Origin of the sequence: Peribacillus simplex (assembly GCF_001578185.1) — a bacterium.
GTDB classification, from domain to species: Bacteria; Bacillota; Bacilli; order Bacillales; family DSM-1321; genus Peribacillus; species Peribacillus simplex_A.
Map to the genome: position 1 here is coordinate 2,913,301 of NZ_CP011008.1, position 57,671 is coordinate 2,970,971.

At 38.8% G+C, this 57,671-nt stretch carries 56 protein-coding genes and 2 pseudogenes (1 of these 58 running past the window's edge); 17 read left to right on the forward strand and 41 right to left on the reverse strand.

The window, feature by feature from the left end:
- Positions 1-145: 145 nt before the first annotated feature.
- Positions 146-683, forward strand: a pseudogene (locus UP17_RS13465) (nitroreductase family protein).
- Between the two features lie 191 nt (positions 684-874).
- Here UP17_RS13465 and UP17_RS13470 read toward each other — a convergent pair.
- The 3 genes from UP17_RS13470 to UP17_RS13480 are packed head-to-tail and all read right to left on the reverse strand — an operon-like array spanning position 875 to position 3,201.
- Positions 875-1,927: an alpha/beta fold hydrolase gene (locus tag UP17_RS13470; RefSeq protein WP_081108820.1), complete on the reverse strand. Its 1,053-nt coding sequence runs from the start codon at positions 1,925-1,927 to the stop codon at positions 875-877.
- Positions 1,920-2,411: a hypothetical protein gene (locus tag UP17_RS13475; protein ID WP_061463468.1), complete on the reverse strand. Its 492-nt coding sequence runs from the start codon at positions 2,409-2,411 to the stop codon at positions 1,920-1,922. The genes UP17_RS13470 and UP17_RS13475 overlap by 8 nt, the downstream gene beginning before the upstream one ends.
- A gap of 28 nt (positions 2,412-2,439) precedes the next feature.
- On the reverse strand, positions 2,440-3,201 hold the full coding sequence (locus UP17_RS13480; RefSeq protein ID WP_061466101.1) for an SDR family oxidoreductase: 762 nt from the start codon (positions 3,199-3,201) through the stop codon (positions 2,440-2,442).
- A 293-nt stretch (positions 3,202-3,494) separates the two neighbouring features.
- Between UP17_RS13480 and UP17_RS13485 the strand changes: the two genes are divergently transcribed.
- Positions 3,495-3,950 (forward strand): OsmC family protein, encoded by a 456-nt coding sequence (locus UP17_RS13485; RefSeq protein ID WP_061463469.1) that lies wholly within the window; start codon positions 3,495-3,497, stop codon positions 3,948-3,950.
- Positions 3,951-4,028: 78 nt separating this feature from the next.
- Here UP17_RS13485 and ltrA read toward each other — a convergent pair whose 3' ends face one another.
- Positions 4,029-5,291, reverse strand: a complete 1,263-nt coding sequence (gene ltrA, locus UP17_RS13490) for a group II intron reverse transcriptase/maturase (RefSeq protein ID WP_061463470.1) — start codon at positions 5,289-5,291, stop codon at positions 4,029-4,031.
- 593 nt (positions 5,292-5,884) lie between these two features.
- Positions 5,885-6,136 (reverse strand): YkuS family protein, encoded by a 252-nt coding sequence (locus UP17_RS13495; RefSeq protein WP_061463471.1) that lies wholly within the window; start codon positions 6,134-6,136, stop codon positions 5,885-5,887.
- A 98-nt stretch (positions 6,137-6,234) separates the two neighbouring features.
- On the opposite strand from UP17_RS13495, the gene UP17_RS27660 reads away from it, so the two are divergent.
- Complete coding sequence (locus UP17_RS27660; protein ID WP_101225105.1) at positions 6,235-6,369, forward strand: YuzL family protein; 135 nt, start codon at positions 6,235-6,237, stop codon at positions 6,367-6,369.
- Positions 6,370-6,491: 122 nt separating this feature from the next.
- Here the strand turns inward: UP17_RS27660 and UP17_RS27665 are convergent, their stop codons facing one another.
- Entirely contained in the window at positions 6,492-6,656 is a 165-nt protein-coding gene (locus tag UP17_RS27665; RefSeq protein ID WP_155727325.1) for a hypothetical protein, read from the reverse strand.
- A gap of 86 nt (positions 6,657-6,742) precedes the next feature.
- Between UP17_RS27665 and UP17_RS13500 the strand changes: the two genes are divergently transcribed.
- Positions 6,743-6,943 (forward strand): hypothetical protein, encoded by a 201-nt coding sequence (locus UP17_RS13500; protein WP_434218697.1) that lies wholly within the window; start codon positions 6,743-6,745, stop codon positions 6,941-6,943.
- 29 nt (positions 6,944-6,972) lie between these two features.
- Here the strand turns inward: UP17_RS13500 and UP17_RS13505 are convergent, their stop codons facing one another.
- From UP17_RS13505 to UP17_RS13515, 3 genes are all read right to left on the reverse strand, one after another.
- The gene (locus UP17_RS13505) at positions 6,973-7,911 is read right to left on the reverse strand and encodes a magnesium transporter CorA family protein (RefSeq protein ID WP_061463473.1); all 939 of its coding nucleotides are present in this window, start codon (positions 7,909-7,911) and stop codon (positions 6,973-6,975) included.
- A gap of 320 nt (positions 7,912-8,231) precedes the next feature.
- Positions 8,232-8,504, reverse strand: coding sequence for a hypothetical protein (locus UP17_RS13510; protein WP_061463474.1), 273 nt, complete (start codon positions 8,502-8,504; stop codon positions 8,232-8,234).
- A gap of 60 nt (positions 8,505-8,564) precedes the next feature.
- Positions 8,565-9,665, reverse strand: a complete 1,101-nt coding sequence (locus UP17_RS13515; protein ID WP_284149583.1) for a nitric oxide synthase oxygenase — start codon at positions 9,663-9,665, stop codon at positions 8,565-8,567.
- Between the two features lie 243 nt (positions 9,666-9,908).
- Between UP17_RS13515 and UP17_RS13520 the strand changes: the two genes are divergently transcribed.
- Together UP17_RS13520 and UP17_RS13525 are read left to right on the forward strand one after the other, a co-directional pair.
- Positions 9,909-10,232, forward strand: a complete 324-nt coding sequence (locus UP17_RS13520) for a catDE operon transcriptional regulator CatR (RefSeq protein WP_061463475.1) — start codon at positions 9,909-9,911, stop codon at positions 10,230-10,232.
- Between the two features lie 154 nt (positions 10,233-10,386).
- Positions 10,387-11,304 (forward strand): NAD(P)/FAD-dependent oxidoreductase, encoded by a 918-nt coding sequence (locus UP17_RS13525; protein WP_061463476.1) that lies wholly within the window; start codon positions 10,387-10,389, stop codon positions 11,302-11,304.
- Positions 11,305-11,401: 97 nt separating this feature from the next.
- On the opposite strand, the gene UP17_RS27670 is transcribed toward UP17_RS13525, so the two are convergent.
- The gene (locus UP17_RS27670) at positions 11,402-11,548 is read right to left on the reverse strand and encodes a lmo0937 family membrane protein (protein WP_155727326.1); all 147 of its coding nucleotides are present in this window, start codon (positions 11,546-11,548) and stop codon (positions 11,402-11,404) included.
- 279 nt (positions 11,549-11,827) lie between these two features.
- On the opposite strand from UP17_RS27670, the gene UP17_RS13530 reads away from it, so the two are divergent.
- Both UP17_RS13530 and UP17_RS13535 read left to right on the forward strand, forming a co-directional pair.
- On the forward strand, positions 11,828-12,148 hold the full coding sequence (locus UP17_RS13530) for a YckD family protein (RefSeq protein ID WP_061463477.1): 321 nt from the start codon (positions 11,828-11,830) through the stop codon (positions 12,146-12,148).
- 168 nt (positions 12,149-12,316) lie between these two features.
- On the forward strand, positions 12,317-14,290 hold the full coding sequence (locus UP17_RS13535) for a S9 family peptidase (RefSeq protein WP_061463478.1): 1,974 nt from the start codon (positions 12,317-12,319) through the stop codon (positions 14,288-14,290).
- Positions 14,291-14,332: 42 nt separating this feature from the next.
- On the opposite strand, the gene UP17_RS13540 is transcribed toward UP17_RS13535, so the two are convergent.
- From UP17_RS13540 to UP17_RS13575, 8 genes are all read right to left on the reverse strand, one after another.
- Entirely contained in the window at positions 14,333-14,764 is a 432-nt protein-coding gene (locus UP17_RS13540; protein ID WP_155727327.1) for a CBS domain-containing protein, read from the reverse strand.
- An 81-nt stretch (positions 14,765-14,845) separates the two neighbouring features.
- Positions 14,846-15,682, reverse strand: coding sequence for an MBL fold metallo-hydrolase (locus UP17_RS13545; protein WP_061463480.1), 837 nt, complete (start codon positions 15,680-15,682; stop codon positions 14,846-14,848).
- Positions 15,683-15,771: 89 nt separating this feature from the next.
- The gene (locus tag UP17_RS13550; RefSeq protein ID WP_061463481.1) at positions 15,772-16,752 is read right to left on the reverse strand and encodes an ABC transporter permease; all 981 of its coding nucleotides are present in this window, start codon (positions 16,750-16,752) and stop codon (positions 15,772-15,774) included.
- A complete protein-coding gene (locus tag UP17_RS13555) occupies positions 16,745-17,659 on the reverse strand; it encodes an ABC transporter ATP-binding protein (RefSeq protein ID WP_061463482.1) in 915 nt (304 codons plus the stop codon). The genes UP17_RS13550 and UP17_RS13555 overlap by 8 nt, the downstream gene beginning before the upstream one ends.
- The gene (locus UP17_RS13560) at positions 17,656-18,447 is read right to left on the reverse strand and encodes a GDSL-type esterase/lipase family protein (RefSeq protein WP_081109005.1); all 792 of its coding nucleotides are present in this window, start codon (positions 18,445-18,447) and stop codon (positions 17,656-17,658) included. Before UP17_RS13560 ends, UP17_RS13555 begins: the two co-directional genes overlap by 4 nt.
- 207 nt (positions 18,448-18,654) lie before the next feature.
- Positions 18,655-19,626, reverse strand: a complete 972-nt coding sequence (locus tag UP17_RS13565) for a bile acid:sodium symporter family protein (protein WP_061463484.1) — start codon at positions 19,624-19,626, stop codon at positions 18,655-18,657.
- A gap of 182 nt (positions 19,627-19,808) precedes the next feature.
- Positions 19,809-21,005, reverse strand: a complete 1,197-nt coding sequence (locus tag UP17_RS13570; protein ID WP_434218673.1) for an MFS transporter — start codon at positions 21,003-21,005, stop codon at positions 19,809-19,811.
- Positions 21,006-21,097: 92 nt separating this feature from the next.
- The gene (locus UP17_RS13575; protein ID WP_061466104.1) at positions 21,098-23,245 is read right to left on the reverse strand and encodes a PAS domain S-box protein; all 2,148 of its coding nucleotides are present in this window, start codon (positions 23,243-23,245) and stop codon (positions 21,098-21,100) included.
- A gap of 369 nt (positions 23,246-23,614) precedes the next feature.
- Between UP17_RS13575 and UP17_RS13580 the strand changes: the two genes are divergently transcribed.
- Positions 23,615-24,529, forward strand: coding sequence for a YitT family protein (locus UP17_RS13580; RefSeq protein WP_250211669.1), 915 nt, complete (start codon positions 23,615-23,617; stop codon positions 24,527-24,529).
- A gap of 87 nt (positions 24,530-24,616) precedes the next feature.
- Here the strand turns inward: UP17_RS13580 and UP17_RS13585 are convergent, their stop codons facing one another.
- The 4 genes from UP17_RS13585 to UP17_RS13600 all read right to left on the reverse strand — a co-directional run bounded on the left by UP17_RS13585 (position 24,617) and on the right by UP17_RS13600 (position 29,207).
- Entirely contained in the window at positions 24,617-24,811 is a 195-nt protein-coding gene (locus tag UP17_RS13585) for a cold-shock protein (protein WP_034307294.1), read from the reverse strand.
- 872 nt (positions 24,812-25,683) lie between these two features.
- Complete coding sequence (locus UP17_RS13590; RefSeq protein ID WP_061463486.1) at positions 25,684-25,890, reverse strand: cold-inducible protein YdjO-related protein; 207 nt, start codon at positions 25,888-25,890, stop codon at positions 25,684-25,686.
- 131 nt (positions 25,891-26,021) lie between these two features.
- On the reverse strand, positions 26,022-28,145 hold the full coding sequence (gene recQ / locus UP17_RS13595) for a DNA helicase RecQ (RefSeq protein ID WP_155727328.1): 2,124 nt from the start codon (positions 28,143-28,145) through the stop codon (positions 26,022-26,024).
- 156 nt (positions 28,146-28,301) lie between these two features.
- The gene (locus tag UP17_RS13600) at positions 28,302-29,207 is read right to left on the reverse strand and encodes a 3D domain-containing protein (RefSeq protein WP_061463487.1); all 906 of its coding nucleotides are present in this window, start codon (positions 29,205-29,207) and stop codon (positions 28,302-28,304) included.
- A 257-nt stretch (positions 29,208-29,464) separates the two neighbouring features.
- Here UP17_RS13600 and UP17_RS13605 point away from each other — a divergent pair, with 257 nt between their 5' ends.
- Genes UP17_RS13605 through UP17_RS13615 form a run of 3 tightly spaced genes read left to right on the forward strand, consistent with a single transcriptional unit; the run spans position 29,465 to position 30,547 of the window.
- Positions 29,465-29,698 carry a spore coat associated protein CotJA gene (locus UP17_RS13605; RefSeq protein ID WP_061463488.1) on the forward strand — a complete coding sequence of 78 codons (234 nt, stop codon included), beginning with the start codon at positions 29,465-29,467 and terminating at the stop codon, positions 29,696-29,698.
- Positions 29,699-29,965 (forward strand): spore coat protein CotJB, encoded by a 267-nt coding sequence (locus UP17_RS13610; RefSeq protein WP_061463489.1) that lies wholly within the window; start codon positions 29,699-29,701, stop codon positions 29,963-29,965.
- 12 nt (positions 29,966-29,977) lie between these two features.
- Entirely contained in the window at positions 29,978-30,547 is a 570-nt protein-coding gene (locus UP17_RS13615) for a manganese catalase family protein (RefSeq protein WP_061463490.1), read from the forward strand.
- A gap of 48 nt (positions 30,548-30,595) precedes the next feature.
- On the opposite strand, the gene UP17_RS13620 is transcribed toward UP17_RS13615, so the two are convergent.
- Both UP17_RS13620 and UP17_RS13625 read right to left on the reverse strand, forming a co-directional pair.
- On the reverse strand, positions 30,596-31,468 hold the full coding sequence (locus UP17_RS13620; protein WP_061463491.1) for a CvfB family protein: 873 nt from the start codon (positions 31,466-31,468) through the stop codon (positions 30,596-30,598).
- Positions 31,469-31,631: 163 nt separating this feature from the next.
- A complete protein-coding gene (locus UP17_RS13625) occupies positions 31,632-31,874 on the reverse strand; it encodes a response regulator (protein ID WP_081108822.1) in 243 nt (80 codons plus the stop codon).
- A 58-nt stretch (positions 31,875-31,932) separates the two neighbouring features.
- On the opposite strand from UP17_RS13625, the gene UP17_RS13630 reads away from it, so the two are divergent.
- Positions 31,933-33,123, forward strand: a complete 1,191-nt coding sequence (locus tag UP17_RS13630; protein ID WP_061463493.1) for an alanyl-tRNA editing protein — start codon at positions 31,933-31,935, stop codon at positions 33,121-33,123.
- 96 nt (positions 33,124-33,219) lie between these two features.
- Here UP17_RS13630 and UP17_RS13635 read toward each other — a convergent pair whose 3' ends face one another.
- Positions 33,220-33,633 (reverse strand): hypothetical protein, encoded by a 414-nt coding sequence (locus tag UP17_RS13635; RefSeq protein WP_061463494.1) that lies wholly within the window; start codon positions 33,631-33,633, stop codon positions 33,220-33,222.
- Between the two features lie 79 nt (positions 33,634-33,712).
- A complete protein-coding gene (locus tag UP17_RS13640; protein WP_061463495.1) occupies positions 33,713-33,907 on the reverse strand; it encodes a hypothetical protein in 195 nt (64 codons plus the stop codon).
- 139 nt (positions 33,908-34,046) lie between these two features.
- Here UP17_RS13640 and UP17_RS13645 point away from each other — a divergent pair, with 139 nt between their 5' ends.
- Positions 34,047-34,568 carry a GNAT family N-acetyltransferase gene (locus UP17_RS13645; RefSeq protein WP_061463496.1) on the forward strand — a complete coding sequence of 174 codons (522 nt, stop codon included), beginning with the start codon at positions 34,047-34,049 and terminating at the stop codon, positions 34,566-34,568.
- Between the two features lie 38 nt (positions 34,569-34,606).
- On the opposite strand, the gene UP17_RS13650 is transcribed toward UP17_RS13645, so the two are convergent.
- Entirely contained in the window at positions 34,607-36,865 is a 2,259-nt protein-coding gene (locus UP17_RS13650; protein ID WP_061463497.1) for a HelD family protein, read from the reverse strand.
- A 593-nt stretch (positions 36,866-37,458) separates the two neighbouring features.
- Between UP17_RS13650 and UP17_RS13655 the strand changes: the two genes are divergently transcribed.
- Positions 37,459-37,698, forward strand: coding sequence for a hypothetical protein (locus UP17_RS13655; protein ID WP_061463498.1), 240 nt, complete (start codon positions 37,459-37,461; stop codon positions 37,696-37,698).
- 340 nt (positions 37,699-38,038) lie between these two features.
- Here UP17_RS13655 and UP17_RS13660 read toward each other — a convergent pair whose 3' ends face one another.
- The gene (locus UP17_RS13660) at positions 38,039-38,440 is read right to left on the reverse strand and encodes an RDD family protein (RefSeq protein ID WP_061463499.1); all 402 of its coding nucleotides are present in this window, start codon (positions 38,438-38,440) and stop codon (positions 38,039-38,041) included.
- A gap of 341 nt (positions 38,441-38,781) precedes the next feature.
- Between UP17_RS13660 and UP17_RS13665 the strand changes: the two genes are divergently transcribed.
- Positions 38,782-40,401 (forward strand): ABC-F family ATP-binding cassette domain-containing protein, encoded by a 1,620-nt coding sequence (locus UP17_RS13665; RefSeq protein WP_061463500.1) that lies wholly within the window; start codon positions 38,782-38,784, stop codon positions 40,399-40,401.
- Positions 40,402-40,598: 197 nt separating this feature from the next.
- The gene (locus UP17_RS13670; RefSeq protein ID WP_061463501.1) at positions 40,599-40,871 is read left to right on the forward strand and encodes a hypothetical protein; all 273 of its coding nucleotides are present in this window, start codon (positions 40,599-40,601) and stop codon (positions 40,869-40,871) included.
- A gap of 816 nt (positions 40,872-41,687) precedes the next feature.
- Here the strand turns inward: UP17_RS13670 and UP17_RS29555 are convergent.
- From UP17_RS29555 to UP17_RS13730, 13 genes and pseudogenes are all read right to left on the reverse strand, one after another.
- On the reverse strand, positions 41,688-41,894 hold the full coding sequence (locus tag UP17_RS29555; protein ID WP_349817572.1) for a transposase: 207 nt from the start codon (positions 41,892-41,894) through the stop codon (positions 41,688-41,690).
- A gap of 268 nt (positions 41,895-42,162) precedes the next feature.
- Entirely contained in the window at positions 42,163-43,128 is a 966-nt protein-coding gene (locus UP17_RS13680; protein WP_061463502.1) for a carbohydrate kinase family protein, read from the reverse strand.
- A gap of 117 nt (positions 43,129-43,245) precedes the next feature.
- Entirely contained in the window at positions 43,246-45,180 is a 1,935-nt protein-coding gene (locus tag UP17_RS29725) for a glycoside hydrolase family 32 protein (protein ID WP_434218698.1), read from the reverse strand.
- Positions 45,181-45,258: 78 nt separating this feature from the next.
- Positions 45,259-46,275 (reverse strand): annotated as a pseudogene (locus UP17_RS29730) (glycoside hydrolase family 32 protein); the annotation flags it as partial.
- Between the two features lie 73 nt (positions 46,276-46,348).
- Complete coding sequence (locus UP17_RS13690; protein WP_250211843.1) at positions 46,349-47,251, reverse strand: ABC transporter permease; 903 nt, start codon at positions 47,249-47,251, stop codon at positions 46,349-46,351.
- A gap of 80 nt (positions 47,252-47,331) precedes the next feature.
- The gene (locus UP17_RS13695) at positions 47,332-48,897 is read right to left on the reverse strand and encodes a sugar ABC transporter ATP-binding protein (protein WP_061463505.1); all 1,566 of its coding nucleotides are present in this window, start codon (positions 48,895-48,897) and stop codon (positions 47,332-47,334) included.
- A gap of 80 nt (positions 48,898-48,977) precedes the next feature.
- Positions 48,978-49,958 (reverse strand): ABC transporter substrate-binding protein, encoded by a 981-nt coding sequence (locus tag UP17_RS13700; protein WP_061463506.1) that lies wholly within the window; start codon positions 49,956-49,958, stop codon positions 48,978-48,980.
- A 546-nt stretch (positions 49,959-50,504) separates the two neighbouring features.
- Positions 50,505-51,257 (reverse strand): DeoR/GlpR family DNA-binding transcription regulator, encoded by a 753-nt coding sequence (locus UP17_RS13705; protein ID WP_061463507.1) that lies wholly within the window; start codon positions 51,255-51,257, stop codon positions 50,505-50,507.
- A gap of 623 nt (positions 51,258-51,880) precedes the next feature.
- The gene (locus UP17_RS13710) at positions 51,881-53,389 is read right to left on the reverse strand and encodes a glycoside hydrolase family 32 protein (RefSeq protein WP_250211844.1); all 1,509 of its coding nucleotides are present in this window, start codon (positions 53,387-53,389) and stop codon (positions 51,881-51,883) included.
- A 135-nt stretch (positions 53,390-53,524) separates the two neighbouring features.
- Positions 53,525-54,988, reverse strand: a complete 1,464-nt coding sequence (locus UP17_RS13715) for a glycoside hydrolase family 68 protein (protein WP_061463508.1) — start codon at positions 54,986-54,988, stop codon at positions 53,525-53,527.
- A gap of 145 nt (positions 54,989-55,133) precedes the next feature.
- Positions 55,134-56,408, reverse strand: coding sequence for an ABC transporter substrate-binding protein (locus UP17_RS13720; protein ID WP_061463509.1), 1,275 nt, complete (start codon positions 56,406-56,408; stop codon positions 55,134-55,136).
- Entirely contained in the window at positions 56,408-57,574 is a 1,167-nt protein-coding gene (locus UP17_RS13725) for a response regulator transcription factor (protein WP_061463510.1), read from the reverse strand. Before UP17_RS13725 ends, UP17_RS13720 begins: the two co-directional genes overlap by 1 nt.
- A gap of 5 nt (positions 57,575-57,579) precedes the next feature.
- Positions 57,580-57,671: the 3' portion of a cache domain-containing sensor histidine kinase gene (locus tag UP17_RS13730; protein ID WP_061463511.1), read on the reverse strand. The gene runs 1,711 nt beyond the window's last position; 92 of the gene's 1,803 nt are visible here — the last part of the coding sequence; its start codon lies off the right edge, out of view; it ends in the stop codon at positions 57,580-57,582.

Below are 57,671 nucleotides of genomic sequence, written 5' to 3' on the forward strand. Positions count from 1 at the left end.
TTAATAAAAGTATCTTGATTTAAAGATAAATGATAGTGATTTATTTGTCAACCTTTCTTTCATTTAAATATTTCACCCGCATTCACTTATAATAAAATATTAAAACCAGGTCAAAATAAGTCAGTATAATTAATGGAGGTGTGATATTTCTACAGATTTTTTATGCGCAATTGAAGATAGGCACTCTTATTATTCCCTTAGCAAGCTAAGTGTTGTATCTGATAAAAGGATTAAAGAAGTAAGATCATGCCGTTCAACATTCACCTTCCGCTTTCGACTCCCAAAGTGCAAGAGTGATTGTTTTAAGTGGTCAAAGCCACGACCAATTTTAGGATATCACGAGAGAAACATTACGAAAAACCGCCGGGGACAAAGATTTTGGAAAAACGGTAGAAAAAAAGAAGTCATTTAAAAATGGCTTCAAGAACAATTCAAAACGTATGCCGATAACTTTCCGATTTGGTCGAACCAATCATCTGGCATTTTACTTGCGTATGGACTTCATTGGAAATCGAGGGGTTTGGTGCAAGCCTTCAGCATTATAATCCCTTAATCGATGAAGAAGTGAAGAAGGCATGGGATATTCCTCGGTATTCGAACTCATCGCACATATGCACTTTGGAAAACCCACTGCAGAACCTGGGGATAAAGAATTCTCACCTCTTGAAGAACGGGTAAAATAGTATCGATAATACAATAACGGGCTGGCTCTATGTGCCGAGCCAGCCCTTTCATTTATTTCACTTTAATAATCCGGTAATGTTGCAAAGAATTTTGAAAATATCAGTGATGCAAAGCCTATATACGCCAAAACCGGCATGATTTTAATATACTCACTGTCGTTCAATACGTACATTTCACTTCCCCCAGTAACTTATTTAATTGGTGAAGAACGCCCCGGTAGCCATTCCTTCAAATAATATGGGAGTTTACCTGAATATTGTTTGGATGCATGTCCACTTTTCAGTAGTCTGTATGTCTTATCCTTACATGTTAGATGCTCCATTACCGGATAAATCATCTCCTGAGGGACCAAACGATCATACTTATTTGCTGTGACCAAAACACTAGCATCAATTTTCGAAAGCTTCGCCTTTTTCCCCCTAACCTTAAAACCACCATTAACCAAGCGATTTTTCATCAAAAGATCCTTCGTTATTTGTTTTGCAGCTGCTCCGGATAATGGCACATGCCCATTGGTCCACGCGTTGAAACGGCGCCAATTTTGAACGTATTCAACATCATCCGCTTTATTCAATAAAGATAAATAGGGTGATATATATATAGGAGATGTAATTAAACGGATTCCATATTTAACTGCACTCGCTGGGATCGTTTGATAAATATCAATCGTCTCGTCAAAATCCACGGTCCCTTCTTTTAATGCTTCCTGCCATTGATCATAAAATTCTGAGGCGCTGAAATCTACCGGTGTAACGGAGAGGATCAAATTCTTGATCGGCTCGTCGGCAATGGCAGCATATATTGCGGCTAACGTACCGCCGAGACAAAACCCCATAACTGTAATTTCTGATGCTCCAGAGTGACGTAATGCACGCTGCACTCCTTTTTGAATATAATCGACGATATAATCTTCGATCGATATCTCGCCATCTTCAAAACCCGGGCTTCCGAAATCAAGCAAATATACATCAAAACCTTCATTTACAAAAGATTCTATTAAACTATTCCCTGGGGACAAATCAAGAATCAATGGAGTATTGATTAGTGAATATATAAGAAAAACCGGCACATCATATTTTTTTTGTGCCGACGGATAATACCAGAGCGTTGATTTGTTTTTTTTCCACACCTCTTTTTTCGACGTCAGACCAATTTCAGGCATAGGCTGATTGGGAATATCCAAAAAATGTTTCCATTTAGATATGGGTTCGGACTGATTTTTCGGCACTTTCCGTTTAGACATTTGAATTCCCCTGTCCAAATGAATCGAATTTAGGCAACTGTGCACTTAATAATAAGGACTCATTCATAAAATCCGCTAACCTTTTTTTACTCCCTTCTATTTCATTGGATTCCCAACTTGATTTCTTAAACTTTTTACGCGATGAATAAGCATTCCGTTTATTACGTAATGAAGAATTCCCTCTGACATTCCCGTCCCAATCCATAAGTAACTCTTCTAACCTATCAATTTTTTCTTCGAGCTGGATGACTAATTTTGCAAGACTCGCTACATCTTTTTTTGTTGGGTAATTCATGATGATGGACATTCTTTCTGAGGCTTCCTGCATCCTATTTATTTTTGGAATCTGCAATTGTGCATTGTCGCTTACTGTTTCAATTAATTCCCGGTTATTCAGCAGATTTTGAATTTTGTCATTCAGCTCTTGCTCTTTTTGTGCTCCTAGTAGTTTAAGCCCTTTATAAAAATTTGATTCCTTAGCCATATATACCTTTCCTTCCTTTCTCCTACATTTATACTAATGCCGATGTTCCCCCGTCAACGATCAAAACATGACCAACCATATAGTCAGAAGCCTGTGAGGCTAAAAATACGGCGGCTCCCTTTAAATCATCTTCATTGCCAAACCTGCGAGCCGGAGTATTACCTAATATGTCATAATTGGATTTCTCAAGAATTCCCTTTGTGATTTTGGTCGGGAAAAATCCAGGTGCTATCGCATTGACCTGGATGCCGTATCTAGCAAGTTTAACTCCTAAATCTTTAGTCATTGTAATGACGGCACCCTTACTGGTGTTATAAGCTATGGTATCCAATACCTCAGGAAACGTACCGCCAAGACCTGTCACGGATGCGATATTAATGATTTTCCCGGAATTTTGCTGTATCATAACCTTCGCTACAGCCTGTGAAAACAAGAATGTACCTGTAACATTTACATTCAATACTTTTTCCCACTTATCCTTGGGAAGATCCACAAACGGACCTGACCAGGACGTGCCGCTATTATTGACAAGAATATCAATCGTACCGAAGTGAGCAACCGTTTCCTGTACCACACGATCAATGTCACTCTCATTCGTTATATCACATTCAAAGGCAATGGCATTAACACCCATTGATTGCAAGTGTTCACATACTTCCTTACATACAGGAAGATTTCGTGAAGCAATGGCTATATTAGCGCCAGCCTCCCCCAAAGCCATAGCAATCTGTTTGCCCAAACCTCTTCCGCCTCCGGTAATGATTGCCGTTTTATTAGTCAAATCGAACATATTGCTCAATGTAGTCAACTTTTCAGCCCTTCCGTAATGAATTATTATTTATATAGAACTATCTATATCATTATAGAAAAGCCTATCCAATATTGTGCTTAAAATAGCCTAATGCCTCTGCCTTTTGTTTTACCAAACTTTTAATGGGCCGATTCCTGAGATTTTTCGGCAGGTTTTTTTGTCCCAATCGGTGATAATTAGACCGAACGGGCACTTTATTCGGCCGATTGAGCAAAATCGAATACTTGACCTATTTAATCGTTTACACTAGAGAATAGTAAGGAGGTTTTAAAATGACCATACATCACTTTCATTTAACAGCAGAATGGCCCGGCGGTAGAAATGATATCGGCATTATTCAATCAGGGAATCTTCAAACACAGATAAGTATCCCTACGGAAATGGAGGGACCAGGGATCGGCACAAATCCCGATGAAATGCTGCTTGGAGCGGCCTCGACCTGCTATATCATTACCTTTGCTGCCATGTTAGAGCGAGCCCATATAAAAAAGGCCAGCTTGACCATGCAATCGGAAGCTATAGTGGATGTTACGAATGGTGTATTCACCTACAAGAAGATCATTCATCGCCCTACACTTGTATTAGCACCGGATACAACTGAAAAAGCGGCTGAAAAGGCAAGAAAGCTTGCTGAAAAAGCTGAAGCTTCTTGTATGATTTCAAGAGCGATCAAAGGTAATGTAGCTGTAGAATTGAACGCGGCAATTTCCATTGCACAACATCCTTGAACAATCGAGTAGGAGGAGGCGCCTAGCCTCCGACCTCTCACACCACCGTACGTACCGTTCGGTATACGGCGGTTCAGTTTAAGTCTGACGTAGTTTTGTATATCGTTCATATAGATTTACTAACCCATGATGGAGCCAATAAACATTATTAAGGGTTTTGTCTAGAATAGGACTATGCGCTATGCGCCAATAACCCTTTCTGCTATTTCCCCATTCATATGCTTTTCCAAATGGGACGCCTAATCCTTTGAGTTTCCTCACCCTCGTTCTTGGCAATTTCCATTGCTTCCATAGGCACATCCTGAGTCTTCTTCGAATCCATGAATCTAAATTCTTCAATACGTTCGGAGTATCAATGAGGGCGAAATACCCCATCCAACCTCTAAGGTATTGCTTTAACTTATTTATTCGGAGTTCCATGGGTATCGGTAATTTTCTCGAGGTCATTTCCCTGATTCGTTTCTTTACCCTCTTCATCGTTTGTTTAGCCAGTAGAACCTTCGGGTTCTTCTTTGACTTCGTGAAACTAAAACCGAGAAACGTTCTGTTCCAAGGGCGATCATACTTCGACTTCTCGTAGTTGACCTTTAGCTTCAGTTTATTTTCAATGAATCTTGAGATATTTCCCATTGCACGTTTGGCGGCTTTTCGTGTCTTCACAAAGATAGTACTGTCATCCGCATACCTTACGAATCGAAGATTGCGTTTCTCTAGTTCTTTATCTAAATCGTCTAACATGATATTAGATAATAAAGGACTTAACGGACCTCCTTGCGGAGTTCCCTCCTCACTTTTATGAAAAAGTCCGCCTATCATAATGCCTGCTTGAAGGAAATTACGAATCAGTTTGAGAACTCGTTTATCTTCAATTTTCCGCTCTAACATTCCCATGAGCTTGTCATGATTCACTTTATCGAAGAACTTCTCCAAATCCATATCCACTACCCATGTATAACCTTCGGTTATATAGGACTTTGCCTTTCGAACCGCCTGGTGCCCTTGTTTGTTAGGGCGAAATCCATAGCTATTCTCCGAAAAGGTTGAGTCATATATCTTGGTCAATATTTGGGCAATGGCTTGTTGAATGAAACGGTCTAGAACGGTTGGAATACCCAAAAGCCGAACTCCGCCGTTTGGTTTCGGGATTTCGATACGACGGACGGGCTGCGGTTGATAGGTACCCTGTAAAAGGGCTGTTTTCATGTTGTACCATTCGGTTGCGAGGTGCGGTCTCAGGTTTTGAACGCGCATTCCATCTACACCATGGCTTCCCTTATTTCTTTCTACACGCTTCAATGCCTGTATTAAGTTTTCCCTCTCTAATATCTGTTCCATTAACATCGTTGATATCCTTTCTACGTGGATAAATGGTCTATTTGTGCCTTTATCTGCTCCACCCTTTTGAGGTTCCCCGTGTATTCACCACTTCTTCCTTCAAATAAGTTCCATTAGGAATTGTTTGCTTCTTCGCAGATAACGAACGCCTAGTATTCATCCTCCTTAATCTGTTCGGTCCTTCCTTATCTTCTCGAGTAGACAAGTACTATGACCTCTGCTGACTTCTGATGATTCAGCTGTCCATCACTGGACAGGTTACCAAGTGTACTTGGCTGTCATCAGACCTCCCCGGGTAAGAGTGCAATCTTTCCCTCCATCTATCTGCTTCATTTACTCTGTACCACCTTCGGCAGTAAGGACTTTGTTTTGTTTCGCAAACTCATCCAATGATACCTAGCCTTATATGAAGTTCGTGTTCCTCAGACCGGAGGTTTGCCACTTGCTTCCTTCAGATTCCACGTCACCGTGGACACCCTTGCATTAAGCTAACCACTACTACTGCCTTCATGGTTCGGGACTTTCACCCTATAGATTGCACCCATGCCGGGCGCACGAAAAAAAGTGCCTAAACCGGTAAAGGTTAGGCACTTTTTGAACTATTGAATTGCGTTAACTTTATTTTCAACCTCGCGGCACACTTCATCAGCCGATAAACCATTTGCCTCAATGATAGACGCTTTTAATGAAGTATCGCTAATTCCCATCACATTAGTATCCAATCCTGTTACCACACAACAATCCACGTTTTTTGCGTCAGCTTCTTGTTTAATCTCCACAACATCAAAACCTTTTTCACGAAGTGCTTCCTGAATATTCGTTAATGATTCTTCAACACCGATTTTTGACATCAACACACACCTCCTCTTCTTTCTAACCTGTCCTTTTCACCTTCAATATATGTATAGGATGCAAAGGAAAAAGGGAAAGTAATATCGAGGTGATAAACATGAATGGAAAAAACAAGAAAGATGCATCACAAACTCGTTTAGGTTCTTCTCAGGTTGAGGGGCAAGGTACCACTACAAAAGAAACCGGGTCCTTCACTCAACCATCTTCACTTAAAAAGCAAAAGCGTTCATGATCAAAAAGAATCCCATCATGGAATTCCGCTTTCATTTTGAACAAAAAACGCTTGGTTTAACCGCCAAGCGTTTTCCACTACATAATCCAATGTTAATTGTACCGCACCCAGGAAGCTCTTTTTTATATATTTTGTTTCCTGATTTCCCGTTGGATTTTTAAATCATTCAATTGATCCCCATCAATGGATTTTGAACCCACTTTTGCTTTTCCTGCTTCATCCTGGTTAAAATCACTTGCCTTTAAATTATTATTGGGAGCGGCTTGCTCGTTCCATTTGGTCATCATGATCTCCTCCTCATTCCTTTATCTTTCCCAAACCAAAGAATATTCATGAATACACCACATCATTTATTGCAAAGATACTAATGGAGGTGGTTTTATTGGAACCAAACAAACCCGGCAATAAGAATGCACCGGATTTTCAAGAGCTGAATGACCGTATTATCAGGGAACCATCACAGAGTCCCCGTTTAGTCATCAAAACAAATTTGGATGCAAAGAATGTAAATGATGAGAACCCCTATTCCAATCGAATCAACAGTGATGGATTTTCTGACTTTTTTGAGGAATAAAACAAAACCGGCTTAATAAGCCGGTTCTCTTAAAAATATTTCTTCTTCCAAAAAATGAATGCCGTCGTCCCCGCTAAAGTGATGGCAATTAATAATGTAAAGATGAAAGCAAACTGATTATGTTCAAATGGCAGTTCCACATTCATTCCGTAAAAACTTGCCACCATCGTCGGAAGAGTTAAAATAATTGTCACTGAGGTTAGAAACTTCATGGCATTATTGACATTATTCGAAATAATCGAAGCGAATGCATCCATCATCCCGCTAAGAATCGAGAGATACACTTCTGCCATTTCGATTGCCTGTGCATTTTCGATGATTACGTCCTCAAGCAATTCTTTATCTTCTTCATACATTTTCAAATAATTAAAACGAAGAATCTTATCAAGTACTACCCGATTGGATTTCAATGATGTAGTAAAATAAACCAGGCTTTTTTCCAAAGCCAAAAAAGTATATAGTTCTTTATTTTTCATTGACTGATGCAATTCACGTTCCGCTTCATTAGTCATCTTGTTAATTTGTTTAAGGTACCGTAAATAATAGGATGAAATTTCAAATAATATTTGTAAAGCAAACCTTGTTTTCTTATTGGTGAAAAATCCTTTAATCTTATTGTTTTTGAAATTCGCCAAAATTGGGGTTTCTTTCAAAGATACTGTAATAAAACAGTCTTTGGTAAAGATCATCCCTATGGGAATCGTTTCAAAGATGGGTAAATCGGCTTCGTCCCGAGTCAAATATGGGAAGTCAACAATAATTAAAACATTATCATCTTCTTTTTCTATGCGGGGCCTTTCCTCATCGTCCAGCGCATCTTTCATGAAATTAATCGGTAACTTCAAAGTCGTGCATATATAATCTATTTCGGCTTCTGTCGGCGCGACAATATTCACCCAGGAACCTTTTGTCATTTCCTCGATATTGTTTAAGTGCCGGTTTTCATTCGTCTTGTAGATTTCAATCATTTGATGACCTCCTCTTCTATAGAGAAAGCCTTATTTACCTTCTTCGAGCAGATACTCAGGGAGAATAACAGTCTCGACTTCTAGCATCATATTGGCTTCCTCTTGCTTACTGGGTTCAGGATCATAAGAACTGCTGCTCACTCGTATCCACTTCCTTTCGATTCTTTAATCTTAATCCTTATTCTTTTAAAGCACAATAACGAATTTACCACATTGAACACCCTGTTTAAAATTCGCAATCATCTGAATTTAACGATTAAAAAAAGATCAAATAAAGCCATAAAAAATCGCTTGGAATCTCCAAGCGATTTTTTATTACGTTATCCATGCTTAGCATTATTATAATAGTGAACACCATACATGGCGCCTTCATCTACCATTTTATTATCTTCATGATCATATGGATCGGGGTGACCTGCCTTTTCAATTACAGGGTCCAGCTCTGAAGTCTTCCTATTCCAAAAGCTTAATGTTTTATCTTTTGCATTGGACCACATGTCCTTCACTTTTCCTCTGTTCGTTTTATTTGAAAAAAATGAGACTCCGGCAACTCCGACTCCTAGTAATACTACGTTTCTTCCTAATGCCATCATTACCTTCCCCCTTTTTATTGGATTAATATATATATACCCAATGCCCGTTGATGTAAACCTTTATTTATATGGAGGCTTTTGATAAAAGAAATTAGGTTTCATTATTTCATTGTTATACGGCTGATGAAATACGTGTGTCGTAGCTGGAGACACTGGTGGAATTAACCAGGTCCAGTCACCCGTTACTTTTCGGTCACATGAAGTTTCCTTTTCTTCGAATTTCTTGAATTGTTTAGCTGCCGTATGGTGATCAACAATACTGACTCCATGTTTTTTAAACGAATGAAGGACTGCATCATTCAGTTCGATCAAGGCTCGATCTTTCCATAAATTCGAATCACGTTTAATATCCAAGCCCATCCTCTCCCCTATTGCTGGAAGCATATTGTAGCGATCTTCATCAGCAAGGTTTCTGCCGCCAATCTCCGTTCCCATATACCACCCATTAAATGGTGCAGCTGAATAAGTAATACCGCCAATTTCTAGCCTCATACCAGATATGATTGGAACTGCATACCATTTGATTTGAAGATCTTGAAACCATGTAAACTCCGGGTGGGTGATCGGAACTTCCTTAACAAGACTTTCAGGAATTTCATGAAATTCAGGGGTTTTTCCGTCCAACTGGACTACAAGGGGTAAAAGATCGAAAGGTCCAAATTTCCCTTCCCATCCTAATGCCATGCATTGCTTTGTGAATTCTATTGAACTTGAATCGCCAATTACACCATTCTCTGTCTCATATCCTGCATAACGAATAAGCTGATGATTCCAAATATCCACTTTTACATCATGATCTTTCTGTTTGAAGATTGTAATCAAAGGCCTGATGTTTCCATTATTCGTAGCGTATTCGATATGCTCAAAGAGAGCCGATACTATTTCTTCCTCGCTTTGAATCATCCTTTTATCAATCACCCTCAGCGACTCCCAAAAAAAGCGCCCGATGCAACGATTACTATTACGCCAAGCTAATTTAGCACCATAAACCAATTCTTCATATGTATGTTCATATCTGCCTGTTTCATTTATTTCCTTTTTGATTTGTTCGATCCTGCCATTTATGTCCTCTTTCGTTTTCAATAATTCCGGGTAACTTGTCCTGATAAAGGATACGGCCTCTTGCAGTAAATCACTCATCTTTCCCACGAATCCTTCCATTTGCAACTCTTTGACTCCAATAATAAAGTAACATATTTTTTATAGTATCTCTAAAGGAACACATTTTTAAAAGAGCATTTCTTTTAAAATGTGGCAATTCTGCGGCGGAAATTTTATTCATAATACTTAAAGTAAGTTCATAAATTTCTTATACTATAACATCTCTAGTAACTAAATAATATTCGGTAAAGTTGTTACATAAGAGGTAAATGCATTATAATATAATAATAATGGGGTGATATGATGAATAATACGACACTTTGTCCACGATTTGAAAAAGGAATGCAAATCTTGAGTAAACGCTGGACCGGATTGATTGTCAATCAATTGCTTAATGGCCCTCAACGGTTTTGTAATATTGAATCTGCCTTCCCGATCAGCGGCAGGATTCTTTCTGAACGTTTAAAGGACTTGGAAATTGAAGGTATTGTAAAAAGGGACGTATATCCAGAGACACCAGTCCGGATTGAATATTCTTTAACTGAAAAAGGCAAGGCTCTTGCACCGGTAATGAAAGAAATTCAAAACTGGGCACAAGAATGGCTCGAACCAATACAGAACCAATAAAATAGGCATTAGAAGAAATCGAGGAAAGTCTGCCAGCTGGCAGACTTTCCCTTTTTTATATCTAGCGTTTGTTTAGGTGCCTGCGACAAGTGGTATATTTTCTACAGTTAGAATAACACTAGGTTTATTCCAAAATTGTATGGGCGGTGTATTCATGAAGCAAGCAGATTGCATTATTGTTGGTGGTGGTATAGCTGGTATTCAGGCAGCCATTCAGCTCGGAAGATATAAACATGATATTATTGTCATTGATTCTGCTCAAGGCCGTTCTTCCATAGCCAAGGCTTACCATAACATTCTTGGATGGCCAGATGGGGTAAGCGGGCACCAATTAAGGACTCTGGGCAGACAGCACGCAGAAAAATTCGATGTTGAATTTTTGGAAGATACAGTGACATCTATTGAAAAAAAGCGGGACAAGTTTTTTATCCACACAAAGAAGGGCATGGAATATCAAGCAAAAATGATTTTTCTAGGTACCGGCATTACCGATAACATCCCTCCAATCAAAAACATCTATACAACCCTTGGGACATCCACATATATATGCCCTGACTGTGATGGGTATGAGATCATGGATAAACAAACCGTGGTCCTTGGAGGCGGAAATGCAGGTGCAGGAATGGCCCTTACTTTATTATATTGGTCAAAGGATATCATTTACGTCAATCACTTGAAATCAAAAATTGATGAAAAGTATAGGAAAAAGTTAAAGGCAAATCAAATTCCCGTATTCGAAGAAGAAGTCGAAGAGGTTCTAGTAGATGCCAAACAGCAGTTAACCGCAATACAATTAGTATCTGGTAAAATAATTGAAGCCGAAAAGGCATTCACGGCGTTTAAAGGGAACAAACTTAATAACGGCCTCGCCTTACAACTAGGTGTGCATGTAAACGAAAACAATCATGTCGTGATTCATCCCCGCACTAAAGAAACGAATATTAAAGGAGTTTGGGCCGGCGGTGACCTTGTTGCCCATTCCGAACAAGTCACTATTTCGATGGGGGATGGGACCCAAGCCGCGATTTGGATTCATAAGAGACTGTTGGGCCAGCCACTTCCTTATGATTAACACCTACGGAAATTAAAAGGGCGACCTGTTCACCAGGCCGCCCTTTGCAATCGTATTTATAAAAGTCTTCTGCGTAAGACTTCGTTTCACATCTAATCTACGTTCGCTTCCTACCTTTAAAAACTTTAACCAAAATGAGAATGACCGCGATGATAAGCAGGATATGTATAAAGCCTGCAGCCACTTTAAAGACTAAACCAAAAACCCATAATAATATTATTACGCCAATAATTGTCCAAAGCATTATAATCCCCCTTCCTTCCCTTCTCATAATGGATCTTTCTTAATGAGAAGTTTCTTCAGAATGTTTAGCTTACATTTAAATTACCCTTATCTTTCTGCAACAAACCCTTTTGTGGGTAAACCAAAAAAATTACATAAAACTGTAAAGTCTGTAAAAGATAATAATGAATGAGGAATCTTCCATATTGAAAACATTACCATAAGGAAGGCCTTTCAAGTTTTTAAGGTTCTGCAGATCTTTATAAGAAAAGGCAAAAACAAAAGAAGGAGTCGTTCATCCATGAAAAAGTTTTTAATCATCTGTTTAATAGCCTGTTCCCTATTCTTAGTTAACATGGATTACCCGTCTGCACATGGAACTAAAGCAAAACCGGAAAGTGTACAATTCACTGAGGTTCAAAAATCGGAAATCGCCAAGATACACAAGCAAATACTTGCGGACAAAAAGAGGTTGATCGAAAAATATGTTGAATATGGTGCGCTATCAAAAGAAGAAGCCGATAAAATGTTTTCACATTTTGAAAAACATTATAAAATGATGGAAGAACATAATTTTCAAATATCGCCGCATCGCCCACATACAGGGCATACGCATAAGTAATTCTATGTTCTTTGCCTATATAGCATGATAATCCGTCCTGATAAAAGGCCGGATTTTTTTCATTTCATTCTTTCTTGATAAATAAACACTACGCGTTTACCATTTACTAAAGGATTTATATTTCTCTTTAGCGAAATACATAACAATGAGAATGAAAGGGTGAAAAGGATGAACAAAATAGGTATAACAGCAAGAGACTTATTTCACTTGAAATCAGTGACCGATCCAAAGCTATCGCCGGATGGCAGCATGGCGGTGTATGTCCAAACCAGAATTGATGAAAAAACAGAAAAATACATTTCCAATCTATTTATGTTCAGCCTGATTACGAATGAAACAAAACAATGGACGTTTGGGGATAATCGTGATACTTCACCTGCATGGTCCCCCGACGGAAAGCATATCGCCTTTATATCGGACAGATCCGGAAAAAAACAAGTGCACATTATTGGGAGCATTGGAGGGGAAGCACGCCAATTGACCCATTTCGTTAACGGTGTAACAAAACCTATATGGTCTCCTTGTTCCACCAAGTTGTTGCTTTCTACAGGGTTAAAAGAGGGGGAGTGCCTTAATTCGGTTAAGGAAAATGATTTTTCCAAAGATGTTCATAGATATGACCGGATTAAGTTTAAATGGGATGGGAGAGGGTATTTTGATCAGTTATTTCAGCAGCTTGTCATCGTGGAGATTTTAAATGACGAAGCCATATTGCTGACGGAAAATAATATTGATCATCACCCGAATGCGTGGTCCCCTGACGGTCAGCACATTGCATTCATAAGCGGGGATGCAGAAAAGAGTGATGATGAACTTTTTTCTGATATTTTTATCATGGAACTAGAAACGAATTCTTCACGTAAGTTAACGGATAGTACAGGTTTCTTTAAAGATCCGAAATGGTCTCCAAATGGTGAATACCTTTCATTCATTGGCCATTATAAAGAATTTGCCGGTGCCACCTTTTCAAATATCTGGTTATACTCCATATTCGATCAATCCATTCAGTGCTTAACCGATGGATGGGACGTCCAAATTGGGGATTCTGCAATCGGTGATTTCCAAGTCGGAGCAGTCGACCCTGGTATTTTATGGACAAACGATAGCCAAGGCTTTTACTTTTTAATAAGCGATTATGGAAATACTGGCGTATATTATGGTTCGATTGAAGGAGCCATGTATCCATCTATACTTGATCCGCAGCATATATACGGCCTGACTATAGATCCCGAAAGCCATCGTGCGGTCGTGGCCATTAGTACCCCCGTTCATCCCGGTGATCTCTTTGTTTATAACCTTACAAATGGGGATAAAGAACAAATTAGTTTTATTAATGAAGATTTTTTAAAGGATAAACATTTGTCCATGGCCGAACCCATTACTTTTCCATCTGTTGATGGACTTACCATACACGGATGGATCATGAGACCGACCAATTTTAATGGAAATCAAAAATATCCACTCATTTTAGAAATCCATGGCGGTCCGCATATGATGTATGCCAATACCTATGTTCACGAATTTCAGACCTTGGCTAATGAAGGGTATACTATTTTGTTCACTAACCCTCGTGGGAGTGTGGGTTATGGTCAGGACTTCGTAAATGCCTGCCGAGGGGATTATGGAGGCATGGATTATCAGGACTTAATGGCGGCCGTTGACCATGTATTAGCGACGTATGATTTTATAGAGCATGAAAATTTGGGAGTATCCGGCGGCAGCTATGGCGGGTTCATGACAAATTGGATCATCGGTCATACCAACCGTTTCAAGGCCGCTGTTACTCAGCGCTGCATTAGTAACTGGATTAGCTTTTATGGCGTCAGCGACATTGGCTATTATTTTACTGAATGGGAAGTAGGCGGCGATATCGTTAACTCTGCTGAAAAATTGTGGCAGCACTCACCTTTAAAATATGTTTCCAATGTGAATACCCCTTTACTTTTACTTCACGGTGAAAAGGATTTCCGATGTCCCATTGAACAGAGCGAGCAATTTTTTGTCGCTTTAAAACGGCAAAAAAAAGAAGCGGTACTTGTTTCCTTCCCAGATGAGTCTCATGAAGTATCCCGAAGCGGATCTCCAAAAATGCGTCTGCAACATGTAGAAGAAATAAAAGGATGGTTCAATAAATATTTTTAAAAACAAAACTCTGTTAGCCTTTCGCTAACAGAGTTTTTGTTTTTAATGTTGGATTTGATCTCTGTTCTCGGAAATTGAACTTAAAGCATTTCCCGCAATTGAATTTGTCTGATGATGCACAGCAAGATCACCCAACGCTACGACTCCGACCAGCTGGTCATTTTCAATTATAGGGAGCCTTCTGATTTGTTCATTCCCCATTAACTCCTCAGCTTCATCCACTGACATATCAGGGGTGCCTGTTACAAGATTCGTGGAAATAACATCGGTAATTCTAGTCGAATTCGGCTTTTTCTCGGCAACACAGCGGATAACGATATCCCTGTCTGTAATGACACCAATTAATTTGTTATTCTCCAATACAGGAATGACTCCAACATCATCATCCTTCATTTTGACTGCTGCTTCATATATATTATCTTCCACAGTGCAACAATCCACGTCTGTTGTCATAATATCTCTTAATGTAGTCACGGATATTACCTCCATTTTTCATTAGTTGCTTGTTTATTGTTGACTGCTCAAGAGAAATTATTCATCAAACCCTAACACATTTCATTCCACATATTTCCCATGATCCGGTTTAGCTAAAGAATCGAATTCCTTTGCCAACTTTGATAATCCCCTTTCCAATTCTTCCCCTTCAATAGGATACCCGTGCCCCGTTACTGCTACAGCAGGATTCAGACTATCCAATAACCTTACCGATTCCTTGGCAGACTCCCAATCGGTTGTCAAATACCGTGGCGGCCCTGCTATTTCTTTCTCCTGAGTGATGACCTTGTATAGTGAATCTTGCCTGACATTCACAAAAGCATCTCCAGCTATCAGACTTCGGTCACTTTCCCGAAATAGTGAAATATGTCCTTTTGAATGGCCCGGGGTGTGAATCCATTTCCAATCGCCAAGCTCGGGAACACTGTGATCATCAGGCAGGGGTTGAACTTTTTCATCCAGGTTGATTCCCTCATTCGGAAACATCCAAGAAATCTTAGCAACCATCCCCCCTTCGACAGTATAATCTGGCTCAGGATAATTTTCCTGTCCCGTTAAATAAGGCATTTCTTTAATGTGGGCATAAACAGGAGCTTCCCAATATTCCATTAACTCAATCAATGCACCAACATGATCGAAATGTCCATGTGTCAAAATGATGGCCGCAGGTGGATGATGTGGTCCGTATATTTCTTCGGCAGCTCTCTTTATCATCTCTGCTGAACGTGGCATTCCTGCATCTATCAATACCCATTTTTCATCTTTGGGGGACCCTATAAAAATTACATTAACGATTTGTACGGGCAGACAGTATATATCCTCTTTTACAATCTGAACATCTCCACTGGAAACTGAAGTCATTGGCAGAAATTTTTCATTCAAATGATTATCATCCATTATAGACCTCCTAATAAAACTTACTGTTTTTTTAAGGATACCCTGTAAAAGAAAATAAAAAACAACCTATAATTTATATAGGCTGTCTTTCAGTAAACATCCCTGCGTGTAAAAACTGTAAAAGAAATAAGTAAAGCAAGCACCCACCAAACGAGTAATGTAATGACGGAGGATAATAAGGTCATCCCTTCTATCGGAGGAGCCGTCCCGCTAATATAGCCGGTCAATTTCAAATTCACCATAAAGAAATATTTCGCTGACACCCATGATGAAACCATATTGTTCAATATAGCTCCGGAAATCAATGCAGCCAGCATAATGCCCATGCCTGCAGGGGTGCTTCGTACCAAAACCGAAAGCATGAAAGAAAGGGTACCTACCACTACTGCAACCAGCCAGACAAGCCCCAAATCCATCAAAAGGAATTTCCATTGTTCCACTAGCCTTACTTGGCTGACATCCACATCAGCACCCTTTAATTCGAATCCGGTTATTACAGGTGCCCCCCAACCTTGATACCCAAAAACGATCCCCGATAAAAAATACGCCAAAAAGGCTGTCATCGCCACGATAATCGAAACTGACAAAATTAATGTTACATATTTGCTAAATAAAATTTTCCAGCGCTCAACTGGCCGTGTCAGCAAAAGCTTGATCGTGCCTTGACTATTTTCGGAAGAAACCAAATCACTTGCCACTATCATGATCAACAGCGGAATGAACAAATCAATTGCATTTTCCAAAAACATGCGAGTAAAAGTAGCGGCTCCTGGCTCTGTGGGGTTAATGTCATGATCCAGGTAATATTGCTGCTGTTTGAGACTTACTTCCAGCTGTTCACGCCACTCATCCAACATCCTATTTGAACCCAACCGATTTTGAGTATCAATGATCTGCTGCTGAAGAGCTGCACGCCAATCATCAGTTCCCAGCTTCTCCCGCTGCTCTTCCACTTGTTTGTATTGTGCATACGTGAACATCAACACTAAAATTCCGACGATGATACCTATTATGATTAACCGTTTCTTTGCCAACAACTTCATCATTTCATTTTGGATCAAGTTATTCAATACTTCCACCTCCGACACCGGTCACTTGTAAAAATAACTCTTCCAGTCCCGGAAGCTTTCGGTTCATTTCATGTACCTTCACCCCTGCTTGGTTAAGTGCAGCATTCCATTCGGGGGTTTCGAATTCATCATAAGCTGTAATGATATATTTTTGATCTAAGGTAATATCGGTGAAACCGCTAAGGATTTCCACTCCCTTTTGTAAAGGTTCTACCCTCCAAATCATCCGTTCTTGCGTGGATAATAGGCGTTCCACTGTATCCGTTTTGATAATTTCCCCACTTTTAATAATTGCGACGCGATCACAAAGTTGTTGTATTTCACCTAATAAGTGTGAAGAAACTAGAACACTCATGCCTTCTTCTTCAGCCAACTTTCTAATGAATTGTCGCATTTCACGGATTCCAGCAGGATCTAGACCGTTAGTGGGTTCATCCAAAATCAACAGCTTAGGACTATTAAGCATTGCCTGCGCGATTCCTAGACGCTGCCTCATACCTAAGGAATAGGTCTTCACTTTATCATGAATTCTCGCTTGCAGACCGACGAGTTCTACAACCTCGATCATTCTTTTTTCATCAACTTCAGGTAACATCCTTGCAAAGTGGAGCAAATTATTCCACCCGCTCAAAAATGGATATAACTCTGGATTTTCAACAATGCAGCCCATTTGCTTCATTGCCTTCGTAAATTCCTGACGAACATCATACCCGCATATATGGATGGAACCGGAGGATGGCTTAATCAAACCGACCAACATGCGGATTGTTGTCGTTTTACCGGCTCCATTCGGTCCTAAAAAGCCAAAAACCTCACCTTCATTCAGCTCAAAATCTATTCCTTTAATAATTTCCCTTTTGCCAATCCTTTTTTTCAAGCCCTTGACAGACAATGTCACCTGTTTCATCGATCCTCATCCTCCCATTTTATTAAAGGAGCAACCCTATCAGCAATCAAACGATAACCCTTCTGATTAGGGTGAAATTTATCTGAATACAAATACTCATTTACCGACAATTGAAATATATCAAATGTTGGGACGAAAATTGCATTCTTATAAAGAGCCACGACTTCTGCCGTTTCATTATTCCAGTCCCGTACGATGCGGTTAGTATCAAAGTCCTCATCCAACTCTATAAATGGATTATACAGGCCAAGCAATAATATGGTAGCTGTATCATTGACATTATTGATATCTTTAAAAATCCCATGTAAATTCTCCAAATAATTCCTTCTCAAATCAGATGTGGCTTCACTATCATAATCAAGCAGGGTCTGGCCTTTTTGAAATAAATCGTTACCGCCGATCGTAACTAAAATAACATCAGCCGCTTGGATTTGGCGCTTCACTTCCGGTTGTTTCACTTGCTGCGCCAATTCTTTAGATACCTGTCCATTAATTCCCAGGTTATGGATGAGCGGTTTTTTATTATATTCACTCTCCAACTCTTCCACAACAAGTCCAACGTAGCCTTTGCCTGTTTCATCACCTGTTCCGCGCGTCAATGAATCACCTAACGCCACAACCGTAAAATCATCAGGCAGATCATTTTTAATGGGGGATTCCTCTATTGTTTCCATATCAGAAGTCCTTTTTCCATAATGGTCAATAATTGCCCATCCTAGGCAAAATAAAAAAAACAGTCCGATAAGAGCTGATACAATGGTAGCGGCCAATACTTTTGATTTGCTCAAAACACTCATCCTTCCATTCATTCTCTACCTTCCATTAAATCATATTATTTCCAAAAATAAAAAACTGATTGCTCTTGATACCAAGAATCCAGGTAGCCCATCTCCTGATTGTAAACATCCTATCTTTCTTTAAACGGCACCCTACCACTTCTATCATTAAAAAAGGCAGAACGGGATTCATTTAATCCCATTCTGCCTTTTTTTGTATTACTGTTTCAACGATTCCTGCCCAGTCATGGAACTCCCTTTTATTTTGTGTGCTCTTTTTGACCAGTAGGTCGCAAGCAAAGGACCGGATATATTATGCCAAACACTGAAGATTGCGCTCGGGACGGCCGCCAGTGGCGAAAAGTGAGCTGTGGCTAATGCAGCACCTAAACCTGAGTTTTGCATGCCCACTTCAATTGAAATCGCTTTTTGATCTTCGTATGGAAGTTTTAACACTTTAGCTGCAAGAAAACCAAGTAATAATCCAAATGAATTATGCAGGACAACCACCCCGAATATAGCCAGCCCTGATTCAAGTATCTTTTCTTTATTTGAACTGACAACTGCAGCGACGACTGCCACGATTGTCACAACGGATATCAATGGAAGTGCTTTAGTTCCCTGACTTACTTTCTCTTTAAAAATGAATTTTACAAAGAGCCCTAATAAAATAGGAACCAAAACTATCTGGAAGATAGAAAATAGCATATCTTTTCCTGAAACCGGCAGCCATTTACTAGCAAGTAAATAGGTTAGTGCCGGCGTTAAAAACGGTGCAAGCAAAGTGGATACAGAAGTGACCGCCACTGATAATGCCGTATTTCCTTTAGCTAAAAATGTCATTACATTTGACGCTGTACCTCCCGGACAACATCCAACAAGGATCACTCCGACAGCCACTTCAGGTGAAAGTTCCAAGCTAGTTGCCAGGAGATATGCCACACCAGGCATGATGATGAATTGTGCAGCCACACCGATAAAAACGGATATCGGCTGCTTCAATACAGCTTTAAAATCGCTAAGCGAGAGAGTGAGTCCCATCCCAAACATTATTATTCCAAGTAAAATGGATATGTATGGAGCAATCCATTTAAATGCATCCGGAAAAATCATTGCTAACACAGCAAATAGGAGAACCCAAATGGCAAAAGAGTTTCCAGCTGCCTTACTTATTTTCGCTAACTTATCCATAATCCCTAGTAGACCACCTTTTCTAATTTATAATTAGATTATACTTCATATTCGGAAAATGACAATCAATTCTGACAATTAGCGAATTGGAGGCCTCCCTCTCATGGACGAGCAAAAAAGACCTCTTCACCATTTAAGATGAAAAGGCCTCTCGCTTTCAATAAGGGAAAAATTTAATAATATTAATTTTCTAATATACCAGTGGTTTTCTTCATAACTTTTAGGTTTTTATCTAACCTCATGAGCCATACCGTGAGCAGCATCCCAATCAGTGTAAGTAAACCGTAAAATAAATACACTGCGTATATCCCTGATTTATCCAAGATTATCCCGCCGCTGAAGGTACTGAACCAGTTTCCCAATCCATTGCCAATGGCGGAATAGAGCGTTATTGCTGTAACTGTTATGCGGGCCGGGACGACTTCCCGAATATATTGTAATGCCGCAGGAATGAATAGGCCAAGTGAAAACCCTTGAATGATCGAAGTTACATATACGGTAGCCAAACTTGGTTCCGTAAAATACAAAACCCAGCGAACCAATGAAGCCGTTCCAGCCAATAAGGTTATTGGCAGCAGGCCCATTTTATGAATCCAGGTACCTGCCATTCTCATAAATGGAATTTCCGACAATACAGCTAAAAGGAACGCAATGCCAATTCCTGTATATGTCCCGCCTCTTGCCTCTACAAACAAACCATAGTATACATTATTTGCAAGGTTTGGACCAAAAATCAAGAACGTTATAGCAAGAAAGATAAGGAAACGTTTCATGGTGATCAATTCTTTCATTCCACCGAAAAGTTTTCCCTTTTCTCTAGGAGCCTCTTCGGGCAAACGAAGAGCAAGACTAGCTGCGATCAATAGACCGAAGAAAAAGGCATAAAATATAACGGAAGGACCAATGAAGGATTCCGATAACTTTCCCATTACAAACACGGCCACACCGTAACCGAGTGAACCGAATAAACGGATTTTCCCATAATTCGATTTAATTCTTGTTGTATATTGAAGAGTGATGCTGTCTGAAACTGGTATAATGGCGCTTTGAAAGATAGCCAGGGCAATTGCGACGGATACTATAAGTAAATAGTGCTCAAACAACAAGTAACCTAACCCTAATACACCAGCAAGCAACGATGTAATTGCAAGTATTTTTGCTGGTTTTCCGCTCCAATCACAGACAATTCCCCAAAAGGGTTGAAAAACGATCATCACTATCGGTCCAACAGACATGATCATACCTATTTCAATACCAGACAAACCTACCTCATTGGCTAAATAAACGCTTAATAGCGGTGTTAAACTTCCCACTGCAAAAAATGAAAATAGGTAAAATACCTTCAAGCTAAAAATATTAGCATGCTTTTGTTTTTCCAAATCCAGTTTCCCCCATGCTGTATCTACTAAACCACCATATAACTCCACAAATTCCGCATTTCTTTATATCCATGCAACTTTTTCATTGCCTTCTAAGAAAAGGCTTTTTTCGTAGGGAGCACGATATTAAAGGCTGTACCCCTATTAACCTCGCTTTCGACAAAGACATTTCCCAAGTGGCTTTCTATTATTTTAAAGCTGATCATGAGACCTAACCCATTACCGGATTTTTTCGTTGTGAAAAATGGCTCTCCCAATCTCTTAAGCTGCTCTGGCGGCATCCCGATTCCTGTGTCGGTTATGGAGATATGCACTTTATCCTCTTTAAGCTCAGTAATGACTTTTATGACCCCGCCGTCAGGCATGGCTTCCATGCCATTTTTAATGAAGTTCAATATGACTTGTTTTAAACGATTCTCATCACATTGTACGAGGATTTTTTCGTAAAAACAATCCCAAACCAGTGATACTTTCTTCTTTCTAGCATCAAACTCCGTCAAAGATAACACGTTTTGAATGATTGGTATAATATTCTTCGTTTCCAATATCAACGACTGTGGTTTGGCCAATTGTAAGAATTCTTCAACTATCTCATTCACACGATTGATTTCATCCATAATAATTTCTAGATATTCTTGTTTATTTTCATCTGTTTCATCTAATTGCAAAAATTCTGTATACCCTTTCATGGAGGTCAGCGGATTTCGTATTTCATGTGCAACACCAGCAGCAAGCTGACCGACGGCAGCCAATTTATCCTGCCGATGGAGCATTTCTTCCGATTGTTTACGCTCAGTTATATCATGTCTAAGTGCCAAAAATTGAAATGGCTTACCTTCTTCGCTGAAAAATGGAACAATTGTTGTATCGACCCAATAAAAACTGCCATCCTTCGCCCTGTTTCTAATTTCACCTTTCCAAACCTTGCGTTGATGTATGGTCTTCCACATTTCATCAAAAAATTCCTTTGAATGGAATCCGGAATTAACCAAATTATGAGTATGGCCGATCAATTCAGTTCTCTTGTAGCCGGAAACCTCCGAGAACTTTTCATTTACTTCAATAATGACCCCTTTATCATCGGTAATCGCCACTATCGAGGATTGGTTGATGGCATAATGCATATCCTCCAGTTCTTTGATTGAACCCTTTAAAGCATTTTCTGCTTTTTTACGACTGGTAATATCCGAACGGATGGAAATATATTGATAGGGTTTGCCCCTTTTCATAAAAGGAACGATGGTTGTTTCCACCCAATAAACATCACCATCTTTAGCCCGATTGCATATTTCACCATTCCATGTTTTGCCCTGGCTGATCGTTAGCCATAAGTCAGTGAAAAATTCTTTTGCATGATAACCCGAATTGATGATGGAATGGTTTTTCCCTATTAGTTCATGTTCTTCATATTGAGATATTTCCAGGAATTTTTCGTTAACATATGTAATGATTCCTTTTGCATCCGTGATGGCGACGATCGCCGATTGATCTAAAGCATAACGGATATCGCTCACAGTATTATCACTTCTTGCCAACCTCCGGCCTACGATCGTACTTGAAGCAATCAAGCTGGCAAGGATGAACAATGAGACAAAGCAAGTTAGATAAAGCATAAAAGGAGTGAGTGGAACAAATTCACCCGTTACATTTTTACCATCCATCGGTAACACTCTCAAAAAAAGATAGTATCCTTCAATGATTGCCCCGCTCATCATGAGAGTACTGACTGGCTTTAGTGAGGATTGACTTAATTTATTAAAATAAAATAATATTGCTAGCGCTGCTACAAATAAACTAAAGACACTGAAAAGCGTACTGGCGACCAACAATCTGCTAAATTGCAAAGAGTGGTTTAAAGAAGACGTGCCCATAATATAATTGGATAATATCGCCACAGTAAACATGAAACCGCAAAAAACGATTTGCAGTATTTGTGTTTTATATGATATCGCCAATAACCCAACCCCTGCGAGAGCAATCGCTAAAACTAATGAAAAAATTATTGTAAAAAAGTTGAATGCTGCCACCCCAGAATTATCAAGGGTTAATATGACAACAAAGTTAAGCATCCAAATAGCCACTCCCATAGAGCAGCTGCTCCCTATATACAATAGGCGTTTATATTTCTCGGTCGTCAGTAACGATGTCAGTAAATCCAACGCCGTATAACACGCCATTATTAACAAAAGTACCGCAATCATAAAGAGGACAGGATTTGATGCCACAATTGATTGTTCCATTTTTTTCTTGATCACCTCTACCGTTCTATTCTCCTATATTGTAATGGAAATTCATAGTACCTCCAAGGTTTTTTATTTCCTTATTCCTATATATTTACACACAAAATCCTTGGTGTCCCACACATCACATGAAAATGGAGTTTTTTTCATAAATTCAATAAAATGAGAAATACTATTCTTTTGTATAGAGTAAAATAAAAATACATGATAATGACAAGCATTCACAACCTGCTTCATCATCGCATGACATACTCAATAACAAAAAGAATTATTCAGAAACATTTAATTAAGAATGTTAATTTCTTTATTTAATTATACCTATAGGTTTATAATTAAATAGAACGTATATAGAGAGAAGGAGTGGGGGGCATGATTATGTCAGACCTGGCAGGTGCAAGTACAACAGAAATTATGCACAAGAAGACCCAGCATAAAAAATTAACACTGAGACAAATATTACAGAGAGGACTTTTAATTACGATCGGTGCCGTTTTAATGGCTGTCGGCCTCGAGATTTTTTTAGTGCCGAATAACGTAATCGACGGAGGCATAACGGGAATATCGATTATGTTGTCTTACATTACGGGATGGAAACTTGGTATTTTTCTTTTCGTTTTGAATCTTCCTTTCTTTTTTATCGGTTATAAACAAATTGGAAAAACCTTCGCATTATCTACTCTGTATGGGATTTTAGTCCTTTCTATTACCACTGCATTGCTTCATCACGTACCAGCTTTCACTCAAGATATCCTCCTAGCATCCGCTTTTGGCGGAATGATTCTTGGCATTGGTGTTGGAATGGTCATTCGATATGGCGGCTCATTGGATGGTACAGAAATACTTGCTATACTCGCTAGCAAGAAGATCCCTTTTTCCGTTGGGGAGATCGTCATGTTTTTTAATTTATTCATCCTTGGCAGTGCAGGCTTCGTTTTCTCATGGGATCGCGCCATGTATTCGATCATAGCTTACTTCGTAGCTTATAAAACGATGGATATCGTCATCGCTGGTTTGGATGAGTCCAAATTTGTTTGGATTATCAGTGATGAATTTGGTGATATCGGCGACGCCATAATGAATCGCCTTGGACGCGGCGTAACATTTTTAGCTGGCGAAGGTGCTTATTCTGGTGATGATAAAAAAGTCATCTTTTGTGTAATAAACAGGCTTGAGGAAGCTAAACTTAAAGATATAGTCAAAAGCTTTGACCCTTCTGCATTTCTTGCCGTAGGGGATATCGCGGAAGTTCGGGGCGGCCGATTCAAGAAAAAAGATATTCACTAATCATTCACCTGCTTTTTGCTTCAAACAATTGGCAAAAAGATAAAAAAAGCTGAAGGGATAATCCCCTTCAGCTTTTTTTATACAGTCTTAATAGTTTCTTGGATTGTTGATTGCTTGAAGCATTCTGGTGCCGGGTTTCATCTCGCTGCTACATAACGGACAAACGTGTTCATCATTACTTGTAAAGTTATCGCGAATCCAACCTTTGCAATCTTCTGATGTACATTCCCACACCTTTGTTTCTTCAGGAATGATTTCTTCCGTATTATTTCTTCTATACATGTATCTCACTCCTTAGAATTGAATTGACTTCGTCATGCATAACAGATCACAAGCCATAAAGATAAAAGAAGAATAGATGGCGATTAATCTAAATAGTGAGTAAATACCCATTCGCTTAACCATTGATTATTGTTCATTACACCCAAATTTTCCGAGTGGAAAGAACTTAAGATTACGACATGAATTTTTAATGTCTCAGTAACCATTATATCATATATATGCTTTTTATATTTGAGTAAAGATTCTAAAGTAGAAATGATTCCTTAAATCTCAGTTTTTTTTAATCAGATAATAAATGAAACACAGCCCCTGACTTACCCTTCAAGATAATAGAGACTGCGCTGTTCAAGAATCCATTCCATATGGTTCTTCCTGCTCGATCGGATAAACAATTCAAAGTGAATCGAGCATGAGAGTAATTTTAGTGCCAAAACCTAAAACAATGAAAGCCCTGCCTCTCTCCCATCCATACGGTTCCTAGACCGTGCCTGCGAGAATCAGATAAAAGCTTGTAAGTACATGTTTATTAATTAAAACCGTCCGTAATTCCAATTGGGAAAATTAAATTCCAAAAGATAAATGGTACATAGAAGTAAGTTAATGAAGAACAGAAATGGATCGAGGAAAATACTTGGTAATAAGATGTATTTCATTTTTCTAGATGTGTTTAACTTGTTTCTACTCCATCATGAAAATGATGGAAAATTATTTTATTAATAAAAATGTTACTTTAAATTACCCTCCAGCGTTTTCTTAACAACACTGAAATTATATCTTATCATATATATTTATATATGTAAAGCATTAAACCAGATTTCACTCCGGCATACTTCTTTCAAGCAAAAAAAATAAAGAGGCATAATTCACCTCTTTTATTTAAATGCATTATACTCATTTTCAATTTTTGGGAGTTCCCTGACTTCCTCGACTAATTGACTACCGCACATTGGGCAATCATAGTTTTCCGATGCAAAATCTTTTCTCATCCAACCATTACAATCTGCTGATCCGCACGCATATACTATCGTATCTTCCATAACGATTTCTGGTTCCTCTGAATTCTTTTTACCAAAATACATGAGCAACCTCCTCTTTTTTATATAAAGACTCTGATTAAAGGCGCGAAATCCACCTTTTTATCATTCCTAGTATACGCATTAAACCAAATTCTTATTTATTCATTGAAAAAATATTCCAAAAGCCTAATCACCTATGCGTTTTCCAATCCTGCTTTAACCAAGATCGCTTTAATCATAAAGTAGGAAAAGTGCTCAGGTAAGGCTTCTTTTAGCGGTTTTAGTTTTTCAGAATCCAATTGTTTCGCAGTTTCCAATACAAGGTCATACTCTTTATCCGAGAAAATCCCTTCCCATTTGATATCCAAATGTTCCTCTGCACACTTTAATAAATGATTTTCAATTGAAATGGAAGACAGACCTCTCATTGTCCCGATTTCCTTGATTGATTTGCCTTCCTGATATAAGCGATAGCTTTCTAAATGTGATGGCGTAGTGCTTCTCTTTACTGCTTCCTTTGTAACCATTATATTCGTTTCTAATTCAGGATGTGCCTGTACATAATGGGAAATTCCTTCTAGGAACACGGTGCCGAAGCGTTCGAACTTCTGGGTGCCCACCCCTTTTACTTCTAGGAATTCCTGTTCTGTTTTCGGCAGTTTGACGGCCATATCTTTCAAAGATGCATCGGAAAAAATAATGAATGGAGGTACATTTTCCTTACCTGCCAATTCTTTTCTTAACTGTCTCAACTCATTGAATAACCCATGATCTACACTGATGCTGCTTACTTTTTTTATTTCTTTACGCAGGACCTTTTTCTGTCCCAACAGCACTTCCCTGCCAGCATTGGTCACTTTAAGGACTGGAAATTGGCCCCCGGTCATTTCGATATACTGTTTCGCTGTAAGGAAATCAATGAAATCGCCTACATCCTTTGCAGATTGATTATTGATGATTCCATAGGTTGAAAGCTTCTGAAAGCCGAACTCTTCAATTTTCTTATTTCGTGATCCCGTAAGCACTTGGGAGATCATCGTTTTACCGAATCGCTCACCCATTCGCAACATGCATGAAAGGACCATCTGTGCCTGTGTAGTTACTTCAATAGAGTCACGTTTATCTGTACAATTTTCACAATGACCGCAATCCTCAGGATTTTCCTCTCCAAAGTATTGAAGAATGAAGGCTTGCAAACACCCTTCAGTAAAACAATAATCCTTCATTTTGTTCAACTTCTTCAATTCCTGTGATTGCCACTCCTGGGAAGGGTTTGATTGATCAATCAGAAAACGCTGAATCTGCATATCCTGGGGGGAATACAAAAGGATGCATTCACTCTCCAAACCATCCCTTCCTGCACGACCTGCTTCCTGATAATAACTCTCCATGTTCTTTGGAGTTTGGTAATGGATGACGTATCTGACATTAGACTTATCGATTCCCATCCCAAATGCAGATGTCGCTACCATTAAAGGAACGTCATCACGAATGAATTGGTCTTGCTGTTCCGAACGGTCTTGTTCATTCATGCCAGCGTGGTATCGACCTGTCTTGAATCCGGCTTTATTAAGCTTGGCATGCAACGAATCGACTTCTTTCCTAGTGGCTGCATATATGATACCCGACTCATTCTTGTTTTTCTCTATATAGCGCATTAAAAAACGTCCGCGGTTTTCTTCTTTCACAACGGAAAAGAACAAGTTATCTCTTGAAAATCCCGTTGATATTGTATGCTGCCCTGATATTCCGAGCGACTGACAAATATCATCGGTTACATGCGGTGTGGCTGTTGCCGTTAATGCCAGTACAGCAGGAGCTGATGGCATGTTTTTCAATAAGGTCTTGATTTTTAAATAGCTTGGTCTGAAGTCATGGCCCCATTGAGATATGCAATGGGCTTCATCAATGGCCACCAATGAAATGTCCACATTAAATAAATCCTGTTGAAATGCAGCATTTTCCAAACGTTCCGGTGCCACATAAACCAACTTATATCTTCCTTGCTTAATATCGTTCATTCTATTGGATGATTCTAACCCCGAAATGGAGCTATTAAGAAATGTGGCATCAATCCCGTTTTGTTCGAGGGCATCTACTTGGTCCTTCATCAAGGAAATAAGTGGGGATATCACGAGTGTTACACCAGGTAACAAGAGGGCCGGGATTTGGTAACATATTGATTTACCTCCGCCAGTAGGCATGATTCCCGCTGTGTTTATTCCTCCCAACACCTGTTCGATAATCTGTTCCTGACCTTTTCGGAATGACTCATAACCAAAATATTCCTGTAAATATTCACGTGCTTTTTCCATCAATTTACTACTCCTCCTATTTACCTTGTAAGGATCGGTAAGGATCTATTTCTTTCATTGTACCTGCTTTTCCCGTGAACCAAAAGGACAAAAAGAGTAGACACATTAAATCTCCGTGTCTACTCTTTTCGATATATAAACATGTTTTGCATGGATGAATTAATTTAAGACTTGCAATTTAACGTTTTTAACGCCCCAATTCACGGCATCCTTTTCGTTTGGTATAAAAATGTCCACTCTATTTCCTTTGATAGCACTGCCCGTATCTGCTGCCGTGGCGTAGCCATAACCCTCTATATAAACTTTCGATCCAAGTGGAATGACTGATGGGTCCACGGAAATTACTTTAGCATCAGGATTAGCCTTCAAGTCGACCCCTGTGGCTGTTGTACCGCTGCAGCCTTGACAATCAGCCGTATAGGCAGTTGCTCTAACAGTTATCTCTTTTTTAATTCCTGCTTGATCCTTGGAATCATTGTTTGTTTCAGCTGGTTCCGATTGTGCAGCTGGCTTTGATTGCTCTGCTGGCTTTGATTGTTCTGCTGGCTTTGATTGTTCTGCTGGCTTTGATTGTTCTGCTGGCTTTGATTGTTCAACTGGCTTTGATTGTTCTGCTGACTTTGATTGTTCAACTGGCTTTGATTGTTCTGCTGGTGCAGCTTGCTCTGATTTTTGCTCAGGCCCAACACTCGCCGCTTCGACTTTGTTAGCCGCAGGTTTAATGACCAATTCTTGATCAGGATGGATTGTATCTGAATTTAAACCGTTCCAAGATTTAATATCATTTACCGCTACATCATATTTGTCTGCAATTTCCGATAATGTGTCTCCTGACTTGACTTTATAATGCTCTTCTTGAGAAATATGTAAGGTTCCTCCGGCATAAATCATGTCTGAAGACAAATCGTTCCAAGACTTAATATCTTCTATTGATACTTTATATGTTTGAGATATCCCCCATAATGTGTCTCCATCTTTCACTTTGACATCTTCTGCATGTACCGGAATTGTGAAAGCACCGGATATTGCAGCCGCTGCCGCTAACGATAAGATTGATTTTTTCATATGTTGTTACCTCCTTGTGAGCTGCTTTATAAGCTAACGAGTTCAATCTTAACATAGTTTTTTTCTATACAAAGAACAAACAGATAAAGAATAGATGACAAACATCACAGGAAGATAACGGGACTATAACAAGATATTTTAATATTCTGAAAACACATCTTTTTCCAGTTATCTCCCATATCATACTAATGGAGTCATATTATGTATTACCCAAGCATAATAATTAGAGGCTACATCTATACAAAGGAGGTATTTTTTTGACTCGCGAAAAGACTTTTACCTTAGTTAAATCATACAAACCTTTCCATAGTAAATTCGATCCGTGCCCACCTATTGGGAGAAAGTATTTCAGGACACCTCCTAATTTGTATATTAATTTTCAACCGCCGAATTTGGAGCAGTTCACACCGGAGGAAGCTTTGAAATACGGTACACTTTGGAAGTTCTTTTATGATTTCTATGATAATCCATATCGGGAAAGGGAGACGTAAATGAATAAGAAACTGGATGATGAATATTATCAGCTGCTTGAACAAATACAGGCTGCGGATTTCGTACTTGTCGAGTTGACTCATTATTTGGATACACATCCTAACGACCAGCAAGCATTACAGCAATTCAATCAATTTCATGAATATTCCAAACAATTGAAATCGGTTTTTGAGCCTAAATACGGTCCCTTATTGGGTTTTGGAAACAGTCCAGGCGGTGAAAATAAATGGGAATGGGGCCAAGGCCCTTGGCCATGGCAGGTATAAGGAGAGATATCTATGTGGGTGTATGAAAAGAAACTGCAATATCCAGTTAAAGTAAGAGACTGTAATCCTAGATTGGCAAAATATTTAATAGAACAATACGGGGGTGCTGATGGTGAATTGGCTGCAGCACTCCGTTACTTAAATCAACGATATACAATACCCGATAAAGTCATCGGATTACTTACGGATATCGGAACGGAAGAATTCGCTCACCTGGAAATGATTGCCACCATGGTTTATAAGCTTACAAAGGACGCCACACCACAGCAGATGGTTGCAGCAGGTCTTGGCGAACATTATGCGAATCATGATGGTGCCCTTTTCTATCAAAATGCAGCAGGTGATCCATGGACAGCCACATACATCCAAGCTAAAGGCGATCCTATTGCTGATTTATATGAAGATATTGCCGCTGAAGAGAAAGCTCGTGCAACCTATCAATGGTTGATTGACATTTCAGATGACCCGGATATCAATGATTCACTAAGATTTTTAAGGGAAAGAGAGATTGTACATTCCATGAGGTTCAGAGAAGCTGTAGAAATCCTAAAAGAGGACAAAGGGAAAAAAAAGTTTTTTTAATAAAATTCAAATAGAAAAGGCAACGGAAAAGCTTCCGCTGCCTTTTTGTCATTTACGGTCTGAAGAATATGTCCATCCATCTTCCTGGTAAATCTTCTCTTCTTTCATCAGTTTGCCGAGGGCACGTTTGAACGCTCCCTTGCTTAAACCGAAGTGAAATTGGATATCATCAGGTGGTGTTTTGTCACCATAAGGCATAGCACCGCCACGATTCATTAAATAAGTGAAAATGACATCAGCATCTTCCCCCATTAAATCTTGTTTAAAGGGAAATAAAGAAACGTTTAGCGTTCCATCTTCTTTACTATCAATGACGCGCCCTTCAACTAATTCACCAAGACGAGGCTCCTCCTTGCGTTCACTTTCGTGAATGAAGCAGCGATATCCTTCTTCGGAAACAAAGAAAGACCCAACCATAAGCAAACGATAGACATTTCCCTTAACAGTGGTGTTACGGACTCCTTTTAAAGGAGCTTTTACAGCAATCTCCTGGATTACATCTTCCGTAGCAAGTTTACCAAACAGGCGGTCATTGCGATCTGTCTTAAGGGATACATATAGACGATCACCAACCTCAGGCCATAAACGATCAATATTCGGTAGGTCGTCCAGGGATACAAGTATATCTTTGGAAAGGCCGATGTTCACAAAAACACCAAGTTTCCTTTTCACATTGACAACTTCCGCCCAACCATACTGATCAATCTGAATTTCGGGAATCTTCATTGTGGCTGTTAGCCTTGCTTGTTTATCGTGGTAGATGAACACAGTAACTTCATCACCAAGCTCAAGTTCCGTTCCTTCATTCATTTCACTATGATGAAGTAAGACATCTTCTGAACCATCAGTTAAAAACCATCCGAAATCAGCCTTACGTTCCACTTCTAACTCTACAGCCAAACCGGCCTGAATTTTTTGCATGTATATAAATCCTCCTGTAACTTACCTTTACCTACAATTGTACCCAATTATTTATTTTTCCAACATATTTGAATTTATCATTTTTTTGTTGTTCTGTATACCCATTACGGTTTTTTATTTTTTAACCCTTGTCATCTTCGTGGAATGCATGAGGGACTAGAATCTATCCTTGGTTACCATTGCTGAACAAGGTATGCATAATTACTTCGGATAATTGGCTCGGTTTATATGGTTTAACTAAAAAATCCTTAAATCCCAATGAAATACCCTTTTCCCTTTCATCAAGTACCGTCGATACAAAAACGGGAATCTCATTCAAGTCACAGGATCCTTTTAACTCCCTCAGGATTGCCCAGCCGTCCATTTCTCCCTTCTCAAGAAGGATATCTAGTACTATGACATTCATAATCAGGTATTTCGGTGATATAATTTATTGATTAACTGAAAGGAAAAAGAAAACATACATGACAAAAAAATTGTATTACACGTCCACCATGACTTCCGAATGGGATACCACTATCCAGGAGTCCGTTGAAGAAAATGGCTTTTACTACATCACTCTTGAAGAAACCGCTTTTTATCCAGAAGGGGGCGGCCAGCCTTCAGATACTGGCAAGATAGAAGGAATCACTGTTCTGGATATTATAAAAAGCAATGATGGAAAGATTCTGCATAAGACGGAGAGAAGGCCAGATTCAGAAATCGTTCACTGTGAACTTGATTGGCCCCGCCGCTTCGATCATATGCAACAGCATAGCGGCCAGCATTTACTCTCTGCAGTCTGTGTCGAACTGTTTGACTCGAATACGGTCAGCTTTCATCTTGGAAAGGATTATTTAACGATCGATATAACGTCCGAATTTAAATGGACTGAAGTACATACGGCGGCAGTTGAAAAGCAGGCTAATCAATATATTATTGAGAATCGCGAAATACATGCATATTACGTGACAAAGGAGCAATTACAGACACTTCCTGTCGTTAAAATGCCTACTGTGTCCGAAAATATCCGTATTGTTGAAATAGAAGGGATTGAGTATAACCCTTGCGGCGGAACCCATGTAGCTCGAACCGGTGAGATAGGCTTAATAAAGATTTTCAAAACGGAGAAGCAGAAAGATTATACCCGCCTCTATTTTAAGTGCGGCTTCAGGGCATTGAACGAATTTTCCGAAAGTCTTGGTATTCTTTCAGCCTTATCGAATAAATTCAATACCGGACGTACAGAGATATTGAATAGGGTGGAGAAACTGGAGAATGACTATAAGCAGCTACTATCGGTATATGAAAACTTAAAACTTGAAAATGCAAACTTTCTTGCTGACTCTCTGCTTGCAGAAAATGCAGAGGGATTCATCTCTCATATATTCGAAGATAGCTCAATGAAAGATCTGCTTTACCTTGCAGGTACGATTGTAAAAAAGGAAAAGGTTACTGTATTATTAGCATCACGTAAGGAGCAAAAGGTGATTCTTTCGCACAGTGGGTCCTTCCCCTTACATTGCGGAAAATATTTTAAAGCTGAACTCAGTTCGTATAATGGGAAAGGCGGAGGGAGCGAACAGACTGCACAAGCAGGTTTTGCGTCACAAAATGACCTAATGGCATTTTACCAATACACAGTTGAAAGATTAGGCCAAAATTCAGGTGAATAAAACCTCTGCGATATGGGTGATGCCCATTCGTGAAGAACACAGAATTTATTTTTTTCAGAATTAGAAGAGAGAGGACAAATTGTGCCCTCTCTCTTTTTATACTTCTATCTTTAATTTCCGTAACCCTTGTTCTTCAATATGAATATGATATTTTTCTTCGAGCTCCAGGATACGTTTAAAGGCTTCCTCCTGATTATATTCATGGTTTTGCGATTCTTCGGCAAACTCTTTTCTTGCCAAATGATAGGCAAGCTTATCCCTGAATACTCCTTCTTCATACTCATCTATGACTTCATGAAGTTGATCCTCCAATTCCCTGCTTAAATCATATATTTCGTATTCCTTCAAAAACTGGACTCCTTCCATGCCGAAATCTTTGGCAAAGGAATTGAGATACTGTTCAACCTCACTGAATTCTTTATTATTTTCAGTATCGGAAGCAACCCAATATCCGTACTGAACCATTTTGAATAATGTTTCAAACTGTTTCTTGGTAAAATTGATTTTCATTGTCCATTAACCCCTTTTCCGGTTCCTTACACCAAAAAGAATAAACCGCAATGGAACAAAAGTCCAATGCAGTTTATTCTCAATCAAATATTTCGGTTACAGAAAAATAAGCTGCTTTTTCCGTATCTATGACATAATGGCAATCGCCTTTAACCAAATTATAATAACGGTGCTTTTGAATATTTGAAATCATTTGAGTTGAGTCATCTCCTTCTACCTCATGCTCTATTTCTTTGCCTCCCGGAAAATAAAAACCAACTTTCAATTTCATCATTCTCATCCTTCCCTTCATCTGCTTGAATCTCTCTTTTATTTCTTATCCTTTATCATGAAGTTATAAACATAAATTAAATGCTTATTCACTTTTTCCATGATATTCTAGAAAAAAATACTAAAACCAGAAGGTGTTTTTAATGAAAATCAGGAGAGCCATAGAAGAAGATGTAAATGGAATAGCAAATGTACATATAAACAGCTGGCAAACGACTTATAAAGGCATCCTCCCGGATCAATACTTGTCTTCCTTGAATCTGGAAGCCAGAAGGAAAAACTGGTTAAGAAATTTAAAGATGCTGCATAATGCCACTTTTGTTGCGGAAAATGCCCATGGGGAAATCATCGGCTTCGCTGCGGGCGGACCTGAACAAACGAATGATCCGCATATTCAAGGTGAAGTATATGCCGTCTATATTTTAAAAGAGTATCAACGGCAGGGATTCGGCCGAAAAATGATAAAAGCGGTCATACATGAACTTATTAAAATGGAACATAAGAATTTAATAATCTGGGCATTAAAGGATAATCCTTCATGCGGTTTTTACAAGGCGCTCGGCGGTCAAGTAATAGCTGAAAAAACTGTTAAAATGGCTGGGATCGAGCTCATCGAGGTCGGTTTTGGGTGGCAAGATATTAAGGATATCCTTTTGCATTTGTGAGCGTACCCGGAGGATGGTTACATTCCATCCTCCACCTCTCATGTCTCAATTAAGAAAGCATTTTTCTCATTACCTAAAAAATAAAGTCGGTGCAATGGTCTTGTCATTGTTACGTAAAGCAGTTTAATATCAAGCTCATTTTCACGGCAATACGCTTCTTCCAGGGATATTGCAAATACGACATCGAATTCCAGGCCTTTAGCTTGATATGAAGGAACAATTAATGTTTTATCTTTAGGAATGTTTCCCGCTTCATCTATTAAATGAAAGCTTTGATGGAATGCACTTAGTTTCTCGTTTGCCAGTTTGCAATCTTTCATCGTTTTGGCAATAACGGCAAACGTTTTAAATCCCTCTCCTTTAAGGCTTTCAATAAGTTCGATCAGCTCTTCTTCCCAACCTTTCTTTTCAATGGAAATGAATTCTGGATCCCTGCCATGACGGACTACAGGTTCAACTTCCGGGAAATCGTAGGTTAACAACTGAAGAATCCGGTTAGCTTGTTTCATTATTTCAACAGTGGTTCTATAGCTTTTTTGTAATTCAGTGTACGTCGCCCGCGGGAAAATACGATGGTGGACCTCATCCCATGTTTGTAACCCCCGGTATGAATGGATGCCTTGTGCCAGGTCACCTACTAGTGTGAACATATCCGTATCCACTGCTGTTTTGAGTGCCTGTAACTGCATGAAACTATAATCCTGTGCCTCATCAATGACGACATTTTTTGCTTTGTTTTCTTTGTCGACACCAAAAAGCCGCTCCTGAAGATATAATAATGCACCTAAGTCCTCCATCTCATAGCTTTTATCAGAAAATAATTTATGATTATACTCACATAAAGCACTTGCATCTTCAAAAGTAAGTTTACCATTACTATACGAGGCCAACCGCTCCGGATCTTGATATAATTCCTGATAGTAATGTAGAAGATCTTTATTTTTGAATTGCTTAAAATAGCCTTTTACAGAAGAACGGATCGCTTTTTGGATCTGTCCGATCCTTTCCTCTTTTTTATCGAGGCATTTTGTAACAAATTCCTTGCGTATGTCTGGATCTATATTCTTAATGAGAGCCTTCTCAATTTTAGCCTCATAAAAATCAAGAACACGATCAAGCATTATTTTCTTTTTCAATTTAACTTCATTTTGTAAAATGGCCTTCAGTTTGTCCAGCCTGCCGTATAACGGTAAATACCAATAATCCTCTTCCAATAATCTAATGAACTTCTTAGCGGAATAGAGGCGATATTTATCACAATAAAAATCTGCATCCGGATGAAAACCCCTGAAAATATCCTTTACATATTCGTCCAAAATATATTTAAATACAGGGGAGCCCTTTAGACCTGATATCCAGACAGCGGACTTTATTTCTTCATCATCCTTTTCCAGCATTCGAGTTAGTTTATCATCAGGCACAAGCTTCACTTGCTTTCCTATCGCTGCCTGCACATATTCGGAAAATGTGAATTGTTTTACTTTTTCAACACCTAATTCAGGTAATGCTTCAGATATGTAATCAATGAACACCCGGCTCGGGGCAAGAATCATTAATTGTCGCGGATCGAACAAGTCTTTATAGTGGTAAATGAAATAAGAGATCCTATGTAAAGCAATTGTCGTTTTACCACTGCCCGCTGCGCCCTGAACAATGATAGGTTTATTCAAATCTGCACGAATGATTTTATTTTGTTCTTCCTGGATCGTGGTAATGATATCTGTCAACCGATTGCTGGAACTTTTAGAGAGGGATTCCTGCAACAATTCATCCGTCGTTGTTAGATCAATGTCCCTTACCTCTTCCAAGACACCTTCTTCAATCATTAATTGTCTCTTTAAAGTGATGTTCCCGCTAAACGTTTCCCCTTCCGCCTCATATTCAATTTCACCAATCCGTCCCTCATAGTAAAGGTTTGCAATTGGTGAACGCCAATCTACGATGATCTGTTCCTGGCTTTCCCTCTGATAAAGGGACGTTTTTCCGAAATAAAGCACTTCCCCTCTTTCACCATCATTCCTTTCAAAATCCACTCTTGCAAAGTAGGGCTTTTTACTTGCTTTACGTAAACTTTCAAGTTCAGCTTTGGACATTTCAAAAAAGTTGGCTGTCGTCAACAATTGAGAATATAAGCCGGATTCAGACCAATCGGCATCACCAAAAGCTTCTTGCATATTCCGCTGAAATTGATCTTTGCTTGTTTCTGATGTTTTGATGACTACATCTATATAACGTTTGGTAAAATCCAGCCGCTGTCGTTCCAGTTCAAAATCAGGGTGACTTCCCAATAAAACCACTCTCCCATCCTCGTTTATTTATCAAACTTATAAAAATGCCGATGCTAAGACGAAATGGACATTTATACTATCAGAAAACCCAATGGTTGACAAATGTGGACACATAGAATTATATAGTTGAAATTAACTTTTTTAGAAGGAAAATCATTGAATGCTTTTCAGAAAATACGAAAGAGACAAATATAATTATTTCATATTTAAAAATGTCATTTCCATTCTGGAAGTAGGAAGCTTATTTTCATTTCTTCCAATGGACAATTCTCTTCTCTTTATTCATTATGCTATGCAGTGTATTTATTGTATATCAAAAAGATGTTAGACCCATCAATCAGGCGAACCCTAAATCGTGCCTTAAGGTTTAATGCATAATGGGCAGAGCAGGGCAGAGCTTGATTTTCAGGGAATGACCTTACCATATAATTAGTCAACACAAAAAGCACTTCCCCTAATAGGGGAAGCGCCCGGTTAGACCTTTCTTCCACAAAGGTCATCAATTCTTAACATAAATAACGCTAATTTAATGTTTCATTGGAAACTCATGTTATATACTTAAATTACAATTAAATAATTTTCTTACGAAAGTGGGTACTGTCATGGAAATAAATGAGCGACAACCAATACTATCCCCTAAATTAATCCATGAACTTGAAATTTTATCATCTAAAACAAATATGTCTATCCCTGAATTATTAGAAATATCTGTAGTATCACTGCTAGAAAAGGTGAATAATACCAAAGAAGTGAATGTTGGACTTAATAATAAGGAAATGATTTTAAGAAATAAAATCATCATTAATCAAAATAGAGAAGTTCTGAATAACCAGAGCACTTGACCATATAGGTTAAGTGCCTTTTTTTCCTTTACATTTACAATGTATGAACAACATCCGATTACTCCACTGACTTGTGTACTTAATGTTCGATTCATGACCTTAAAAACACATTAACTGCCATTATGTTAAATTGATTAGATATTCTAACATGGTTTCCAATGTAATATTTATTCCTCATTATGTAATTCCCCACCAATACGATCAGTTAATTCCTTTGCCCTGTTTATATTTGATGAAAATACACCTAGAGTTCATTCAAGGATTTCCCATGAAAAATTATATCCGTTTGAATTTGTAATTTCGCATTAAAAAAAGCAGCTATTAAACTGCTTATCAATCTTCATGGTTTATTTGATGTCACGTATGTACCAGCTATGAAATCATGTATAGATCTATGATCTTTTCTTAAGCCAACCATGAATGCACTGACAATATACCCTATCCCTAATGTAACGGCATAAACTAAAGTAGCAACAAAATTCCTCATTAGCATTGTGCCTATGCCTAATTTTTTACCGTTCACCCTAACTATGCGTATACCCAAAATCCTTTTACCCACTGTATAGCCATACCATAGTATCGGGATAATCAGCAAGTAAAGAAAGTTGACAAACGTTGAAAAGTTTTCGTTATCCCAATCACTGGTAATCAACCCGAAAATTATCGATAATGGTAAAGTTACTATTAAAAAATCCAAAAATCCTGCTAAAAAACGTTTCCAAAAGCCTACTGAATCGCTCATATTTGCTCCTCCTTTTGCATTAGTTACAGTTACCTATATTACCAATTATAAGGTTGGTGCGTAATGAGCCTTTATGCTCATAATTTTCTTCAGCAAAAAAAGTAGAACTTATATTACAGCCGATACTTGTTCTTCAAAATTAAACTCCTGAGTAATTTTTGCTTATAAACGTTTGTTTTTGCTAATCTAACTTTAATTTTCCTACGAAATAAGATACAATTTAACGAACGGCATTTAATAAATTAATGGATATAAACTGCTGTTTGAGTGAATCAGCGTAAAACTTGTGAAACAAAGTGTTGGAAACGTTGAAACAAAAGATTTTGGAGGAATGTAAATAAATGATTACTGTAAATAATGTTGGTTTACGCTATGGAGATCGTAAACTGTTTGAAGATGTTAATATAAAATTCACGCCTGGTAACTGCTACGGTCTGATTGGTGCAAATGGGGCAGGTAAATCGACGTTCTTAAAAATCCTTTCCGGTGAAGTTGAAGCACAATCCGGTGATGTCCATATGGGGCCTGGCGAACGCCTTGCCGTTCTAAAACAAGATCACTTCGCTTTTGAAGAAGAAGAAGTCCTTAAAGTTGTCATTATGGGACATGAAAGATTATACGAAGTCATGCAAGAAAAAGATGCCATCTATATGAAGGAAAACTTCACGGACGAAGACGGAATGAAAGCCGCCGAACTTGAAGGTGAATTTGCCGAATTAAACGGCTGGGAAGCTGAACCTGAAGCTTCCATCCTCTTAAAGGGCCTTGGCATTGCAGAAGACCTTCATACAAAGAAAATGGCCGAATTGAACGGTGGGGACAAAGTTAAAGTATTGCTTGCCCAAGCACTATTCGGTAAACCGGATGTTCTTTTACTGGATGAGCCTACCAACCACTTGGACTTAAAAGCGATCAAATGGCTGGAAGAGTTCTTAATCAACTTCGAAAACACTGTTATCGTAGTTTCCCATGACCGGTACTTCCTTAACAAAGTTTGTACACATATCGCGGATCTCGATTTCGGTAAAATCAAAGTTTATATCGGTAACTATGACTTCTGGTATGAATCAAGCCAGCTTGCCCTTAAACTGACTCAAGATGCCAATAAGAAAAAAGAAGAAAAAATCAAAGAGCTTCAAAATTTCATCGCCCGTTTCAGTGCCAATGCATCCAAATCGAGCCAGGCGACATCCCGTAAGAAATTATTGGACAAAATCAGCTTGGATGACATACAGCCTTCTTCGCGCCGCTATCCATATGTCGGCTTTACACCTGAGCGTGAAATCGGGAACGACCTGCTTCGTGTAGATGGAATCTCGAAAACGATCGATGGCATAAAAATATTGGATAACGTCAGCTTCACGATGAATAAAGGTGACAAGATTGCATTTGTCGGTAAAGATGAGATTGCTAAAACAACCATGTTCAAAATCTTGGCAGGTGAAATCGAACCGGATAGCGGCTCATTCAAATGGGGCGTTACGACCTCTCAGGCATATTTCCCTAAGGATAATGCCGAATTCTTTGAAGGTGTCGATTTAACACTAGTCGATTGGCTCCGTCAATATTCTCCTAATGACCAGAGCGAGAGCTTCCTGCGCGGTTTCTTGGGCAGAATGTTATTCTCTGGTGATGAAGTCACCAAAAAGGCAAGTGTCCTTTCAGGGGGCGAAAAAGTCCGCTGTATGCTTTCTAAAATGATGTTAAGCGGTTCGAACGTCCTTATGCTTGATGAACCTACTAACCATCTAGACTTAGAGTCGATTACGGCGCTGAACAACGGTTTGATCAGCTTTAAAGGATCGATGATCTTCTCCTCTCATGATCATCAGTTCATCCAAACTGTGGCGAACCGTATCATTGAACTTACACCAAAAGGAACAATCGATAAGCAAATTAGTTATGATGAGTACCTTGAAAATAGCCAATTGCAAAAACAAGTGGCAGAAATGTATAAATAAGAAGTTTGTTATATGCGGCACATCCTTATGGGATGTGCTTTTTTCGTTTGCGATCTTCCTACAGTTGTTTCCAGCCTTTAATGCATTAAAGGTATAAAAAACAGTCTGCAATAAATATAATGATATTCCCCGAAATATGAACACTGAATAATTTAATGGATAACAAGGTATATTGGTAAGAAAGGAGTGAGTTAAAATTGGATGGTCATTTAGTGAAAAATATCTTTGAGGATACAGGATACCTTTTTTTATATGATAAATTCAGTTATCAATTTTATGTATCCGGATTGTTCGACTTAGTGGATCAAGAAAAAATAATTTCGGATTTTTTACATACTTATGGCTTCGATGATAAAAACCCACTCTTTTTTGACGACTTTTCCTTTTACTTCAATTGTTTTCATTATTCCCACCAAAAACAAACGATGATGAATTACTTGAAAACAGACTATGACGAACATATTTGTTAAGTATATAAGGCCAGATAAACTGATCATGCCTTTTATTAGCGAAAACCATTCAAAAAACACCAAAAAGTACAGTACTTACTGATTTAAGTCAAAGAGAAATACCAATTTTATCAAGGTACGGAGGAAGGAAAGTTAGTACAATAAAAATTGAACTACCAAACGCTACATTTTCCCATTTTTTCAAATTGTCTTGCCACCTTTAATTTTTCAAATTCTAAACAACGAACTTCTCAGCAGCAGTTAAAATCATTTCTTTTTCAAAGCCTGCCTTTCTAGCTCTTCCAGTTTTTTTAAGGAAGTCATTTTCTGCTTCAAGGAATCTGATTCTCGCCTCGGCCTTCCTAAGTTGGTCCTCTACAGACTGTGGCTTAGAAGTGGGGCGTGATGTACTTCCTTTTCCACGTCGTTCCGTAAGGAAGCCTTCCTCACCAAACCTTTCAAAGGTACTACGCCCGCGCTGTAGACAACGTTTAGGTTGTTTCTTTCCAATTATTTCGAGATTAAATCCCTGGTCAATGAAAATTTGAGAGGGAGATTTCCCCTTTTTATATTCCTAAACAGCTTTTGTCTTAAATTCCGGACTATAGGAAATAGATCGCTCGGAAGCACCAATGATATTTGGATTCTTTTCAAGTTCTTTAATCTGAAATTCAGTATATATATTCTTACTCATAGAAACCCTCCGTCCATACTCATTACTTCTATTGAAACATAAAAAGACCCGGATAAGGGGGCTGTTGACAAAATGGGGGAGAGCTTTTGCTCCATCCCCATTTTGATTTTTATCGTTAATTGCTGTTTATTTATTATTTTTCTTCACTTTTTTGTAGCTAGTTCATTACTTTTATGATTCGTTTTAAGTTTAATGCCAACGCAGAGGCATTGTTCATGGATTTTTTGAATGCCCCTCTTATATGTCTTATATAAATTGTGCTTTATTTTCATGGTGCCAAATGAGCCTTCACACCAGATTCTTCTTAGTTTTTGAACCAGTTTGTAACCACTTGTTTTTGTCCTTTTCATGTTTTCTATAGTTCATGGGCGATGGGGCGTGATATGGTTCTTTTGGTCGCTGTTTTCCCGAAGCATTCCACTCTGAGATGACAGACTTTACAGTCATTGGTTTTTGCCGAATAGGTCTTGTAATTTGTTTCGCCACTTCTCATTAAATGTGTAAAGACTAGTTCCTTCTTGAACAACCGCTTATATAAACTAAAAATCGCGATGCACCTAGACTCCCTAAGCCAGGTGTACCGCGATTTTTTCACATTCCGAAACAATACGATGAAGACTAAATCTTATATATATCCTCTTCGTTTGGTAGAGAAGAAATCGCTCCTACCTTCGTACACACGACGGCACCTACTTTATTTGCAAAAAGAATGATCTCTTTAAGTTTACTAAAATCACTAAGAATTGTGTCATAGGACTCAAGATTTGCAAATTGAAATAAAGCAGCACCGACAAATGCATCACCAGCACCAGTTGAGTCAATTGAATTTACTTCGACGCTGTTTATTACACTCATTCCACTTCCATTTGAAAGAAGAGTGCCTTCCCATCCAAGGGTAACAGCCACTATTTTTGCCCCTAAATGATGGAGCATTGCTATTCCATCATATTTATCCATTTTTCCCGTGATTAGTTCAAGCTCTACTTCGCTTACTTTTACAAAGTCAGCCATTGATATACCCTTTCTGGCTAAACGAATAAATTCAGCCACTCTATTTTTCCATAAATCATGTCGGAAGTTAGGGTCAAACGATAGAAATATCCCCCTATTTTGTGCAAATTCCATTGCCTTTAAATAAGTTGTTTTAAAAGGGTTTTCCAGAAATGCAGTTGCAGATCCAAAGTGAATGATCTTTGCACCACTTAATCTATCTAGGTATAAGTTATCCTCTGTTAAATTTCGATCCGCTCCTCTATTGAATACAAAATCCCTTTCACCATTTGCTTGTAAAGAAACAAATGCTAAAGTAGTTGGTGCTAAATCGTCAATAACAATCATCGATGTATCAACCCCCACCTCTTTCATCGTTTCTATTAAAAATAATCCAAATGGGTCATTTCCTACTTTTCCAATAAGACTCGCTTCCCCACCTAGCCTTGAAATAGCAGCTGCGACATTCGCTGGTGCACCCCCGGCTTTCTTTAGAAAATGATTACCTTCCATTAAATTAACATCAATATCTGTACAATAAAAATCGATTAAAAGCTCCCCAACGCATATGACTGCGCGGTTTGTTTTATTCATTTACATTACACTCTCCATTCTTGTGATTTAGGTAAAATGAAAGGCTATCGATCATTTTCGACAGCCTTCATAAACTCTTACTATCAACCCCTCTTTAATAGGCTTGAAATTTAGTCTTTATCTTTTCCATATACTCTTTAAAGGGTATATTTTCAAAGACTTTAATGTAACTTCTCCACCCTTGCTATAAATTTGTAATCCTTTACTTGATGGATCCGGGAAAATTTGATCAGAAATAACCGTTTCACCTTTGTTTCCAAACACTTCTACAGCAGATCGGTCAATGAAAATATGCATTTTCACAGTCCCATTTAATGCATGTAACGGTCCGTCATGCTTACCGACCACATTGTTCCCATAATCAAAGCTTCCTGAATTTGAACGGTCTACGAATAATTGTTTGGTGGCAACATCATAGCCAATAGTCGTATATTCAGTTGCTCCTTTACGAACTTGAAAGCCGAATTCAGTTGCTTTTATATCATCTACATCAAACTCAGCTATCATTTCAAATGAATCTTCTGATAGTTTGGATAGGAGATTACTTTCACCAGATATGACTTTATTTTTATATGAAATTTTTTCACTCTTATCTCGAATGGTTTTTAAAGAAACTGGTGTTTGTTTTAAACGTAAACCTTCTTCTGTCTGAGTTAGCTCCAACTTTCTTGGCAATGTCGTTGAACTTCTCCAAGTCGAAGTTGGTGTATGATTTGCATATAGCCAATTACTCATCCAGCCAATCCAATATTTTTCGCCATTCTTCCCTTCAATTCCGCTCCAATCAACTGCGGCATAATAATCTGCACCGTAGTCAGTCCATAACACTTGATCGGAAGGGTTTTCATTTTTAAACGTTTTCCCGTCAAAGGTACCTACAAAATATTGCATACCTGACCCGCCTGCAGGAGCGCCATCATTAATGCTTACCTGTAGTACCCATTTTGTTTTTGAAGGGTCACCATCAATTGGTAATTCGATTAGAGTAGGACATTCCCAAATCCCTCCGTTACTACCATGAGTAGAAGGTATCCACTCTCCAGAAACAGCAGACCAGTCTGTAAGGATGCCGCTTTCTTTCGAATCGCCTTTCTCAGGCTCTTTGGCAACTTGGTCTACTTCATTTGGCATGGCCCCTTCATTATAAACATTAACATCATCCATGTTTATATGACCCCAACCACCTGTAGCTTTGTCTACAGCTTTAATATATAACACTTCTCCAATGTATTTAGACGCATCCCAGACGTATTTTTGATATTTTTCTTCTTTAAAATTGGTATTGGCTTGTCGAATTAATTCTTGATCATCAGAGGCTCTCACTAACGAAACATAGCGGTTGTTGATACCATTACCACCGCCCAACAGAAAGTTGATTTCTCCAGAGCCACCTAGTTTAAAATATGAGGAGTGCAGTTCACCTGTTGCGTCATCTCCCTTTTGAAGATCAGTAAACCCCCATAGGTGGTAGTTTCCTTGGTGGCCGAAATCCCCTCCCCAGTATGATGGTACATTTGTCACATGATCTTTTGTGAAAGCATTACCTTCGATTGTAGTCCACCCAGTTAGATCACCTGTCTCAAAGTCATGATTAGTAACTTCCTTCTCATTTGTCATGATGTTCTTACCAACTTGAACATCTTGGAATAACGTGGATGAATTCCAAACATTTAAGCCAAAATGTCCTGACGAAAAAGTTGAATCATTTACATCATGAATGAGATTTCCATCTAAAGAAATTTTAATGTTTTTTCCATGGGTGCTTGCTTTTAAATGGTACCTTTTATCTGTATCTAGATTTATTGTTTTTTCAGCTAGAATGGATATGTCTCCATTTTCGATTTTCATGATTTTTATTGTATCGTTTAAAGCATCGATATTCGCCATATAACCGTTTGTTGCATTAGGATCTGCACGAAAAAAGAGCGAGCCGGCTCCATTGCCACCTTTTTCCCCAGATATCTCAATGTTTGCTTCATAAAAAAAGTTATCCCCTGTTTGACCACTCATTACAAAAGCATCCTCCGTAGAGGTTCCACTTTTTCCATCCATCGTGTTCTCCCAGCTTCCATTTACATTTGTCCATTTTGATAAATTGGTTTCAAAGTTAGATGTATTCTTGAACTCCACATTTCGAAAGGCAGCCGTTGAATTCCACGCTGACAATCCATAGTATCCATAATCGAATTCTATATCTGTTTTTTTTATAACGGATTGATCGTTTACAGAGACTTGAATTTGATCCCCATCTGTTTCCACCTTCACATGGTAGGTAGTTGAAGTTTTGAGGGTAAAAGGTTTTCTCGCAATTTCCTCGTTTGCTCCATCTACATTCTTACTTAATGTTATGACATCGTTTTTGGCATCTAAGCTCGCAACATAGCCGTTCTTTGCACGCCTATCTGACCGAAAAACTAAACCGCCTGCCCCTTCTCTCCCATTCTTTTCATTAAGGGTAATATCTCCCTCATAACTAAATGATTCACCTGTCTGGGATGACATGCTATAAGAAGTTCTGTCTAAGCTATTTGCTTGTATTCCACCATCTTCGCCGAATTCACTTGCATACTCCCACTCTTTTAAATTAGGTGAGGTATAAAACATGATCTTATCCTTAGCCGCTAACGACATAACCCATTGGTTTGATTCTTCATGCCAAAATACTTTAGGATCGCGCCAATCTTGTAAAGGAGGGTCTGGCATTACGGGATTCCCTTTATACTTTTCCCAAGTTCTTCCCTTATCTAAGCTATACGCTATACTTTGGACTTGCTTATCCCCTGAATGCGTAAAGATGGCAACCATTGCTTCTTTCCCAAAGCCAGCCGTATTGTTCCAATCAATAACAGCACTCCCCGAGAAAATCTGGCCGTTTTCATCCGGCGATAAAGCAATCGGCAAATGCTCCCAATTAACAAGATCTTTACTGACAGCATGCCCCCAATGCATCGGTCCCCATGTCGTTCCATACGGATGATATTGATAAAACAAATGATATTCACCTTTATAAAAAACCATACCATTCGGATCATTCATCCAGTTAGCTTCAGGAGAAAAATGAAATTGATTACGGTATGGTTCATTATAATACCCAGGATTTTCTGCATATGCACTATTAAATGGTAAACAAGTGACAGTTGAACATATTAGTAGAGTACTAATAATCCTCTTCACCTTTATTTCACATCCCTTTTTTAAAATCTAAAATGACATGTGATCGTTATGCTGGACTATTTCCGCGCAATCGATCTAATAGAACGGCTGCCACAATGACTCCACCTTTTACAACTAACTGCCAATAATAGTTGACATCCATTAGAGTTAACCCATTACTGATTACCCCCATAATTAAAACCCCAATAATTGTTCCTATTATTTTCCCTTTTCCACCTGTTAAACTTGTTCCTCCTAGAATAACAGCAGCAATTGCGTCTAACTCATACATTTGACCAGCAGTTGGCTGTCCAGAAAACAACCTTCCCGCTAAAACGACTCCTCCTAAACCAGCTAGTAAACCACTAATCGAATACACATTGATTAAAGACTTTTCAACCTTAATTCCAGTTAACCGAGCTGCCTCTTCATTGCCACCAATCGCATAAATATGACGACCGAACATCGTATATTTAAGAACAAAAAACATCACAACATATACTAAAGACATGATATAAATAGGAGTGGGAATTCCGAAAATACTTCCACCACCGATGAATTTAAATGTTTCGTTTTGTAAAACAATTGGATAACCGCCACTAATGACATAAGCGAGTCCACGAACATATGTGAAGCTGCCTAGTGTGACAATAAATGCTGGTAACTTTGCTTTGGCTGTAAGAAACCCATTAATCAGTCCTACTGCATACCCTACTAGTACGCCTGATAACATCGCAATTATAGGATTAACTCCTGCAGAAGAGACCATGACTGAGATAACGCCAGATAGAGCAACTGTTGCACCAACTGATAAATCAATACCACCAGTTAAAATAACGATTGTCATCCCAGCAGCTAAAATAGCAATAATGGAAACTTGTTTTAATACATTCAATAAATTGGCTGTATCTAAAAAATTTGGTGCTGTAAATGAAAGTACTACACACAATACTAATAAAATCATGATCATGCCAAGCCTATTCCATAAAGAATAAAGGACATTTCCTATATTTAGGCGTTGTGAATGTGTAATAGTTTGCGTATTCCCTCTCATTTCTCTCTCCCCCCTATGGTAGCTAAACGCATAATTTTTTCCTGTGTAGCTTCTTCCTTCGAAAGCTCGCCTGTTAACCTTCCTTCACTCATGACAAGTATTCGATCACTTACCCCCAATACTTCAGGAAGTTCAGAGGATATCATTAAAACGGCCAATCCTTCATCTGCAAGCTTTGACACAATTTTGTGGATTTCAGTCTTGGCACCTATATCAACCCCTCGTGTTGGTTCATCAAGTAGTAATACCTTTGGTGCAATTGATAGCCACCTAGCGATCACTACTTTTTGTTGGTTCCCACCACTTAAGTTTGATACTTGCTGTTCTGGGGAAGCTATTTTTATATTTAAGTCATCAATATATTGGTTAGCGCTTTCATTTGCTTGCTTCCAATTAACAATTCCTGCTTTAGCGTGTTTTTTCAATTCAGCCATTATGATGTTCTCTTTTACGGACATTGATAAAAATAACCCTTGTTCTTTCCTGCTTTCAGGTACATGTGCAATCCTATTAGCGATAGCATCTATTGAGGATTTGATTTTAACAGATTGACCATCAACCAATATTTCGCCACTTTTCAACTCGGACAAACCGAAAATGGTCCTAACCAATTCTGTTCTGCCAGCTCCAACAAGCCCCGCTAAACCAACAATTTCACCTGGGTAAATTTTTAAAGATACATTCTTTACAATCGTGTTATCAGAAACATTTTTCAATTCAAGTACAGGTGAAACTTCCTTTGGATTTTTTGTGCCAAAAGCTTTTGACCGATTAAACAAGTCCTTTAAATCCCTTCCTACCATCAGCTTTACGAGATGATCAGGATTTGTCTCTTCAATCGGCCCACTTGCAATCCATTCGCCGTCACGTAATACAGTGAACCTATTAGAAATTTTAAAGATTTCTTCCATTCTGTGAGAGATATATACAATAGCAACTCCCTGCTTTTTCAAATCATCAATTATTTCAAACAGCTTTTTTATTTCTTTATCTGTTAAAGAGGCGGTTGGTTCATCCATTATGAGTACCTCTGCATTAAAGGATAATGCTCGGGCGATCTCGACCATTTGTTGTTGAGCAACACTTAAGGTCGAAACCAATTGGCGTGGATTTAGATTCGACCCCATTGAATCTAACACCTCTTGGGCACGTTCATGGACCTCATCCCATTTCACCATTCCTAAACCATTTCTAGGAAAGTTCGAACCCATTAAGATATTTTCACTTATTGTTAAATTAGGAGAAAGGTTTAACTCCTGATGAATAACACTAATTCCTTTGTTCCTTGCATCAGTAGGGTCCTTCCATAAAATTGGTTGACCTTTCAAGTAGATTTTCCCACCATTGTCATCAGGTGTATGAATGCCTGCGAGGATTTTCATGAAAGTTGACTTTCCAGCGCCATTCTCTCCCATTAATGCATGTACTTCACCTGGATAAAGTTCCATTCTCACATTGTTCAATACGGTTACACTTGAGAACGTTTTACTAATCCCTGTCATATTCAACACTGGCTTTTTTAGAATTTGTTGGCCTTTAAGCGACATTTCATTGACAGCCATACCTTTATCTCACCCCTTATATTGATTTGAAGAGGCTGATTAAAGGAGGAATCCTTATCAGCCTATTTATTGAAAGAGGCTTACCAACCTTGGTAAGAATCTAATGTATCTTGAGTTACAATCTCAACTGGAACTTTAATAAGCTCCTCAACTTCTTCACCATTTTTCACTTTCATTCCGATTTCAACAGCTTTTTTGATCATGTTACTAGGTGACTGAGCTGAAGTTGCAGCAATTGTACTTCCTTCCTTTGCCATTGCTTCTGTGGCTTCAGGAGCACCGTCCACTCCGACAATGAAAAATTCATTTTTACGATTCGCTTGCTCTTGAGCAATTTCAACACCAATTGCTGCTGGATCATTAATCGCAAATACAGCGTCAATAGAGCCTGATGAATTAGCTTGTAAAATACTTTCCATCACCGTTAATGCCTTTTCGCGATTCCCTTCTCCATTTTGCTTCGCGATAACTTTAATTTCGGAATCCTTTATTGCATCTTCAAATCCTTGAATACGATCAGATACAGCCGAAACAGGAGGTCCATCAATAATAACTATTTTTCCTTTTCCACCTAATTTTTCAATCACATATTCTCCGGCCAGTTTACCAGCTTGATAGTTGTCTGAAGTAACAGTTGCATCGACACCACCTTCAGCATTAGTATCTACAGCAACTACTGGAATATCAGCAGCTTTGGCCTGTTGAACAGCTGCCGCAATTCCTTTTGTATCAACAGCATTTAAAAGAATGATATCTACCTTTTTCGTAATAAAGTTTTCAATTTGATCTGCTTGTTTTGCTAGATCATATTCAGCGCTTTCAACTAGAACTTCAGCACCTAATTCTTTTCCTGCTTCTTCAGCACCTTTAGCCATGGAGACGAAGAATGGGTTTGCTAAACTCCCCACCGCTACACCGATCGTTAATTGTTTGTTACCTTTTTGTCCTTCGTTACCATCTGTTGAACCATTTGATGATTCACTAGCCCCGCTACATGCCGTCATCGCGGCAATTACAAAAGTCAAAACTAGTATTCCTAGAATTTTTACATATTTTTTCATATTAATCCCCCTAGTTTTTGAAGATGAAAATAATTAGCTACAGAACGAGAAATTGTTACCGCTCTCAATCTCTTAAACTAGATCACCTCCTTACATGAATATTTTTGGTTGAAATAAAGGAAATATGGTTGATTTTGATAGTTTTTTCACATTGACTATTTATTGATAACGCTTTCATCCCTTGTAAAATAATATAATTACCCTTTACACATTATAATTATAATTGAATGAATTTGGTTGGTTTTGATTGATTTTGATTATATTAAAGCTGTTTGTAATTGTCAATGGTACCAATTATTACAAAAAATATATTGATAACATAAAATATTAAACTTTCAAATGGAATGTTTAATAGATGGAGCAGATTTTCCCTCATTGTTAATTGATCACATTACAATGAATCAAGCCTTTTTTATTATATTGATAAAACAAAGGGGTAAATTTCCAATAAAATAATTTCAGAATTTTCAAAAAAGATGGTATTCAAACTGTCTGAATCAGACAGTTTGAATACCAGCTTTCCTTCAACGATAGCAAATTTAGTTTTCAATCCCTCACAATAATTATCTCCGTTTTCTCCTTATATTTTCCTAACGTTATTGTACTTTCTTCATTCGTAATAACTTTTGTTTGGTTTAAATCTGCAAACTTAGAAAATGATACTTCTCCAAATTTTGTATGATCTGCTAATACAAAGGCCTCACGTGACAAAAAAATGGCTCTTTCTTTTATTTGCGCCTCTTCTGGATCTGGGGTAGTCAATCCAAAATTATAATGAATAGCGTTCGCACCCATGAAACACTTATCAAATCTGTATTTTTTTATACTTTCGTATGCATAACGTCCAACTGTTGCTTTAGTAATCTTTTTAACAAACCCACCAATAAAATATGTACATATTTCATTTTCAAGTAATGCTTCTAAATGATCAATTCCGTTTGTAATGACAACGATATCTTTTTGTCTTAAATGTTTGATCATCTGATACGTTGTTGTTCCAGCATCAAGATAAACACAGTCGCCGTCCAAAATTAGTTCTGCCGCATATTTTGCTATCTTAGCTTTTTCCTCAAGGTTCTGCGTTATTTTCTCAAACACACTTGGTTCGTCTCGTTTACTATGTAAAAGTGAAGCTCCACCATGTACTCGTTTTAAGTAGTTCTGCTTTTCTAATTGATCTAGATCACGACGCAAAGTAGATTCTGAAGTATTTGTTAATTCTACTAGCTCATGAATCTTAACATTCCCCTTTTCTTTTAACAGCTTTAAAATTAATTGATGCCGTTCCGTAATAAGCATGTTATCTCCTCCTCGTATTACACTTCTATTTAAAGGTTCTTCGTGTATTCTAGTTTAATTAATTTTAGTATATAGAATTTTGAAGTGACATGTGAGAACTATATTAGGGGTACCGCCAACAAGCTAAGGTGAATTTGTATCATCACAACGAAAAAACGCTATTCCTTTTGTAGAAATATACAGGAAGGATGGCGTTTTCTATGAGTTTTTCTGTTTCAGACGGAATGAATTTCTCTTTTCTCAAGAACTTCAAAACTATTATCCCATCTTCTCTACAACAATTAGCTAAAGAATGGATTTGAGTCAATATTTTGGACACAAAAAAGTTAAATCTTAAGCTGCATTTCTAATTTGGTCTTCAATAGCTTGTGGAGTTTTTTCTACGTCTGTCACAAAAACTTCAAGCTGCCTAATATTTTTTCAAAAAAACTATTTGATGGTTTTTTTTGTCATAGTGTTACCTTAGCAAATTAAAGAGAACACACTTTTATATTATCTCTTGCGTGCTTAGCTTGATGGCATGTGGTGGTACACCCTTTTAGTAAATGCACATATTTGAAGGAGTCATTTCTTATAAAAGAATGTATGTGTACTCATATGAAAGGTATCTGCCAAGATGAGTTTCAATTAATCGGATCAAAATGTGTAACCTTCATATTCTTAAAGATCGCTTTGCCGCCCTCGGAGAAGAGAGTAATTCCCTTATCTTCGGCATGAGGGAATATTAAGTTTGAATAAGCAGCCTTTCCATCATCCACAAAAACTTCAATACTCGTTTTATCGACGAGAATCTTTAAATGAACCTTCTTCTTACTGACATCAAATGGTGCAGTACTTTCAACGAACTGATTCGTTTCGTCAGGTTGATCTGTGAATACCCGATTGACATAAGAGTAATTTCCTTCTGCAGAAATGCCTACGTCAACGTGGCGTTTTTGATCATCTGACTCCCTGAGCCTAAATCCTGCATTCTTAAAATCCGACCATGAGAGATCCGCCTCTATTTGATAGGCATCTCCTTTAACATCAAGTGTTTCCGAGCCATCCACTTCGATTTTATTAAAAGAATTCGTTGAGCTTGTCAATTCTTTTAATGCTTCTGAAGGCTGTGAAGAAAGATAATACTTGTTCTCTCCTTCACGCTTTAGTTCAATTTGACGGACGATCGAATCCATTCCGTTAAACCCTTCTTTTAATGTCGGCGTATTGTTGGCGTAGGCCCAGTTATTCATCCAAGCGAGGGCATAGCGTTTGTCTAATTTGTCACTTGCCTTGCCATCTTCAAACGATACTCCGCCATACCAATCGAAACCGTAGTCTAGCCATTGGGGTTCATGGTTATCTAGAAGAAATTCTGTTCCATTAAACGTTCCTGTCCAGTATGCATAGGTGTTGGGTTTCCCTGCTGATTTTCCGTTTGCACTGACGCCCAGCACCCACTTTACTGTCCCTTCATCAGCGCGGATCTGGTAAAGGTCAGGGCACTCTAAAACTCCAATGTTCTTAGTGGAAAAGCTGCTCGTATAGCGCCAATCTTTCAGATTATTAGACTCATAAAAACCTATTTTCGATCCTTCGGCCAAGGTCATGACCCATTTTTGATTTGTGTTATCCCAGATGATTTTTGGATCTCTAAAATCCTTCGTTCCTGGATTTTTCATAATAGGCTCGTCACTGTAAGAGGTAAACGTATTTCCTTTGTCCGTACTGTACCATAGAAATTGTTCTTGTTTCTGGCCATCCTTAGAAGGTTGTGTTGCGATCGCCACAAAAGCCTCTTTTCCAAACCCAGCTGTATTATCCGTGTCTATAACGACTGACCCTGTCCATGGATCCCCATTTTGATTCGTATATTTTGGAATGGCAATTCCTTCATCATTCCAGTGAATCAAATCTTTAGAGGTGGCATGTCGCCATTCTGTACCATTGCCATCCGGGTAATCTCCATTATAGAGGTAAAAATAATGATAATTTCCTTCATAGTAAACGGGCTTCTGTGGATCGTTTTTCCAATGATCAGGAGAAGTAAAATGATAGGCAGCCCGGTAAGAGTGCTTTTCTACCTTATTTGGCTGATTAGCTTCTTTTGTTTTATAAAATGAATGAATCAAAATTCCTGTGCTAATAACCATCCATAATCCAAGAACGAATAATCCAACCATCTTATATTTCTTTTTGTTCACTTAAACTCACCACTTTCCTCTTTTAAAATAGAAAAAAGAAAATGCCAAGTTTTCCTGACATTTTCTTTTTCTTTTCACTGGTAATTACTTAACCGTAATCTGGCCTTGTTCAAGAATACTGTCTTTTACTACTGATGTTTTTTCCCCTTTAATGTTAAGCTGGAAGCTTGGGGCAAAGGTAGATTTATTGTCTTCAAAATAACCTCTGTTTGTCATGTAGCTAGTCACTACAACATTATCACTGTCAGCCTGCGGGATCGCATAGTGTGCATAGTTCCAAGTGATGTCATATGGATCTAGATCCTGATGCAGGACGATGCCCGTTTTATTTAATGGTTTATATGGGCCAGTCAAGGAATTTGACGTGTAGCCTAACATGTAAATATCTTGATTATCGATTCCATCAATGGTCATTTTTGATCCTCTTGAGCTTGTGAATAAATACCACTTGCCGTCCTTTTTAAAGATGTTTGGACGTTCGATTTCATCTGTGACCGTATTTGAAACTAGCAATGGCTTCATTTCTTTTTTCAATGTATAATCGTCGTTTACTTCAATAATTCCAATTGCACCGTTTGCAAGTTCAGCTAATTCTTTTTTAGGGCTTTGCATAAGTTTGTTTTTTTCACCTTGGAAGAAATTATTGCTGTTGCCATAATAAGCTCGATTGTATAGCGATTCTTCGCCTTGGTAGCCATATTCTGTACCCGTATTTGCTTCAAATACAAGGTATTTGCGGCCTTTGTCTTCCACATAGTGAGGGTCTCTGAAGGTATGATTATCAGCGGAATTTCCGTCCTCTACAAATTTATCTACAGTTTGATAGTACCTGCTGTCTTTGCCTTCATAGATGGATTTGTAATCCTCAACACCATCCACTTTTAATGTTTCAGAATCTGGCTCTGAAAGGTTTACTTGAGCGGTTGTCAAGGTTTGTTTCCCATAATTTCCTGACTCAGGTATATACGGTTCACGATTTGTATAGAATAAGCGAACTTCCCCGTCCTCAGTGAAGGTTGCAGAGCCTGACCACTCTTCGGCTTGCTCTTTTAGGTAAGGATCATTTGGAACGTTTTTATCATTGTCATCAAATACTCTTCCAGCATTCTTCCAAGCATTAAGGGAGTTGTCGCCCACTTTTTTGTAGAATATGTAGATGAACGTATCGCTCGCGTTTTTAGGATCGCCTGCTAATCCAAAAACGATATGATATCCTTTGTACTCTGCAACAGTTCCATCAGCGTTTTGCAATGGCCATGTATCCCACACATCTAAATCAATGGTTTCGCCTGATTCCGTTACTTTTTTGGCAGAAGGGATGTTTTTAATTGTGGATTCATCAAACTTAGGAACGGCATATCTAGTATCACCGTGCTGATTAATCATATCTTTCATAGCTGATCGAGTAATTTGTGAAGTATCGTACGTTTCTTTGTAATCTGCCGGATCCTTTGAAGCTGCAAATGATTGGGTAACAGTACCGCTTAATAGAATGCCAGTACTGAGTATTCCTGCTGTTGCCTGTTTGGCAAGCCTGCTAAAGTTCATAAGTCTTCCTCCTCGTTTTATGTGTTTGCTAGTACAATAGAATTATAGGCGATTCCTGAAAAGAGAGGTATGCCACATATTGATTGGAATTTAGTCGTATATTGATATCGCAATTGCGGAAGGCAAAAAAAGCCCCGGCAAGAGGCTATTCCTTCGAAAACCTCTCCCAGGACTTCTGATATTCATTGAGCAGCTGATGGCGGTTCAGCTGTTTCCCGACATAGAGCTGAGTCGCGGCTCCGAATTCCTCTCTAATTTCAACAGGGAAGTGAGACCAGTTAGATGGGACGGTGTTCCCATCTTTGTAATTTCGAAGAGTTTCTTCTGCGAGCGGCCCTATATCATCAGTTTTAATGTTCTTAAACGCAGGAATGAATTTGAATTCTTCCGTCATGAACCGTTTTCCTTGTTCTGACATCACCATCCAATTTAAAAACTTCTTGGCTTCTTTTTTCTTTTCAGGAATGGACTGTTTATTTACGGCCCAATAATTTGGAACGCCGACAACAAGGGCTTCCTTTAAAGGTCGGTCATTAATCGGAATCGGCATAAAACCAATGTTCATGTCAGGCGAAGCTTGATCGATCATCGGCTGAATCCAGTTGCCTTGCTGAATGATGGCTGCTTTTTCGGAGGTAAACAGATTCACTTCCATTGTATAGTCCGTTGACAGTGGATTATCATTTCCGTACTTTATGGTGAGATCCAGCAGGGCAAGTAGATCCTTGAATGTTTGATTGGTACTGATTTTTTCCGTTCCGTTATTTAAATTTCTAATAAAAGCATCAGTATCCTTTTGCTGGGCAAAAGCAACATTCATTAGATGGTCGCCCAATTCCCAGTCTTCATAGTAGCCTGTTGCAAAGGGAGTAATGCCTGCATTCTGCAGCTTTTCGGCAGCTGCTGTCAGTTCAGAAAGAGTGGCGGGCTGTTCAGTAATGCCTGCTTGTTTAAATAGATCCTTATTATAGATAAAGCCATACCCTTCAAGGTTAACCGGCATTCCGTAAATTTTCCCGTCCAATGTGACCGGCGTCAGGGCTTCTTTGTATGCTTGATTAATCCAGGGCTCCCCTGAGAGATCCTCCAGATAGTTACGCCATAGCTTGGCATTTTCATAGCCGCTGTTTGTAAAGATATCCGGACCAGTGCCGGTCGCCATTTCGGCTTTTAGGTCGGCGAGGTCATCCATTGCGCCTCCAACAGTATGTACCCTGATATTGACGTGAGGATTTTCCCGTTCATAAGCACGCGTCATTTCTTCAAATTGAGTGGAGATTTCCACTTTCGGATTCCTTAAATCCAGCGTGATTTTCCGCTCTGTCTTTTCCGTTTTTTCTGGTGGGGCTTCGTCCTGACATGCAGAAAGAGACAGGCTGACGGCCCCGATTAACAAAAGGGATAAAAACCTGTTTTTCATCATGTCACCCCTTTAGATACATGTTGATCGTTCTTATTCCTGAACTCAAAAGGCGTCATTCCGACGACCTTTTTAAATAGCTTTGAAAAGTAGATTTCATCTTGATAGCCAAGCATGGTCGAGATGGAGTAAATGCTTTTGTCTTTTTGTTGCAGCCACGACTTTGCCTGTCTTATTCTAAGCTCCGTGATGTATTTGGACAGGGTCATTCCGGTCTCTTGCTTATACTTTCTTGAGATATGCTCGCGGCTTAAGAAGAAAACATTCGACAGCTTTTCCAGACTCAAATCCTCCATATAATACATGTCAACATAGGAAACCATGTCTTCCATGCGGCGAGCGGCATCTATTTCATCCAGACGGTGGATGGATCGGAAGTTTTGTTCCTCGAGCTTTTTCTGCAGAGCCTGAAACGAGGTCCTGATATCCGATAAAGTTTCGACCTGCTCTTCAGTTACAAGCCTTACAGGGATATCGAACTCCTGGCTGATCCATTCCTCAACGGAGAGCCATTGATCGCGAATGGTGATAACAAGGCAGAGGTTAAGATCCGTCTGCAAGGAAAACGCATTTCCTAATTTGCGGTCCGTAAGTTCACCTGAAAGCTTTTGGATATAGAGATCCGGATTGTGCATCTGGTAAAAGGAGAGCAGTGTCAGCTTATAGCCCTCCGATTCAGGAAGAAACTCGGCAAGGCTGATTGCATCTGAACGGCCCCCCAGGCATATCGCAGTGGCTAACTGGTTTCTCCGCAGTTTTTTCACATCTTCCAGCACTTCAGCATGTTCAAAGTCATCCTTCCAGGCTTGTACCGATTTTTCCAGTGTATGATTGAACGCCTCATACTCAATCGGCTTCAGCAGGTAATCAAAGCTGCTGTGCTGAATGGCTTTCCGCATATAGGAATAATCGTTATATCCAGTAATGAAAATAACTTTCCCCGGATAGGAAATGGAATCCAACCACTCAATCAGTTCGATTCCGCCCATACCGGGCATTTTCACGTCTGTAAAGATAATCTCAGGGCGTTCTTTCTCAATCAGTGATTTTGCCTCATGGCCATTTTTCGCTTCCAATAGCTTGGTGATGCCGTGAGTTTCCCACTGGCCTAAATGGCGTATGACGTCCCGCACATTGAATTCATCATCGACAATCAGTGCTCTCACCTTGTTCATCTCCTTTCCTGAAGTAAGTCTTTATCCTTCCCAAGGTCGGTCTTAATCGGGATCCTCATACTGACGGAAAACCCTTGTCCGTCATTCG

Excerpts from the sequence above, each read along its gene's own strand:
- UP17_RS13705 (WP_061463507.1), bottom strand. The coding sequence starts at position 51,257 with ATGCTTATTACGGAACGGCATCAATTAATTTTAAAGCTGTTAAAAGAA.
- UP17_RS13715 (WP_061463508.1), bottom strand. The coding sequence starts at position 54,988 with ATGAACTTTAGCAGGCTTGCCAAACAGGCAACAGCAGGAATACTCAGT.
- UP17_RS13635 (WP_061463494.1), bottom strand. The coding sequence starts at position 33,633 with ATGAAAATCAATTTTACCAAGAAACAGTTTGAAACATTATTCAAAATG.
- UP17_RS27670 (WP_155727326.1), bottom strand. The coding sequence starts at position 11,548 with ATGCTTTGGACAATTATTGGCGTAATAATATTATTATGGGTTTTTGGT.
- UP17_RS13680 (WP_061463502.1), bottom strand. The coding sequence starts at position 43,128 with ATGAATAAAACAAACCGCGCAGTCATATGCGTTGGGGAGCTTTTAATC.
- UP17_RS13555 (WP_061463482.1), bottom strand. The coding sequence starts at position 17,659 with ATGAAACAGGTGACATTGTCTGTCAAGGGCTTGAAAAAAAGGATTGGC.
- UP17_RS13640 (WP_061463495.1), bottom strand. The coding sequence starts at position 33,907 with ATGATGAAATTGAAAGTTGGTTTTTATTTTCCGGGAGGCAAAGAAATA.
- UP17_RS27665 (WP_155727325.1), bottom strand. The coding sequence starts at position 6,656 with ATGATGACCAAATGGAACGAGCAAGCCGCTCCCAATAATAATTTAAAG.
- UP17_RS13695 (WP_061463505.1), bottom strand. The coding sequence starts at position 48,897 with ATGGCTGTCAATGAAATGTCGCTTAAAGGCCAACAAATTCTAAAAAAG.
- UP17_RS13525 (WP_061463476.1), top strand. The coding sequence starts at position 10,387 with ATGAAGCAAGCAGATTGCATTATTGTTGGTGGTGGTATAGCTGGTATT.
- UP17_RS13700 (WP_061463506.1), bottom strand. The coding sequence starts at position 49,958 with ATGAAAAAATATGTAAAAATTCTAGGAATACTAGTTTTGACTTTTGTA.
- UP17_RS13590 (WP_061463486.1), bottom strand. The coding sequence starts at position 25,890 with ATGTATTTTGGTAAAAAGAATTCAGAGGAACCAGAAATCGTTATGGAA.
- UP17_RS13495 (WP_061463471.1), bottom strand. The coding sequence starts at position 6,136 with ATGTCAAAAATCGGTGTTGAAGAATCATTAACGAATATTCAGGAAGCA.
- UP17_RS27660 (WP_101225105.1), top strand. The coding sequence starts at position 6,235 with ATGAATGGAAAAAACAAGAAAGATGCATCACAAACTCGTTTAGGTTCT.
- UP17_RS13475 (WP_061463468.1), bottom strand. The coding sequence starts at position 2,411 with ATGGCTAAGGAATCAAATTTTTATAAAGGGCTTAAACTACTAGGAGCA.
- UP17_RS13615 (WP_061463490.1), top strand. The coding sequence starts at position 29,978 with ATGTGGGTGTATGAAAAGAAACTGCAATATCCAGTTAAAGTAAGAGAC.
- UP17_RS13665 (WP_061463500.1), top strand. The coding sequence starts at position 38,782 with ATGATTACTGTAAATAATGTTGGTTTACGCTATGGAGATCGTAAACTG.
- UP17_RS13505 (WP_061463473.1), bottom strand. The coding sequence starts at position 7,911 with ATGATTGAAATCTACAAGACGAATGAAAACCGGCACTTAAACAATATC.
- UP17_RS13610 (WP_061463489.1), top strand. The coding sequence starts at position 29,699 with ATGAATAAGAAACTGGATGATGAATATTATCAGCTGCTTGAACAAATA.
- UP17_RS13585 (WP_034307294.1), bottom strand. The coding sequence starts at position 24,811 with ATGTATAGAAGAAATAATACGGAAGAAATCATTCCTGAAGAAACAAAG.
- UP17_RS13520 (WP_061463475.1), top strand. The coding sequence starts at position 9,909 with ATGAATAATACGACACTTTGTCCACGATTTGAAAAAGGAATGCAAATC.
- ltrA (WP_061463470.1), bottom strand. The coding sequence starts at position 5,291 with ATGTTAATGGAACAGATATTAGAGAGGGAAAACTTAATACAGGCATTG.
- UP17_RS13600 (WP_061463487.1), bottom strand. The coding sequence starts at position 29,207 with ATGAAAAAATCAATCTTATCGTTAGCGGCAGCGGCTGCAATATCCGGT.
- UP17_RS13510 (WP_061463474.1), bottom strand. The coding sequence starts at position 8,504 with ATGATGGCATTAGGAAGAAACGTAGTATTACTAGGAGTCGGAGTTGCC.
- UP17_RS13720 (WP_061463509.1), bottom strand. The coding sequence starts at position 56,408 with ATGAAAAACAGGTTTTTATCCCTTTTGTTAATCGGGGCCGTCAGCCTG.
- UP17_RS29725 (WP_434218698.1), bottom strand. The coding sequence starts at position 45,180 with ATGGATGGAAAAAGTGGAACCTCTACGGAGGATGCTTTTGTAATGAGT.
- UP17_RS13645 (WP_061463496.1), top strand. The coding sequence starts at position 34,047 with ATGAAAATCAGGAGAGCCATAGAAGAAGATGTAAATGGAATAGCAAAT.
- UP17_RS13515 (WP_284149583.1), bottom strand. The coding sequence starts at position 9,665 with ATGGAAGGATTCGTGGGAAAGATGAGTGATTTACTGCAAGAGGCCGTA.
- UP17_RS13620 (WP_061463491.1), bottom strand. The coding sequence starts at position 31,468 with ATGCAAAAAATTCAGGCCGGTTTGGCTGTAGAGTTAGAAGTGGAACGT.
- UP17_RS13660 (WP_061463499.1), bottom strand. The coding sequence starts at position 38,440 with ATGAGCGATTCAGTAGGCTTTTGGAAACGTTTTTTAGCAGGATTTTTG.
- UP17_RS13710 (WP_250211844.1), bottom strand. The coding sequence starts at position 53,389 with ATGGTTATTAGCACAGGAATTTTGATTCATTCATTTTATAAAACAAAA.
- UP17_RS13480 (WP_061466101.1), bottom strand. The coding sequence starts at position 3,201 with ATGTTCGATTTGACTAATAAAACGGCAATCATTACCGGAGGCGGAAGA.
- UP17_RS29555 (WP_349817572.1), bottom strand. The coding sequence starts at position 41,894 with ATGAAAAGGACAAAAACAAGTGGTTACAAACTGGTTCAAAAACTAAGA.
- UP17_RS13630 (WP_061463493.1), top strand. The coding sequence starts at position 31,933 with ATGACAAAAAAATTGTATTACACGTCCACCATGACTTCCGAATGGGAT.
- UP17_RS13690 (WP_250211843.1), bottom strand. The coding sequence starts at position 47,251 with ATGATCATGATTTTATTAGTATTGTGTGTAGTACTTTCATTTACAGCA.
- UP17_RS13625 (WP_081108822.1), bottom strand. The coding sequence starts at position 31,874 with ATGAATGTCATAGTACTAGATATCCTTCTTGAGAAGGGAGAAATGGAC.
- UP17_RS13575 (WP_061466104.1), bottom strand. The coding sequence starts at position 23,245 with ATGGAACAATCAATTGTGGCATCAAATCCTGTCCTCTTTATGATTGCG.
- UP17_RS13655 (WP_061463498.1), top strand. The coding sequence starts at position 37,459 with ATGGAAATAAATGAGCGACAACCAATACTATCCCCTAAATTAATCCAT.
- UP17_RS13470 (WP_081108820.1), bottom strand. The coding sequence starts at position 1,927 with ATGTCTAAACGGAAAGTGCCGAAAAATCAGTCCGAACCCATATCTAAA.
- UP17_RS13580 (WP_250211669.1), top strand. The coding sequence starts at position 23,615 with ATGATTATGTCAGACCTGGCAGGTGCAAGTACAACAGAAATTATGCAC.
- UP17_RS13535 (WP_061463478.1), top strand. The coding sequence starts at position 12,317 with ATGAACAAAATAGGTATAACAGCAAGAGACTTATTTCACTTGAAATCA.
- UP17_RS13485 (WP_061463469.1), top strand. The coding sequence starts at position 3,495 with ATGACCATACATCACTTTCATTTAACAGCAGAATGGCCCGGCGGTAGA.
- UP17_RS13565 (WP_061463484.1), bottom strand. The coding sequence starts at position 19,626 with ATGGATAAGTTAGCGAAAATAAGTAAGGCAGCTGGAAACTCTTTTGCC.
- UP17_RS13530 (WP_061463477.1), top strand. The coding sequence starts at position 11,828 with ATGAAAAAGTTTTTAATCATCTGTTTAATAGCCTGTTCCCTATTCTTA.
- UP17_RS13545 (WP_061463480.1), bottom strand. The coding sequence starts at position 15,682 with ATGGATGATAATCATTTGAATGAAAAATTTCTGCCAATGACTTCAGTT.